Source organism: Aureimonas glaciei (assembly GCF_014643375.1).
GTDB lineage: Bacteria > Pseudomonadota > Alphaproteobacteria > Rhizobiales > Rhizobiaceae > Plantimonas > Plantimonas glaciei.
The window spans coordinates 112,763-168,895 of sequence record NZ_BMJJ01000003.1 but is presented as its reverse complement, the minus strand read 5'-3'; the positions used below and the strand labels follow the sequence as shown (position 1 = coordinate 168,895).

The following is a 56,133-nucleotide window of genomic DNA, read 5'->3' as shown; positions in this document are numbered from 1 at the left end:
CGTCGACGTCGCCGCGCCGGTGCGCGATCGGAGCGGCAGGGTGATGGGCGTGGTCGGCGCCCATCTCAGCTGGGCCTGGGCCCGGGATATCCGCCGGCAATTGCTCGCGCGCCTCGATCCGGCGCTGCAGACCGACCTCTGGGTGACGTCGGCAGACGGGACCATCGTCCTCGGCCCCGCGGAGACGGCCCCCGTCCTGACGCCCGAGCAGCTGATGGCGACCGCCGGCGGCGGGGCCGCCGACGAGGGCCTGGACATTTCCGACGGGCAGGCTCTCGTCGCCGCCGTCGGCACGCGCGGCTTCGACACCTATGAGGGCCTCGGCTGGCGTGTCGTCGCCCGCCGGCCGATGACGATCGCCCTCGTCGACGCCAACGAGACCATCCTGACGATCTTCCTGATCGGCCTCGCCGCGGCCGTCGCCAGCTCGCTCGCCGCGGCGCTGATCGCCGGGCGGGTGATGCGCCCGCTGTCGCTCCTGGCCGACAATGCCGACCGGATCGGCCGCGATCCGACGATGGCGCTGATCGACCGCCAGTCGGGCTCGCTCGACATCATCCGCCTGTCCAACTCACTGCGCTCGCTCGTGCGGCGCATCGACTTCGCCGAGAGCCATCTCAGCGAGGCGCTGGCAAAGGCGGGACGCTCGGAACAGGCCATCACCCAGCTGCGCCGGCTGGCCGAGACCGACCCGATGACGGGTCTGCTCAACCGCCGCGGCTTTCGCGGCTTCGCCGCCGAGGCGCATGCCGCCTCGCAGCGCCACGAGCGCAGGTTCGGCGTGATGATGATCGACATCGACCACTTCAAGGCGATCAACGACACGTTCGGCCATGCCGCCGGCGACGCGGTGATCACCGAGCTGGCGACGATCGTCTCGAAATCGCTGCGCGCCGGCGACCGCATCGCCCGCTTCGGCGGCGAGGAGTTCGTCGTCTTCCTGCTCGACGTCGACGAGACCGGCGTCGCCGTCTGGGGCGAGCGCATCCGGCGGCGCATCGAGGAATCGCCGACCTTCTGGGAGGGACAGGCGCTGAAAGTGACCGTCAGCGTCGGCACCACGCTCGTCACCCGCGACGACCGCGACATCGAGGACGTCATCCACCGAGCCGACGTCGCCCTCTATGCGGCGAAGTCCGACGGGCGCAACCGCGTCAGCTTCCGCGCGCCGCTGTCGGCCCCGGCCCAGACCGCCTGACGGCGCCAGGGCGCGCCGCCCGCCGTGGGATGCCCAAGGCTTCCGCGTCAAAGCCACTCCGGCATCACGGCATGACGGCATCGGGCGCCGCGGCGCGCGACGCCCGGCCGTCCTGCACCATCAACCTTCGACGGCCATTCCTGAGGAGGCCGCGACGGGCCGGACCCAGACATGCGTGTCGTGGAAGGCCGCGCCGCCGCTCGGCGCCACGGGATCCGACCCGACCAGGAGGTTGATCCCCTCCCCGCCGGCGAAATCCGAATTGCGCCAGAGGCCCTCGTGCACGAGGACGCCGGGGCGCACGCTGTCCGACACCGCCACCGGAAGCTGCAGCGCGCCGCGGCGGTTGCCAATGCTGACGATGTCGTCGGCCGCGAGCCCGAGCCTTGCCGCGTCGTCCGGATGCATCAGCAGTTCCGGCCGGCGCTCGCGCGATCGCGAGCCATCCGTCTCGGCAAAGCTCGAATTCAGGAACTGCCGCGCCGGCGAGGTCGCCAGCTTGAACGGGTGCTCGGCATCCGCCGCCTCGTCGAGCCCGGCATGATCGGGCCATTCCGGCAGGCGCGCGACCGGGCCTTGCGGCCCGACCGAGGCCGGCGGCGTGTTCGGCCCCGCGGCCGACCAGTCCGGGCGGAACCGGAATTTGCCGTCCGGCCAGCCGAAGCCGTTCAGGAAATGCGCCGCCTCGAAATCCGGCTGCAGGTCGGCCCAGCGCCCTTCCTCCAGCGTTTTCAGCGTGCCGTGGCCGCTGCGCTGCAGGAGGTCGTCGATAAGGTCGCGCTCGGTGAGGCCGAAGCCGGGGCGGTCGGCGACGCCGAGGCGCTTGGCCAGTTCCTCGATGACAAAATGGTTCGAGCGCACGCCCGCCGGCGGCTCGACCACTTTCGGCCCGAGCAACAAATGGCTCTGCCCGCCGCCGCGGTAGACGTCGTCATGCTCGAGGAACATGGTCGCCGGCAGCACCAGATCGGCAAGAACAGCCGTATCGGTCATGAACTGCTCGTGCACGCAGACGAAGAGGTCCTCGCGCATCAACCCCTGGCGCACCAGCCGCTGCTCCGGCGCGACATTGGCGGGGTTGGTGCTTTGCACCAGCATCGCCGTCACGGGCGGGCCGTGCTGCAGCGCGCCGGGATCGCCGACCAGCACCGCGCCGATGCGCGACTGGTCGAGAAAGCGCACCGAGGGGTCGCGCATCGCCGAGCCCATGATCAGGCTCTTGTCGAGCTTGAAGATGTCCGAGTTGGAGTGGAAGGCGCCGCCGCCCTCGTGCTGCCAGTGGCCGAACACCGTCGGCACCGACAGCGCCGCATGCATCGCCGGCGCGCCGTTGCGCTGCCTTGTGAAGCCGTAGCCGAGCCGGAAGAACGTCCTTGGCGCCCCCCCGATCAGCGCCCCAAACGCCTCGATCTCGGCGACGGAGAGGCCGGTGATCCCGGCCGCCCATTCCGGCGTGCGGGTGGAAAGATGCGCCTCCAGCCCGGCCGGATCGTCGGCGAAGCGCGCCATGTAGGCGCGGTCGGCCGTCCCGTCGCGAAAGCCGATATGCATCAGCGCCGCCGCCAGCGCGCCGTCGCTGCCCGGCAAAAGCTTCAGCGCCAGATCGGCCTGCTTCATCGTGGCATTGTCGTAGATGTCGATGACGACGATTTTGGCCCCGCGCTCCTTCCGCGCCCGGATCGCGTGCGTCATCACGTTCACCTGCGTCGCCACGGCATTGGTGCCCCAGATCACGACGCAGTCGCTCACCCCCATCTCGCGCGGATCGACGCCGGTGAGTTTTCCGGCGCCGGCATGCCAGCCGGTCCAGGCCATGTTGGTGCAGATCGTGTCGAACTGGCCGGAATAGCGTTTGGCATGGCGCAGGCGGTGGATGCCGTCGCGCTGCACCTGCCCCATCGTGCCCGCATAGAAATACGGCCAGACGCTCTCCGCCCCAAACCGCGCTTCGGCCTTCGAAAACTCCTCGGCGACGCGGTCCAGCGCATCCTCCCAGGAAATCTCCCGCCAGCCGCCCCCGCCCTTGCCGCCGACACGGCTCAGCGGCTTCAACAGCCGATCCGGATGGTTGATCCGCTCGCCATAGCGCGCGACCTTGGCGCAGATGACGCCCGCCGTATAACTGTTCCCCGGCGCGCCGCGCACCCGCCCGACGCTGTTGCCGGAAATCTCGACATCGAGCGCGCAGGTCGACGGACAGTCATGGGGACAGGCTGAGAAGCCGGTGCGGAGGGGGGTGAGCTCGTTCATTCAGCGAGTATAGCGGGGATGCGAAAGGGGTGGCATTCATTTTTGCGATGCGAGGGATCAGAGTGGAGTGGGGGATAGGAGGAAGCAGGCAGCGCACCGAAGTGCGCATTTCGATCCCAGCATTCCATGGAGCAAGTCCGCTTTGCAAAGCACTTCGAGCCGGGCGAGAGCCGCAGTCCGGCAAGAGGGACCGCGACGTTGGCCTGGCCCCTCACCCTGAGCCTGTCGAAGGGCGCGGGGCCACGCACGGCGCGCGACCGTGGTGCCGACCCCTCGTGCTTCGACAGGCTCAGCATGAGGGGTGAGGCGGTGGCGGAGACAATGCAAAAGACGCGGCTACGGGCCGGAAGCGGACTAGCGGCTCCGAAGCATTAGTCCGCTGAAGCTGCCTGTCGGCTCTCCAATAATGTGCCGGTCCTGGCAGTGCGCACACAGTACGTGTTCAAGCTCCACCGTCTCCCTCCCATAATAGGTGATCCTAGGTGATGCATGATCACCCAAAGAAAGGTAAAACGCGTCAACCGCTAGTGGGTAAAAAGAGGGATGACGCCGCGTGCTGCCAGCCGAAATGTTGATTTCGAGTTTCCGTGAAGCGCAATCGAAGCTGGTTGTACAAACTGCCGACTTGCCCTTAGCTACGCTCGCGCAGATGGTTGAAGACAATGCAATCGATCTGCAACCAGGTTTCCAACGGCGTGAGCGATGGTCGCCAGACAAGCAGTCGGCGTTGATCGAGTCATTCCTACTGAACGTTCCGGTCCCGCCGGTCTATCTGGCCGAAGACATGTCCGGAACGTATACCGCCATTGATGGAAAACAACGTCTTCGTGCGATTTCCGATTTCGTGTTCGGTCGATTAGCGCTTCGCAATCTGGATCGGCTTACTGAAGCTCAAGGCTTGAAATTCGACGACTTGCCTTCAGAAATTGCGAACTCGCTTCGGCTTCGTCCGTATCTCCGGGTAGTCACACTACTTAAGCAGACGGATCCCTTACTAAAGTATGAGGTATTTCTGCGGCTTAACCGTGGAGGGGAGTCTCTTAATGCCCAGGAAATTCGTAATGTTGCATTTAGAGGCCCCGTCAATGATAAAATTTATGTACTTTCGGAAAATGCTTTCTTGCGTCAGCAACTAAAAATTGAGAACGACAGATCCGCCGCATATCGCGAGATGAGCGATGCAGAGTACGTTCTTCGTTTTTTAACTCTCTCCGAGAAAATTGCCACATTTAGTGGAAGCCTTGTGCGGGAAATGGATGAATACATGCGGCGTCATCAGCTTGATAGCGGACAAGCGGTCGAGAATCTCGCGATATCTTTCAATAAGGCATTAGATCGGTGTCAGGCAATTTGGGGGGAAAACGCTTTTCACCGGCCAGAGGGCCAAGGCTGGCGGGATCAAACTCTCGCGGGCTTGTACGACGCGCAAATGATTGCTTCGTCTCAAATAACACAGCAGGTAGCCGACAGAGCTATCAACCGCCAGGCAGATGTTCAGAACGAAACCCGCGCGCTATTCAACGACGCGGAGTTTGACAAATCGGTTCGTACTGGCACCAACACACCGGCACGCATTCGCTATCGCGTGAACCGTATGAAAGAGATGCTTGAGGCTATTTAGCCATGGCGCAATTCCGGCAGGAGTTTTTCCGTACATTAGAGCAGATGTTAAAAGTGAGCGCGGAGCCCCTTTTACAGGACCGGCTTCCGCTGACGGATCCTGCCAACCTAAGTGCGCGTGCTTCGACTCGGACTTGCGGTGTCGGCGTTCGCGATGCTCGAGAAGTACGTCGCAGCAGTGTTTGATCATCTCGTGGAGGAGGATGTAAGCGCCGCCCTCCTTAGCTTTTCTGCGATGCCGGATACCATCCGGGATTTCATCTTAGTGGATGCGACGATCGGCATGAATAACCGCCTTTCGTTTCTCAGGGGTTCATCTGATAGACTCAATTACGTTGCGGGCAAACTCGAACTGGTGGTGAAATACAAGGACGCCTCGCCGTTCTACACCGCCCTTGGTTTCAGCCCGAAGGGCTCAAACGTCAGTCACGAAGACATCAAAAAGGCTTTCAGAACGTTCGGCGTCATTGATGCCTGGGGTAAGATGAATACTCTCGCCGCGGCTTTGGGCGGGGCCGCCCTCAGCCTAGAAGAAAACTACAAGAACTTGGCAAGCGCACGGCACAAGGCGGCTCATGATCCAATATCGAGTATCCCAGTTGCCGATCTTCAATCCAACATCCGTTCTGCCATTGTGATAGGTATTTGTTGTGACGTGATGGCGAAGAACGCGGGCTCTGCCATTCGAATATGTCGACACAAAAAGAACCTTGAGACCGATGTCGCGGCATATGCCCGCGCCATGCGCTTCCTCGACGAGCAGCAGAACAGCTCGTGGCTGGAGCGTCCCTCGGTGGGAAGTAGAGGAACTAAGGCTTATCCCGACCGTGCTACCGGCATAGCCGGTGCGCGGGCACGAGTCGCGAAGCCATTCGTCATAGTTCGCGACAAAACGGGGCAGCCAATAGAGTTGGCCGGATAGGTCCACCCCTACATTATGTTCGAACTGATCAATGCACGAACTTAGAGCGTAATTAGCGTCGTCAGCTCACAATGGACGCGCGCGTTTGGACCATTTTATCGGTCCTCCTGCTCGGCTGAATCGCAGCTTCAGAAATAGCCCAGAAAGCTGTCCAAGGGCTGTGATGGGCGCGGAGATGCCATTTGGCGAAGATCATCCCCATGAATGAAGACCCCCAACCGAGGCGACCTGAACCGCTTTGCTGACACAGGCTCTTCCAAAAACAAAAAGGGCCGGAGCACTCCGCTCCGACCCTCCTGACACCTCTTCGAAACGCTTACGCCGCCGCGTAGCGCAACCTCTCCTCCGGCGTCAGCGCCGGATAGTCCGTGTACCCCTTCTCGTCCCCGCCGTAATACGTCGCCTCGTCGCCCTCGGCGAGCGGTGCGCCGAGTTCGAGGCGGGCCACGAGGTCGGGGTTCGAGATGAAGGGGCGGCCGATGCAGACGAGGTCGACGAGGTTCTGCTCGACGCGCTCGATGGCGAGCTCGCGGGTGTAGTTGTTGTTGCCCATGTAGACGCCGCCGAACACGTCCTTCAGCGTCCAGACCTTGAAGGCGTTGGGGTCGCGGTCGCCGCGCGTGGCGCCCTCGATGGCGTGGAGATACATCAGGCCGCGCTTCGAGAGTTCCTTGGTGTAGGCGGTGAACGTCTCCTTCGGGTGGCTGTCGACGATGTCGTTGGCGGCCGAGACCGGCGAGATGCGGATGCCAGTGCGATCGGCCCCCCAGACCGCGACGACGGCGTCGACGACTTCCAGCGGAAAGCGCATGCGGTTCTCGACCGAGCCGCCATACTCGTCGGTGCGGGTGTTGGTGTGGTCGGAGAGGAACTGGTCGAGCAGGTAGCCATTGGCCGAATGGATCTCGACGCCGTCAAAGCCCGCGCGCTTGGCGCATTCGGCGGCATGGACGTAGTCGGCGACGACGCGCGGCAGCTCGGATTTTTCGAGCGCGCGGGGGGTGACGTTGTCCTTGAAGCCGGCTTCCGTGAACGCCTTGCCCTTCGGCAGGATGGCGGAGGGGGCGACGGGCAGCGCGCCGCCGGGCTGGAGGTCGGGATGCGAGATGCGGCCGACATGCCAGAGCTGGATGACGATCTTGCCGCCTTCTTCGTGCACGGCGTCGGTCACCTTCTTCCAGCCGGCGACCTGCTCGTCGGTGAAGATGCCGGGCGTCCAGGCATAGCCGCGGCCCTCGGGCGAAATGTTCGTCGCCTCGGTGATGATGAGGCCGGCGCTGGCGCGCTGGCGGTAATATTCGACGTGGCGGTCGAGGAGGTTGCCCTCGGAGGTGGCGCGGCTGCGCGTCAGCGGCGCCATGACGATGCGGTTGGAGAGCGTGATGGGGCCGAGCGTGAAGGGCTCGAAGAGTTTCGGCGTCGCCATGGGGAAGTCCTCTAGAGATGGTTGGCAGCACGGGGCCGCCGGTCTGTCAGGGTGAGCGACAACTCGGGTTGCACCGCACAAAGGTCAAGGGCGTGGACGCAGTGTTCGTGATATCGTAACGCGGGACCATCGCTGCGCCGGACCCGCGGACCGGGGCGGGCGTGCCGGAATTTTCGGCGCCTCGACGCCTCACGAGCGCCCCGCCTTTCGGCTAAGCGCATGGCGTCCAACCCGTATCGAGGCCGGCCGGCATTGCGTCCAACCCCTACCGCGGCCGACCGGCAATCCGGCCGACGGGCCGTCCGACCCAGGAGATTTGCTTGAACTACCGCCACGCCTTCCACGCCGGCAATTTCGCCGATGTCGTCAAGCACGTGCTCCTGGTGATGATCGTCGAGCACCTCAAGGGCAAGGACAAGGCGTTTAGGGTGTTCGACACCCATGCCGGCCGCGGCCGCTACGATCTCGGCGCCGAGGAGGCGCGGCGCACCGGCGAGGCGGCGGAGGGCCTTTTGCAGCTGCTCGGCTCGCCCGCGGCGATGGCGCCGGAGCTGCAGACCTATCTCGGCGTCGTCACCGCGGAGGGAAAATCGGTCTACCCCGGCTCGCCGCTGATCGTCCGGCGCCTCCTGCGCAAGCAGGACCGGCTGTCCGCCTACGAGCTCCATCCCGAAGACGCCAAGGCGCTGTCGGCCCTCTTTGCCGGCGACGTGCAGGTGAAGGCGATCGCGCTCGACGGCTGGCTGGCGCTCGGCGCGCATCTGCCGCCGAAGGAAAAGCGCGGCCTCGTGCTCATCGACCCGCCCTTCGAGCAGCCGGACGAGATCGACCGCATCGTCGAGGGCGTCACGGCCGCGCACCGGCGCTGGGCCGGCGGCACCTACGCCATCTGGTATCCGATCAAGCGGCGGGCCGAGCGGGCGCGCCTCTTTACCGGGCTGAAGGCGAGCGGCATCCCCAAAATCGTCGCCGCCGAGCTGTTTCGCGAGCCTTTTGCCGCCGAGGACCGGCTGGTCGGCTCGGGCCTCGTGGTGATCAACCCGCCCTTCACCTTCGAGGCCGAGGCGACGCGGGTCATGGCAATTCTGAAACAGGTCCTCGGCAAAGGGAGCGGGGCTTTCTCGGAGGTGGTTGCGATCTCCGGCGAGCGCCCGTAAACCGGTGTAAAGCAAGCCGAGCGGCTCCGCGCCGCCTTGCGTGAAGGACACCAGCCATGCGCCATCGCCTCCTCAGCTTCGCCATCGCCCTCGGCCTTTCCGGCGCCGCGGTCTCGGCGGCCACGGCCGCCGACTTCTACGGCGCCGAGCCGCAGGCCCCCATGTCCGCCAGCGCGCTCGTTCCCGCCTGCAACGATCCGAAAGTTCTGGCCGAGGTCGAGGACCAGTTCGAATACGGCGCCGTCAACATGCTGAAGACCGGCGTCGTCATCGACGAGTTCAGCGGCCTGATGGAGAAGGCGTTCTTTCCCCAGACCGAGGACAGCCCGATCGAGCGGCGCTACTGCCAGGGCGAGGCGCTGATCTCCGACGGCCACCGCCGCACGCTCTACTACACCGTCTCCCATCCCCTCGGCTTCGCCTCGCTCGGCTGGAAGGCCGAGGGCTGCGTGCTCGGCCTCGACAAGTGGCTGATCTACGGCGCCAACTGCCAGTCGCTGCGCCGCTTCTGATCCCTCCCGGTCGGCGCGCTTGCGCCGCCCCCTCCCCGCCTCCAGCGAAAGCAGCAGCATGCGGCTCTTTTCCTCGCCCGCCTCGCCCTTCGTCGCGAAGGTCCGGATGGCCGCGCAGCACGTCGGCATCCCGCTCGAGACGGTGGCGACCGATGCCGGCGCCGAGCCGGCCGAGCTTCTCGCGGCCAACCCGCTCGGCAAGATCCCGGCGCTCATCCTCGACGACGGCGCCGTCGTCTTCGACAGCAAGGTGATCTGCGATCTCCTCGACCGCCGCAGCGGCCACAAGCTGGTGCCGCAGGACGAGGCCGGCTGGCTACGCACCAAGCGCATGGAGGTGACGGCCGACGGCGTCGGCGATGCGATGATTTTAACGCTCTACGAGGGCCGCTACCGGCCGGAGGAGAAGCGCCACCAGCCCTGGGTCGACAAGCAGATGCGCAAGGCCTTTCGCGGCCTCGACGTCCTCGAGGCGGAGATCGACACGCTCGGGCCCGACCTCACCACCGCGCATTTCGCCGTCGCCGGCGTGCTCGGCTGGCTGGACCTCCGCTTCAAGGGCCAGTGGGAAACCGGCCGCCCGCGCCTCGTCGCCTGGGTCGAGCGCTTCGCCGACGCGTTTCCGGCCTATCGCGAGCTGAAGCCGCGGGCCTGAGGGTCTTCGGTCTCATCGGCTCCAGGCGGGTGCCTGGCTGGGCAACGTCGACCCTGCGCCGCCCTTCGTCCCCTCGTCATCCCGGCCCTGAGCCGGGATCCATTCCAAATCGTTGAAAAACTTAGAGCGAACCGCCCTTTGCCGTCCTGACCCGGACTGCTCCCGACTCGCCGAGGCATGGATCCGGCTCAAGGCCGGGATGACGACGCTGGCGGGCGTGGGTGCGCGCGAGGATGACGAAGCTGGTGTGCCGCGCGCTTGTTCGCCAGGCGCAAACCCCTGAAATTTGTCATTGTCGGGCTTGACCCGACAACCCATGCCGAAGCGTTGCCGCCGCCGCTTCGGGTCAGGATGCCGCTGTGAGCAAAGCGGTTCCTGCCGCCGGAGTGCTGGTTTTGGACCTCTCGGCATGAATTCTCGGGTCAAGCCCGAGAATGACTATTTCAAAGAGGGGGGCGCCCTGGAATAACGCGGGGATGACGAAAGTGACGGGGCCGCGGGCTTGTTCGCTAGGCGCAAACCCCTGAGCTTAGTCATTGTCGGGCTTGACCCGACAACCCATGCCGAGGCGTTGCCGCCGCCGCTTCGGGTCAGGATACCGATGTGCGCGAAGCGGTTCCTGCCACCGGAGTGCTGGTTTTGGACCTCTCGGCATGGATTCTCGGGTCAAGCCCGAGAATGACTATTTCAAAGAGGGGGCGCCCTGGAATAACGCGGGGATGACGAAAGTGACGGGGCCGCGCGCTGTTCGTCAGGCGCAAACCCCTGCGCTTAGTCATTGTCGGGCTTGACCCGACAACCCATGCCGAAGCGTTGCCACCGCCGCTTCGGGTCAGGATACCGTTGTGCACGAAGCGGTCCCTGCCACCAGAGTGCTGGTTTGAGCGTCTCGGCATGAGTTCTCGGGTCAAGCCCGAGAATGACGATGATCCAAGGGAGAGCGCCCTGGAATGTCGCCCCGAGGGCACCCGATATGCTTCATCCAGAGCGTGATCTAGAACTTCAGCGCCAGGCCCGCGCGGACGGAATGCTCGTCGAAGCCGGACGAGGTCGTGGTGGTGCCGAGATCGTAGGTTTCGGCGCCGAAGTCGGAATAGCGGTATTCGAGCCGCGAAGTGACATTCGGCGTCACCTGCGCCTCGACGCCGGCGCCGAGGGTATAGCCGACATGGGTGTTGTCGTCGCTGGCGCCGTTCGACGTGAGTTCCTTGTTGGCCAGAGCGACGCCGCCGGTGGCGAAGAACAGGAAAGGGTCGTAGGCGACGCCGACGCGTCCGCGCAGCGAGCCGAAGGCGTTGGAATCGGCCGAGATCGAGGCGCCCGTCGAAGCGTCGAAACCGCCGGCATCGAGGCCGGAAGCGCCGAGATCGGCTTCGACACCGTAGACGACCTGGCCGCTCTGCAGGTTGAAGCCGCCATAGATGCCGCCGACGACGCCCTCGCCGTCGAAATCGGCGCCGTTCGACTGGTCGAACTCGGAGGCGGAATAGCCGACGAAACCGCCGGCATAGGGGCCGGACCAGATGTGGATCGGCGCACTGGCGGCCGGCAGCGTGTCGGGCGCGGCGATGTCGGCCGAGAGCGCCGGGCCGGCGGCAGCGAAAGCCATGCCGGCCATCAGCGTGGACACCGCCAGGAACTGTCGAAACGACCGCATGCTCGATCCCTTCACCCGCTTGCCGCCTGTCGCCGTCCGCCCTCGCCCAAAGGCAAGGCGGCGCGGGACGACCCGCCGCTGTCATGACGCTAGCACGAAACCGTTGCCGGTTCCTCGTCAACTTCCCTCGATATGGCGACGTTCCCGCGCCTTCGCCATGGCCGCCGAAAAATTGGGATCGCGCCGTCGCGTCGTCGCGTCGTCGTCCGCCTGTCCTTGGAACGGTTGAGGCCGACGGTGAAGACGTCTTCGATCGTCTCGAGATTGGCTTAGGCGCCGTCGTTGCAGGCCGTCATGCGGCAGGAAGGGCCGTAGCGGCCGAGACCGGCGGGGAGGTCGAGCCCGTCGACCGCCCTTGCTGCAAATTCGCCGCCGAAGATGCATATAGGGATCGGCGAGCGATTCTCCCGCCGATTGCGCCCGAGGGGCGTTTCGCCGGGGCCGGCCGTTCGGCGTCGCCGTGGCCGAACCGACAAACAGCGAGCATGATGCCGGCGCCAGGGCCGGCGAGGACGTGATGACCGCCAGCATCGACCCGACCGAGACAGACGACTCCCTCGACGACGCCCTCCTCGACGACGATTTCGAGGGCGCGTCCGACGACGTCCCGCTCCTGCCGGCGACGACCGCCGCCCTGATCGCCGCGATCCGCTGGGACGACGCGGGAACCTCGGCCGAGCATGTCGGGCTCGTCGGCGCGGAGCTCATCGCCGCCTTCGTCAAGCGCCTGCCGAACGGGCCCGGCGTCTACCGCATGTTCGGCAAGGACGAGGAGGTCCTCTATGTCGGCAAGGCGCGCTCGCTGAAAAAGCGGGTGACGAGCTACACGAGGCTCGGCGGCCACACCAACCGCATCGCGCGGATGATCGCCAAGACGCGGCACATGGAATTCGTGACGACGCGCACGGAGACCGAGGCGCTGCTGCTCGAGGCGAACCTCATCAAGCGCCTGCGCCCGCGCTTCAACGTCTTGATGCGCGACGACAAGTCGTTTCCCTATATCGTCGTCAGCGGCGATCACGAAGCGCCGGCGATCATGAAGCACCGCGGCGCGCGGTCGCGAAAGGGGCAGTATTTCGGCCCCTTCGCCTCGGCCGGCGCGGTCGGGCGGACGATCAACGCGCTGCAGCGCGCCTTCCTCCTGCGCACCTGCACCGATTCCGTCTATGAGAGCCGGACGCGGCCGTGCCTCCTGCACCAGATCAAGCGCTGCTCGGCGCCCTGCACCGGCGAGATCTCGATCCCGGACTATGAGGGGCTCGTCTCCGAGGCGACGGGCTTTCTCTCGGGCAAGTCGAGCCAGATCAAGCAGGGCATGTCGCGGGCCATGCAGGAGGCCTCCGACGATCTCGATTTCGAGCGCGCCGCGATCTACCGCGACCGGCTGGCGGCGCTGAGCGCCATCCAGAGCCATCAGGGCATCAATCCGCAGAACACGGAAGAAGCGGACGTCTTCGCCATCCACCAGGAGGGCGGGCTGACCTGCATCCAGGTGTTCTTCTTCCGCACGCGGCAGAACTGGGGCAACCGCGCCTATTTCCCGCGCGCCGATTCCACGCTGGAACCGCAGGAAGTGCTCGGGGCGTTCCTCGCGCAGTTCTATGACGACAAGCCGGCGCCGCGACTGATCCTCCTGCCGATCGCGCTGGAAGACCAGGCGCTTCTCGGCGAGGCGCTGACGATCAAGTCGGCGCGCCGCGTGCGCATCCTGGTGCCGGCGCGCGGCGAGAAGAAGGACCTCGTCGACCACGCCGCCGCCAATGCGCGCGAGGCGCTCGGCCGGCAGCTGGCGGAAACCTCGTCGCAGGGCCGGCTCCTGAAGGGCCTCGCGGAGACCTTCGGCCTGCCGCATCCCCCGAGGAGGATCGAGATCTACGACAATTCGCACATCATGGGCACGGCCGCGGTCGGCGCCATGGTCGTCGCCGGGCCGCAGGGTTTTGTCAAAAACCAGTACCGCAAGTTCAACATCAAGGGCACCGACATCACGCCGGGCGACGATTTCGGCATGATGCGCGAGGTGATGACGCGGCGCTTCTCCCGGCTGAAGAAGGAGCATGCGGAGGGACCGCAGGCGGCGGCCGTCGATCCCGATATGGATGCAGCGGATGCCGGGGCGGACGCGGCCGACATGCCGGCCTGGCCCGATCTCGTCCTCGTCGACGGCGGCAAGGGCCAGATCTCGGCGGTGCGGGCCATCCTGGAAGACCTTGGCATCGCCGACAAGGTGACGACGATCGGCATCGCCAAGGGCGTCGACCGCGATGCCGGGCGCGAGCGCTTCATCGTCGAGGGCCGCGGCAGTTTTTCGCTGCCGCCGCGCGACCCCGTGCTCTACTTCGTGCAGCGGCTGCGCGACGAGGCGCACCGGTTTGCCATCGGCACGCATCGGGCGAAGCGCAAGAAGGAGCTGGTGCGCAACCCGCTCGACGAGATCGCCGGCATCGGCACCGCGCGCAAGCGCGCGCTGCTGCACCATTTCGGCACGGCCAAGCAGGTGTCGCGCGCTGCCCTCGGCGATCTCCTGAAGGTCGACGGCATTTCGGAGGGCATCGCCAAGCTCGTCTACGACCATTTCCACGAGCGCGGTTGACCCCTCGTCACCCCCGCACAACCCGATTCATCGGTTGACGCGGAAGGCCGGCCCCTGTTCAAGAGGGCCAGCCGCCCCCAGTATCGGACCGGATTTTCCATGGCCTCCAAGGCGCTCAGCCTTCCCAATCTCCTGACCTATGCCCGCATCGTCGCGGTGCCGCTCGTCGTGGTCTGCTTTTTCTGGGGCGACGGTTTCGTCGCGAGCGACAATGCCCGCTGGTGGGCGCTCGGCATTTTCGTCGTGGCCAGCGTCACCGACTTCTTCGACGGCTATCTCGCGCGGGCCTGGCAGCAGACCTCGACCATCGGCCGCATGCTCGATCCGATCGCCGACAAGCTGCTGGTCGCCGCCTGCCTTCTCCTGCTGGCCGCGTCCAGCACGATCGCAGGCTGGTCGCTGTGGGCGGCGATCGTCATCCTGTGCCGGGAGATCCTGGTCTCGGGCTTGCGGGAATACCTCGCCGAGTTGAAGGTCAGCGTTCCCGTGACGCAGCTCGCCAAGTGGAAGACGACCCTGCAGATGGTGGCGGTGGGCTTTCTCCTGGCCGGGCCCGCCGGCGACAAGATCCTGCCCTACACGACCGAAGCCGGCATCGGGCTGCTGTGGATTTCTGCCGTCATCACGCTCTATACCGGCTACGATTATTTTCGCGCCGGGCTGCGGCATATCCCGGACTGAAGGACGATCGCCGTCGGCCCCGTCACGCCGTGCCTCGGTGGCACTGGATGGGCGAGCGGCAATCGCCATCTCTTTCCCAAGGGAATCCGAAGGGTTACGCCGATGAAACTGGTCTATTTCGCCTGGGTGCGCGAGCGCATCGGCACCGATCACGAAGAGGTCGAGTTGCCCACCGGCGTCGTCACGGTCAGCGATCTCCTGCACTGGCTGAAGGGCCGCGGCGAGAACTATGCCCACGCGCTGCAAGCGCCCGAAGTGATCCGCGTCGCCATCGACCAGGAACATGTCAGCCATTCCGAGCCGATCGCCGGGGCGAGCGAGATCGCGCTGTTCCCGCCGATGACCGGCGGCTGAGCATGAGCATCGACCCTTCCGTCGCCATCCAGGCGGGGCGCATCGACCTCGCGGCCGAGATCGCCGCGATCGAGACCGAGGGCGCTTTCGGCGCGATGGGCGGGCTCGTCACCTTTTCCGGCTACTGCCGCGACGAGGGCGGCCGGCTGAAGGCGCTGGAGCTCGAGCACTATCCCGGCATGGCCGAGCGGGAACTGGCCAAGGTGGCGGGGCTCGCCGCCGAACGCTGGCCGCTGCTCGCCTGCCGTGCCGTCCACCGGCACGGGCTGATCCTGCCCGGCGAGGAGATCGTCTTCGTCGGCTGCGCCTCGGCGCACCGCACCGCCGCCTTCGAGGCCGCGTCGTTTCTCATGGATTTCCTGAAGACCCGCGCGCCGTTCTGGAAGCGCGAGCATCTCGTCGACGGCACTATCGGCGGGTGGGTCGAGGCAAAAGCCAGCGACGATCAGGCCGCGGCGCGCTGGGAAGCTTCCTGAAGCCTCGGATCGGGCGCGAGGATCGCCCGGAAGGCGTTCAGCTCCTCGGTCCAGTTGCGGGCGAATTCCGGCGTCTGGTAGCGCAGGATGCCGAGTTCCACGGCCATCGCGGCGGCATCTTCCTGTGCGCGAGCAAGGCCCGGCGCCTGCGCGTCGGTCAGGGTGAAGATGGTGCCGCCGTATAGGAAGGGCGCCTCGAAGGCGGCGCGCTGGGCGAGGCCCGTCGGCAGGCGCTCGGTGGTCCGCCGCGCCAGCTTCTCCTCCACGGCACGGGCGATGCGGCTCGGGATCTGCGCGACGGCGGTGGCGACGAAGGCCTGCCGCTTGCCGGGAAATTTCGCGGTCTGCGCGGCGAGGAAGATGTCGGTGGCGGCGGCCGCGTACGAGGATAGCGGCGAGAGGCGCAGCGGCACCAGCACGGTTTCGGCCAGGCGCGCGCCCTTGCGCAGCATTTCGGGATTGGAGCCCGCGTCGATCAGCACCAATGCATGGCGGTCGCGGCCGTTGCGCACCACGTCGTCGAGCTGGTCCGCCGCCTCGCAGCGTACGACCTCGATGCCGGCCGGCCTTCCCGCCTTCTTGGCCCAGGTGACGAGATCCCAGTCCTTGGCGGCGTCGATGAGCAGCACCGGCATGTCGGCGGCCGCGGCCACGCTCGCCAGCGTCAGGGCCAGCGTCGAGCAGCCGGCGCTCTTCACGGAACCGATTGATATAACAGACATGTTCCCCTCTCCCGGGCACAGGAATTCGCTTGTCGGAAGGAGCGGTGGCGAAGGCAGGCGGGCCATGGGTCATCCTCTACGCACACCGGCTGCCGCGACGCGCCGCCGGTGTCGACCGCAGGGGCCGTCAGGACGGTTCGACAGCGATGCCGGATGCGATCCGAACGTGGTGTGCGCCGACTATGGAAGCGGAAGATGGAACGAGGCTTGCGGCCGGGCCGGAAACGGCCGCCGACGGCAACGAAAAAGGGCCCGGCGGGATGACCGCCGGGCCCTTGCATCATCTTGAAATAGAAGGATTCAGCCGACGATTTCGGTCTGCGAGAACCAGTAGGCGATCTCTTCCTTGGCGGTCTCGGCGGCGTCGGAGCCGTGCACCGAGTTCTCGCCGATCGACAGCGCGTGCGCCTTGCGGATCGTGCCTTCGGCGGCGTCCTTGGGGTTGGTCGCGCCCATCAGCTCGCGGTTGCGGGCGATGGCGTTCTCGCCTTCCAGCACCTGGACGATGGTCGGGCCGGCCGACATCGACTCGACCAGCTCGCCGAAGAAGGGACGCTCCTTGTGGACGGCGTAGAAGCCTTCGGCCTGGCGCTGGCTCATCCAGACGCGCTTGGAAGCGACGACGCGCAGGCCGCCTTCTTCGAGGATCTTGGTGATCGCGCCGGTGAGGTTGCGACGCGTCGCGTCGGGCTTGATCATGGAGAAAGTGCGTTCGACGGCCATGCGTGTGGTCCTTGGGTTTGGATCGGAAGGGGTTGGCGCTCCTATAGCCGCGCCCGCCCCGGGCGGCAAGCCGCCGCGATCACGCCGCCGCGCGGCGGCGGGACCGGGCGCCCGGCGTCAGGCTGCCGCCGAGACCTTGCGGCCCTCGCCGCCGTGGAGATCGAGACAGCGCTCGAACCAGGCGGCGACGGGATCCTTGGCCTCCAGAACCTGCCAAGGCGTAACGACGCGCAGCCACTGGAAGGCGCCGAAGACGATGTAGTCGGCAAACAACGGCGTGTCGCCGCCGAGAAAGGCCTGCTTCTCCAGGAGCGAGCGCAAGGGGTTCAGCTTCTTGCCGAACTCCTCGAGCCGCGCCTCGTCGCCGACGACGACCTCCTCGAGGGGCTTGCCGAAGACCTTTTCGCGGGTCTGGCGGAAATAGACCCGGTCCGGCTCGGCCAGGCTGTCGTGGATGGAGACGAGGGCGCGCGAGGTCGAGACGAAGGGGTGGATGGTGCGCTGCGTCCAGCTCTCGACGAAGCGCGACAGCGCCCGGCCGCCCTCGCCGCCGAACAGCGTCGGCCGGTCGGGATAGGCGGCGTCGAGATATTCGGCGATGGCGAAGGAGTCGGCGACGCGGTGGTCGCCGTCGCGGATCACCGGCACGATGGTGGCGAAACCGTCCTCGACCGTCGGCACCTCGGTGAAGGGAACCGGCACCGTGGCGAAGCCGAGGCCCTTGTGCGCGAGCGCCATGCGCGCCTTCCAGCAGTGCGGCGAGAACGGCCGGGCGGCGTCGGCGCCGACGAGTTCGTAAAGAAGGATGCTCATGGCTCGATCCCTTGGTTGACGTCGGCCCTTGATGGCATTGGGGCCCGGTTGAATTCCGGCCACGAATATGCCCGAAATCACGCCGTCATACCGCGGTGGCCGCCCTTTTCCCACAGGACCCGAACCCATGTTCCACGACATCTGCCGCATGTTCGCCCGCTACAACGGCTGGGCCAACGACCGGGTCTACGCCGCCGCGGCGGAACTCTCGCCGCACAAATTCACGGAGGATCGCGGCGTCTTCTTCGGCTCGATGATGGGCACGCTGAACCACCTCCTCGTCACCGACCGCATCTGGCTGCGCCGCTTCACCGGCGAAGGCCCCTCCCCGACGGCGCTGGACGTCATCCTGCACAAGGATCTTCCCACCCTGCGCGCCGAGCGCGCGAAGGAGGACGCGCGGCTTCTCGCCTATGTCGACGGGCTGAGCGAAGCCGCGCTGGTGAAGACCTTCAGCTACCAGCCGATCACCACGCCGCGCATCATCACCCAGAAACTCGGCCCGACGCTCAGCCACCTCTTCAACCACCAGACCCACCACCGCGGCCAGGCGCACGCGATCCTCACCGGCTTCCACCGCGACGCGCCGAGCCTCGACCTGGTGCTGTTTCAGCGCGAGACGGGGGTGGGGCTGGAGTAAGGGGCGCGGCCCGCGCGGCAGGCGTGACGGGAACGGCGCCTCAGGCGTTCGGCCGCTCCGCCAGAAGGCCTGCTGCCATGAGCCGGAAGACCTCGATCGCCCTCGGCAGGGCCGCGTGCGGCGCGTCGCTGGCGGCCACCCAGAGCGCCGCGTTCATCGCCGCGCCGCTGAGAAGCCGCGCGGCCGCCTCGACGTCCACCGGCCTGACGACGCCGTCGGCGATCAGGCCCGCGACCGCTTCGCGCGTCATCTCCAGGCAGGCGTTCTGGCTCGGCCACGTCGAGGGGTCGCCGAGAAAGGCCGGCCCGTCGAGCAGCACGATCCGGCGCACTTCCGGCTCGAGCGCCATGCCGATATAGGCCGCGCCCTCGGCCAGAAGGCCCTCCCAGGCGCTCGGCGCGGCCGCACCGGCCTCGTGCGCCCGCGCCGCCATCTCGCCGTCGACCTCTGCGACCACGGCGGCCAGCAGGCCCGTCTTGTCACCGAAATTGTGGTAGAGCGCGCCGCGCGTCAGCCCGGCCTCCGCCGTCAGCTCGTCCATCGACGCCGCGGCAAAGCCCTTGGCGGCGAAGGCGCGGCGTGCCGCCGAGAGCAATCGCCCGCGGTTTTCCTCCCTTGTCTCGCTGCGCCGTCGTGGTGCCAAACGCCCTCTCCCTTTCACATACACGCCGCATGTCATTTGACATACGCTCCGTATTCTGTAGTTTCACATGCATTCCGTATATCACATCGCGGAACGCCACGAAGCCCCCGCCGGCCCGAAAGCGCCAGAGGGCCCGGCCCAACACGCAGCGCAAAGGATCGTCCCATGTCGACACGCGACGCCGTTTTCCCGCCGAACCGCCACGCCCTCTACGAGGCCCATGGCTACTCCCCCGCGATCCGCTCGGGTGATTTACTGTTCGTCTCCGGCCAGGTCGGCAGCCGTCCGGACGGCTCGCCGGAGCCCGATTTTGCCCAGCAGGTCCAGCTGGCCTTCGCCAGCCTGGAAGCCATCCTGGTGGCCGCCGGCGGCAGCTTCGACGACGTCGTCGACGTGACGACGTTCCATACCGACCCGGAGAACCAGTTCCCCACCGTCATGGCGGCCAAGGGTGGCGCCTTCCCGCAGGCGCCCTACCCGGCCTGGACGGCGATCGGCGTCACCTGGCTTTCCGGCTTCGATTTCGAGATCAAGGTCGTCGCGCGTATTCCCGCAAAGGGCTGAACGCTCGGGCGGGGCGGACTTCTCCGAGGGAATGGCCGGCTGCCCGCCAGCGGGCCGCCGCTCCAACCGGACCGGGTTCCGCCAGGCGCAGACCGATGGCTCAGTATCGATTGAGCCCCAGCGCTGCTTCCATGGCCCAAAACTCGCGGTCGTTGTGCAAAAGCTTCACCTCATACCGGATGCACCAGCTGGCGATGATGACGTCGATCGTCCCGCGAACCGTGATCCCCCGTTGTCGCAAAGCACGATAATTGGCTGCTGCGAGGTGGGCCATGTCTGTTCCGCAGAGCGGTTCGTTTCGGCAATCCGCCATGATCTGAGCAACGCGCCGACGCTGAGCATCGATACGGATGCCCTGGAGAACTTCCACGAGGATGAGGTCGCCGACGATGAGGAGGCCATGGCGCAAACCGTCTGCGACCTCGTCAGCAAGGGCGGAGTCGGCACCACGGAAATGCTCGATCCACGCCGAGGTATCGCAAAGGATCATCCGTCACGTCTCAGCGCATCAAGATCGCCCTCCCACTCGATCTGCCCCCTCAGAGCCAGCAGATCGCGCTGTGCCTTCGCATAGCCTGCCTCGACCTTTCTGGTTCGCACGAACAGGTCGAGGGCAGCGGAGACGGTTTCCCGCTTGGTGGAGAATCCCCCGGCCGTCATCGCGGCCTGCATCAGGGCGTCATCGATTTCGATATTGGTTCGCATGGGTCAACACCCCTCTATGTGTAGATTATCGAATATTATACACATTCCTCCGTCCCCCAACAACGCCCTTCCCCGCCGCCCGCCGGCGTGGCAAAAGCCTGTCATGCTGCAGATCACAGACCTTTCCGCGCGCGTCGCCGGACGCCTCCTCATCGACCATGCGACGCTGACGCTGCCGGCCGGCACCAAGGCAGGCCTCGTCGGGCGCAATGGCGCGGGCAAGTCGACGCTGTTCCGGGTGATCACGGGGGATCTCGCCTCCGAGAGCGGGTCCGTGTCGTTCCCGAAGAACACCCGCATCGGCCAGGTCGCGCAGGAAGCGCCGGGGACGGAAGAGTCGCTGCTCGAAATCGTGCTGAAGGCGGACGAGGAGCGGTTGGCGCTCATGGCCGAGGCCGAGACGGCGAGCGATCCCTCGCGCATCGCCGACATCCAGATCCGCCTCACCGACATCGAGGCGCATTCGGCCGAGGCGCGGGCGGCGGCGATCCTGTCCGGCCTCGGCTTCAATGCTGCGGCGCAGGCGCGCCCGGCCTCCAGCTTTTCCGGCGGCTGGCGCATGCGCGTCGCGCTCGGCGCCGTGCTGTTCTCGCGCCCCGACCTCCTCCTCCTCGACGAGCCGACGAACTATCTCGACCTCGAAGGCACGCTGTGGCTGGAGAACTTCGTCGCGCGCTATCCCTACACCGTCATCATCATCAGCCATGACCGCGACGTCCTCAACAACGCGGTCAACGCCATCGTCCATCTCGACCAGAAGAAGCTCGTCTTCTACCGCGGCTCCTACGACCAGTTCGAGCGCCAGCGCGCCGAGAAGATGGAGCACCTCCAGAAGGCCAAGGTGAAGCAGGACGCCGAGCGCAAGCACATGGAGGCCTTCGTCGAGCGTTTTCGCGCCAAGGCGACCAAGGCCAAGCAGGCGCAGAGCCGGCTGAAGGCGCTGGAGCGGATGAAGCCGCTGGCCTCGGTGATCGAGGAAGGCGTCGTGCCCTTCTCCTTCGAGCCGCCGGAAAAGCGCCCGGCCTCGCCGATCATCAAGATGGAAAAGGTGTCGGTCGGCTATGGCGACGCCAAGCCGATCCTTTCCAACCTGACGCTCAGGATCGACACCGACGACCGAATCGCTTTGCTCGGCGCCAACGGCAACGGCAAGTCGACCTTCGCCAAGCTGCTCGCCGAACGGCTGACCGCGCAGTCGGGCGAGGTGACGCGGGCGCCGGGGCTGAAGATCGCCTTCTTCGCCCAGCACCAGATCGACGACCTCCGGCCCGCCGAGAGCGCCGTCCAGCACGTCCGCCGGCTGATGCCCGACGCGCCGGAGGCGAAGGTCCGCGGCCGCGTCGCCAAGATGGGGCTCGCCACGCAGAAGATGGACACGCCCGCCGACGACCTCTCCGGCGGCGAGAAGGCGCGCCTCTTGATGGGTCTCGCCACCTTCGACGCGCCGAACCTCCTCATCCTCGACGAGCCGACGAACCATCTCGACATCGACTCGCGCGAGGCCCTGGTGCGGGCGCTGAACGATTTTCCGGGCGCCGTGATCCTGATCAGCCATGACCGCCACATGGTCGAGGCGACGGTCGACCGTCTCTGGATCGTCGGCGAAGGCACGGTGAAGCGCTACGAGGGCGATCTCGACGAGTACAAGCAGCTGATCCTCGCCGCCCACCGCGGCGGCGAGGGCAAGGGCGCAGCCGACGACAGCAAGACCACCAAGGTCGACCAGCGCCGCGACGCGGCTGCCAAGCGCGAGACGCTGGCGCCGCTGCGCCGCGAAATCAAGGCGCTGGAGGCGAAGATGCAGAAGCTCCAGACGGCGATCGGCGATCTCGACGAAAAGCTCGCCGACGTCGCGCTCTACACGCGCGATCCCGCGACGGCGAGCGACTACGCCAAGAAGCGCGCCGACGCCGTGAAGAGCCTCGGCGCCATCGAGGAGGAATGGCTCGCCCGCTCCGAGGAACACGACGGCGCCATGGCGGAGTAAGCCGGCGTTAGTCCTTGCATGATCTCCGAAAGCCGCAAGCCACCTTTCGGGATCACGTCCTGATGCGATCACGGCCCCGCTCTACCCGTCACTCCCTCCCCGTCACCCCCGCATCACCCTCATGGTGAGCCTGTCGAACCACGAGGGTCGGCACATCGCCGAAGCAGCCGCTCATGGCCGCCGCCTTCGACAAGATCAGGGGTAAGGGCCAGAGACGAAGAAGCAGCATCGACGCTGCTTCTTCTCCCCTCCGGGGAGAAGTGGCCGGCAGGCCGATGAGGGGCGCCGAAGGCGGCGACGGCATCGGCTATCTCTGAAAAGGCCGCCGGCTTCGTCGCCCCTCATCCCGCTGCCGCGACCTTCTCCCCGTTGGGGAGAAGAAGCAGCGTCGGCGCAGCGCCCCACGGTCGGCGCCCGGTTCGCCCTCCCCGCTCCGCCCCCGCCGTCACCGGCCAGCCCTTCCCCGCTCCGCTCCCTACTCCCCCGCCTCGGCCTCGAGCCGCTTCGCCTGCTCGACCCATTTCTCGCGGTCCGCGCGGCCGTCGAAGCCGGTGAGCCTGTCGGCCCAGCGGACATCGTCCGCATTCCAGGCGGCGATCTGGCCGAAATGAAAGATGCCCTGGGAAAACAGCAGGCGCTCGATCGAGGGGCCGATGCCGGCGATCCGGGTGAGGTCGTCGGGCAAGCCGTCGCGGGGCGCATCGAGGCTTCCGGGGGCGGCCGCCAGAGCCGCCGCGTCGATCGGCGAGGGCTCGGGAGGAGCAGGTGCCTGGGCCAGGACCCGCCCGGTGCCGTCGGTGGAGAGCGGCATGTCCCGCCCGTCATCGACGCCGTCGGCGCCGGTCCCCCGCCTGTCGACCGACGGCTCGGGACGGGCGGTGCCGCCCTCTTCCGCCGCATCCCGACGGGGCGCGGTCGCGTCATCCGCCGCTTCCGCATCCACTTGTGGCGCGGTGGCGTCGTCCTCTCCTTCCGGCGCGCCCCGCAGGGGCGCGGCACCCCCGCTGCCCTTAAAGGCGGCCGGACTGTCCGTCGCCACGGCCACGCGATGGTCCGTCGCCGCGTCCGGCACGGTCCAACCGTCATCGGGCGCATCGGCGCTGCTGTGCGGCCAGGCGGGCCCTGCCGGACGCGCAAAATCGACGCTTTTCACGTCGCGGTCGAAAGCCGCGGAGCCGTGCTTCTTCGCCAGGGCATCGACCTTGAGCCCCGCCCTCTGCGATGCCGGGGGCGTCGGGCCATGCGGGTGGGGTTCGGCGAGGTCCGGTGCCTCAGGCGTATCCGATCCGGTCTCGGCGGCATCTGCCACGGGTTCGATGTCCGCATCGACGCCCAAAACACCGTCCACCGGCGCCCTCCCAGCAACGGCCGCCGAGACAGCACTGCCGCCAAAGCTTCCGAAGACGGCCGGGATCGACGATCCCTCGAGAGGCGCGTCCTTCGCTCCCGCCTCCGCGCGGCCGTCGGCGACCGGGTCGGACGGCGTGCTTTCCGCCTGGGCAGCGACGGGTTCGGCCTTTTCCGCGGCAAGACCGCCCGTCTCCGGGCCCGTCTCGCCGGCGACCGACCCTGCTTGAAGCGCCGCGGCCGATGCATCACCCCCGGCCTCGGGGCGCCTGACCGGTGGCGGCGCGGCCAGGGGCCGGCGGTGGCGGGAGGACCGACCGCAGAGGGCGCCGAGCCCCAGGCCGGCGGCGAGGAGGAAAAAGATCCGCCCGAGAAAGGTCAGCATGGAAAGTCCCGCCTAATGTCAGTGACGCCTGCGACAGACCTAGGGCATTGGCGGGACAACAGAAGTCGGGAATGGCGAGGAGTTTTGGGCGAGCCGGTCGAGGCGCGCGAAGCGGCCGGCAGCCCGCTCCTGACGGGATGGCCTGTTGCGACAGCCGAGCTCTTTTCGCGAAGCCTACAGCCGGAACATCTTGCCGCCGAGATCGCGGAAATCGCGCTCGCGGCAGGTGAGGACGACGATCTGCATCGCCTCGGCCGCCTTCTGCAACACAAGGTGCATGCGTTTCAGGCGCTCCTCGTCGGTGTTGACGAGGGCATCGTCCAGGATCACCAGCGCCGGATGGCCGCCGCGCTTCAGCACCGTCGCCAGCGCCAGCCGGGTCACCACGGCGACCTGCTCGCGGGCGCCGGCCGACAGGCGCTTGAACTCCTCGGCGACGCCCCGCCGGTTCAGCCCGGTGATAGCGAGCGAGGCGTCGTCGAAGGCGATCTCGCTTTCCGGATGGATCAGCCGCAGGAAGGGCGCGACCTGCGCCTTGATCGGCCCGAGCCAGTGCTCGCGCGCGGCGCGCTGGGCGGCGCAGAGTTCGGTGTGGAGAAGTTTCGAGGCCGCGGCCTCCAGAGTCAGACGTCGCACGCGCCCCGCCAGCGCCTCGCTCTCGCCCTCCAGCCGCGCGATATCCTCGCCGAGCGAGGAGAGGCCTTCCGCCCGAAGCTCGCCTTCCAGCGCCGAAGTCTCTTCGCGCAGGCCGGCGACGGTGCGGCGGATTTCATCGAGCGCGCGGCGCCGGGCCAGAAGCGAGCGGGCGACGGTCTCGGGATCGGCGGCATCGAGGGCGCGCCGGCGCAAAGCGACGACGGCCGCCTTGGCGCTGCGGTCGACATCGGCGGCGGCGAGGTCTTCGGCCAGCGCCGCGGCCGTGCGCCCTTCTTCGGCCGCGGCCCGCTGCGCCGCAAGATCACTGGCGGTGCGTGCGAGATGCTCGGCCTCGGCCTCGGTCCGGGCCAGACGCTGGTCGAGGGCTGCACCCAGCTTGCGCGCCGCCTCCACCGCCGCGTCCGCCGCCGCCCGGCACGTTTCGGCCTCGCGCCGCCGGGCGCGCGCCGCCGTCGCGTCGTCCGTCGACAGGCCGGGCATGCCGGCAGCCGCCGCGCCAACTGCCGGGAGGGCAGCACCCTTCGCTTCGACCTCGTTGGTCGCGCCAGTCGCGCCGGTCGCACTGGCTGGGCCCGTTGCTTCGTCGCCGGCCGGCAGAAGCGCCAGCGCCGCTTTCTGCGCCGCCAATGCGGCGGCTGCCGCGGCCATGCCTTCCGGCAGCAGGGTGGCGAGCTGCGTCTTCAGGAGCGCCGTCGCGTTCGCCTGCTCTTCCGCCGCGCGCAGTTTCTGGCGGAAATCGTCGAGGCTGGACACGCGGTGGCGCGCGAGCAGCGCCTGCAGCGCCGCCGCCGCTTCGTCGAAGGCGCGGCGCAGTTGGGCCGCATCGCCGCCCGGCTCGATGGTCACGCGGCCAAAACCCGAGAGATCGTAGGCGCTGCGGGCGAGCACCGGCAGCGCCGTGCCTCCGGCCAGAGGGGAGCCGTCGGCGGTGCGGACGCTGGCCCCGGCATCGGGTGCGAAGGTGACCGTCGGCGCCGTCGCCGCCATGCGGATTTCGGCCTCGCGGCGCGCCTGCTCGGCCGCTTCCAGCCCCTTCAGGGCGGCGCGGTCGAGGCGCTGGGCGGGCGCGGCGCCGAGCTCGGCGAGACGCTTCTCCAGCGCGGCGGCCTCGGCGATGCGGGCCTCGAGCCGGGTGATCTCGGCCGACACGCGCTGAAAATCCGCGCGCGCCAGGCCGGCCTCGTGCGCCGCCTCGGCTTCGGCGAAATCGGCGCGGGCCGCCGTTCGCGCGGCCTCCAGCCGGACGAGTTCGGCGCGCTCGGCCGCCTGCGACCGGCGCAGATCCTCCAGCCCCACCGCCGCCGCATCGCGCCGCGCCGTCGCCTCGGCGAGCGCCTTGGCGAGCCGCTCGCGTGCCGCCAGCCGCTCGGCCGCGGCGGCCCGGCGCGCTTCCGCGGCTTCAAGATCGCGCCGGGCGCCGTCGTGGGCGGCGGCAAAGCCCTCGACGGCGCGCGACTCGGCCTCGGCCGCATCCACCGCCGCTTCCGCCTTGGCCACGGCATCGTCGTCGAGATAGGTCTTCAACACCTCGCGGCGGCGACGCAGGCGCTCGATCTTTTCCTCATAGGCGTCGCGCGCCGACAGCCGCTCGGCCAGTTCCGCCCGCAGCGCCTGCAGGCGCTTTTCCGCTTCGACCAGCGGGCTTGTTCCGCTCGGCCGGCCTGTCGCGGTGAAGAAGACCGCCTGCCGCGCCTCCGCGGCCGCCAAGAGCGAGCGCCCGCGTTCGCCGCCGAGGATCTGGCCGATCTCGCCTTCGAGCGAGGCGGTGACGGCATTGCGGCCGACGCCGAGGTCGAGGTCGTGCTCGTGCGAGCGTCCCTGCTCGACCCAGAGCAGGCCGAAGGCACCCTGGTGCTCGTCGCGCTTCAGCCGGGCGCCGCTGGAATGGGCGAAACCGAGGAGCTCGGCGAGCTTGTCCTCGACCGCATCGCCCGACAGCGCCCCGCCGGGCCAGGACAGCGCCGCCTCCGGCCGCTGCAGAAATCCCTTGGACAGGCTGTACTCCGTTCCGCCGGTGGTGAAGCCGACGCTGATCTCCGGCCGCACCGTGCGGCCATAGGGCGCGAGCGCCTTCACGGCCTCGCCGCCGGCGCGGTGTTTTTGGAAGAAGGCGGCGCGCAGCGCCACCAGAAGCGTCGACTTGCCCGCCTCGTTGTCGCCGACGATGACGTTCAGCCCCGGCTCGAAATCCTCGAGCGAAACGGCGCCGAGGCCGGCGAAATCCTTCAGGGACAGCGCAGTCAGATACATCAGACGGCTCCTCCGTCTGGGACGGCAACCGCTGACGCAGGCGCCGAGGGCTCCGCCGGATCGCTGTCGTCGGCCGTCGTCGTCTCGCTGATGCCCGACGACGTCGCGGCATCCGACATTCCAGCCTCTGCCGGTTCGCCTGTCACCTCACCTGCCGCCCGCGCACCTGCCAGTCCAGCCGCGCCCGGTGCCGGGCGCGGCGCCGCCGCCGGCGCCAGCCGGACATGCTCGACATAGGCGATGCGCAGCGCCAGAGCGGCCGCCTCGCGCTCGGGGTCGGCCGGGTCCGCCGCCCGCTCGCGCAGCCGGTCGATGGCGGTGCGCACGAAGCCGGCGACATCGATGCGGTCGAGGTCTTCGGCGTCCGGCTCGTCGACGAGGCCGGCGTCGTCGACCCTGAGATCGAAGAAGCGCGCGCCCCAGAATTCCAGCCGCTCGTCCAGCGCCACCCGGCCGCGCAGCGGCAGGCTGCCCGACAGGCGGAGATCGACCAGCGTGCGGCCGGGCATGTCGATCGCGCCCAGCACGTCGTCCAGCGCATCGGTATCGCCGAGCAGCGAGACCGTCCGCGCCGTCCAGAAAAAGCCCGAGACGGCTACGGCTTCGACTCGGGGCGAAGCGCCGGGCGCATCGATCTCGACGAGGGCGACATGGCCCGGCCGGTTGGCAGGGTAGCGGTCGGGCTCGGGCGTGCCGCTGTAGAAGGTGCGCGGGGCGATTTCGAGAAGACCGTGCCAGTCGCCGAGGGCGAGATAATCGAGCCGCGCCCTATCAGCGCGGTCGTCGGCGATGGGATTGCCGCTCTCGGCCTTTTCCGGCAGCCGGTTGGCGACCGAGCCATGGGCGAGGCCGACGCGAATGGCGGACGCCGGCGTCTCCGCCCGGTCGAACCAGGCCGTGAGGTCCGCGCCCTCGTGCCGGCGCACCAGCGGCGCGGGGAGGACGACGAGCCGGCCGTCCAGCAGCACGACCGGTTCGGGCGCATCGGCGAGGATGACGTTCGCGGGCAGGCCGAGCCGGCGCAGCCGCGTCCAGACCGAAACGCTGAGCGCGGCGTCGTGATTGCCCGGCAGCATCACCCAAGGCCCGGCAAAATGCGCCATCGCGTCGAGCGTGCGGCGGATCTCGCGGTCGCTGATGGTGTTGTCGTCGAACGCGTCGCCGGCGACGAGCACGGCGTCGCAGGCCCGCTCGGCGGCCAGACGCGCCAACCGCTCGACCGTCTTGAACCGCTCGGCCTTCAGCTCGCCGCGCTTTTCCGCGTCGAACGCGCCGAACGGCTTGCCGATCTGCCAGTCGGCGGTGTGCAGGAATCGGATCACCAGGACGCCTTCATGCCATGCCGGGGCTCCTTGCTGCGCAAAGCCCGCGGCGAAGGCAAGGCGGGCGGGGAATGGGGCGGAGATTTCAACCGGTTTGTTGGCGGAGAGCACGATCGGCCGCGAAGCCGTCAGTCCCGCCGAAACGGCCGAGCTTGTCGGAGGCGTTGCCAGGTAAACCTCCAGTGCGTCTTCGAAGACATGCAGAGGGTCATCGAACGCCCTCCTATCTTGCTGGGGCGAAAGCTGCCGGCATGGGGCCTGCACGGTGACTGTCGGATGCGACGTGTTCAGTATGTGCTGAAGCTGCCGGGCGCTTCCCGACCACCCTCATCCTGAGCCTGTCGAAGGACGAGGGTCGGCACCGCGGATTTTTCACCACAATGTTCGGAGAGATTCGGCGGGACGAAGGGCAGGCCGGCCGTTCAGGCGCATTGCCGACCCTCGTCCTTAGACAGGCTCAGGATGAGGGTGACAGGTTGGGCGTCGAGCGGAGGGCGGAGGGGCGCGACCGTCCGCCGCCACTGAAGTTGCGCAGAGCTGGTGCGGACCGGCAACCTCGAATATGCCGATGGAAGTCTGACACGCCGCGCGGATGCCCCTCAGAACCGGCCTCGGTCCCGTCCCGGCTACTGACCATCGTGTCGCAGCTACGGAACAACCCCAGGCCGACCGGGTTCACGGACTCCACGAGCTAGACCTGGGGTCACGATGCAATCCGACACCACGACCGATTTTCGCGCGGAAGACGATCTGCGGGCTTTTATCCTCGATCAGGACTTTCCCTGCGTCGGCGCGAAGTCCGCCGTGCAGAAGGGCCGCATGACGGTCTACACCGCCCGCTCGATCGAAAGCGCCTGGAACGACGTCGAGATCCAGGACAGGCTGATGCGCTTTGCCTGGGACTACGCCAAGGAGCCGACGCTGTTCACCAGCTTCGCGGTCGTCTTCGAGGGGCCGGACGATCTGTCGGAGACTGAATTCGAGCGCCACCTCTGGGCGCGCGTGCAGTCGCTCGCCGACAAGGATGCCTGGCGCGGGCAGGAGCACGATCCGCGCGTCAGCCACGACCCCGACGATCCGCATTTTTCGCTGAGCTTTGGCGGCGAGGCGTTCTTCGTCGTCGGCCTGCACCCCCATGCCAGCCGCCCGGCGCGCCGCTTCCGCCACCCGACCATGGTGTTCAACCTGCACGCCCAGTTCGAGATGCTGCGCGAGCAGAACCGCTACGAGAAGCTGCGCACCGCCATCCTCGACCGCGACATCAAGCTCGCCGGCGACATCAATCCGATGCTGGCGCGCCACGGCACGATCTCCGAAGCCCGCCAGTACAGTGGGAGGGCCGTCACGGAGGAATGGGCCTGCCCCTTCTCCAGCCCGAAGCAGGCTGGCCCCGAAGCCGCCAAGCAGAAAGTCTCCCGTTGAGCCACGCCCACGACCATCCCTCCGAAATCGCGCCGCGCAGCGGGGCCGCCTTCGAAGTGAAGGCCGGGCAGATGCTGACCGTCATCGATCCACTCGGCGGCCAGGTGGCCGACCTTCTGACGATCGCCAAGGCCGACATCCGCGAGATGCTCTCCTCCGGCCGCACGCTTGATTATGCCGAGCGCATCTACCTCACCACTGGCGACAAGCTCTATTCCAACCGCTCAAACGTCATGCTGGAGATCGTCGAGGACACGGTCGGTCGCCACGATTTTCTGCTCACCCCATGCAGCGAGGCGACGTTTCGCCTGTGCTATGACAACGAGCCGCCGCATCGCGGTTGCCACGGCAACCTCGCCGCCGCTCTCGCACCCTACGGCATCGAGGACGACGCCATCCCCGTCGCCTTCAACTGCTTCATGAACGTGCCGGTCGACGGCGTCACCGGCACGTTCAAGGTCCTGCCGCCGCTGAGCAAGGCCGGCGACCGGATCGTCTTCCGGGCCGAGATGGACCTCATCGTCGGGCTGACCGCCTGCTCGGCCCCGGCCAGCAACGGCGGAACGTTCAAGCCGATCCACTACGAGATCCGCTAGAACCCGACGCGTCCCGTGACGTGCCCGACGCGACGACGGCCATGGCCCCCTGCCTTGACCGGGCCGCGTCGCTGCCGCAGGCTCGTGGGCCAATCGGAGAGGGTTTCATGGCAATCTATGCGTTGGACGGGCAGGCGCCCGAGATCGCGGCGGACGTCTTCGTCGCGGAAGGGGCCCGGGTGATTGGTCGCGTGCGGCTCGGCGACAACGTCGGCATCTGGTTCGGCGCGGTGCTGCGCGGCGACAACGAGTGGATGGAGATCGGCGCCGGCACCAACATCCAGGACAATGCCACGCTGCACAGCGACATCGGCTCTCCCCTCACCATCGGCGCCAGCTGCACCATCGGCCACGGCGCCATCGTGCATGGCTGTACGATCGGCGAGAACACGCTGATCGGCATGGGCGCGACCATCCTCAACGGCGCCGTCATCGGCGCCAACTCCATCGTCGGCGCCAACGCCCTCGTCACCGAGGGCAAGCAGTTTCCCGACCATTCGCTGATCGTCGGCTCGCCGGCCAAAGCCGTGCGCGATCTCGATGCCGCCGCGGCTGACGCGCTCCGTGCCTCGGCCATACACTACCGCGACAATGCCCGCCGCTTCGCCGCAGGGCTGCAGCGCCTCGACGGCTGAGCCTGTCGGCGAAAGGTCCCGCCGCACCTGGGCGACTGGCCACGGCCGCCGAAACGCGGCAGAACGGGCACCGTCTTCCCCTGCCGCCGAGAACGCCATGACCGCTCCGCTCTTCTCCCCCCTCGCCCGCTCTCTGCCGGCGACGATCCCCTTCGTGGGGCCGGAGGCGCTGGAGCGCCAGACGGGGGTCGCCTTCAAGGCGCGGCTGGGCGCGAACGAGAGCGTGTTCGGACCATCGCCCAAGGTCGTGGCGGCCATGGCGGCGGCAGCAGCGGAGAGCTGGGCCTATGGGGATCCCGAGCAGGCCGAGCTGAAGGCGGCGCTCGCCGCTCATCACCGGCTGAAGCCGGAGAATATCACCGTCGGCGAGGGCATCGACGGGCTGCTCGGCCATCTCGTGCATCTGGCGACAGAGGCCGGCGACGGCGTTCTGACCTCGCGCGGCGCCTACCCGACCTTCAACTACCATGTCGCCGGCCGTGGCGCGGTGCTCGACATGGTGCCCTACCGTGACGAACGGCCGGCTCTGTTCGAGGACATCGACGCGCTGCTCGAGCGGGCGCGCGCGACGCGGCCAAAGCTCGTCTACTTCGCCAATCCCGACAATCCGACCGGCTCCTTCCACCCCGCCGAAGCGGTCGAGCGGCTGATCCGGGAGGTGCCCGAAGAGACCATCCTCGTCCTCGACGAGGCCTATGGCGACATGGCGCCCGCGGGCGTGATGCCGCCGGAGGATCTCATCCGGCCGAACCTCGTGCGGTTCCGGACCTTTTCCAAGGCCTATGGCATGGCGGGCGTGCGGGTCGGCTATGCCTTCGGCGATCCCGGCTCGATCCGGCAGTTCGATAAGGTGCGCAATCATTTCGGCGTATCGCGCATGGCGCAGGCCGGCGCGGTGGCGGCGCTCGGCGACCAGGAGTTTCTGCGCCAGACGGTGGAGCGCATCGCGTCGGCGCGCGAACGGCTGACGGGCATCGCCCTGGCGGCGGGGCTCACACCTCTCGCCTCGGCGACGAATTTCGTCGCCATCGACTGCGGCCGCGACGCGGCCTATGCCCGCGCGATCCTGACCGAGGTGCTGAAGGAGGGCGTCTTCATCCGCATGCCGGGCGTCGCCCCGCTCGACCGGATGATCCGCGTCAGCGTCGGGCGCGAGGCCGACATGGCCTTGTTCGAGGCGGCGCTGGCCGTCGCCTTGCAGAAAGTGGACTGAGCTCGGCGTCGCCGGGAGCGGCGGGACCGGACTTCATCGAAGCGTCAACTCAGTGGAAGGCGATCCATTCGCGCGCGGCGCGCAGGGCCTTGGCGATTTCCAGCTTGGTCATCTGCGCGGCGACCTGCTGGCGGTGGTAGGCCGCGTCCTCGGCGCCGCCGCGGTCGGCGAGGTTCAGGTACATGTGCGCGGCGACGAGGTCGACGGCGCCGTCGCGGCCCGAGGCGCAGAGGATGCCCATCTGGAAGAGCACGTCGGCGCTCGGGGTGAAGCTGGCGCCGATGGTGCCGGTGGAGTGGTCGGTGAAGTCGAAGCGGGCCATGAATATTCCCCTGTCGGTGTCCGGCGGTTGCGTCCGCCCTGTTTCGATGCCTGGAGAATGCCGCCTTCGCTTGAACACTCCGCTAAAAGGCGTGGCTAATTTGAGTTAAATGCTCTGGTCATCTTCTGCTAACACTTCGCGCTGCTCTGCCTCAACGCCTTGTATTGCAGTCGCTTGCGACAACATGGACAGATGTTCATGCATCCGGGCGTGAACACTTCCATAACCATGCAGACGACGAAGCACGGGAAAAACCGTTGCCCCTAAGTGGCGGCGGGCTCCGGGCCGGGGTGCAGAATTTGCTTGGTGCCGCGGGCTCTCTTGAATTACGCTTACGTCAAGGGAAGCGACAAGAGCGACGCGGTCGCCGGCTTCTCCGTCTCGGGAGACCTTGCATGAAAACCACCGCCCTCACCTTCGCCGCCCTCCTCCTCGCCGTCGCCGGCGCCCAGGCCGCCGAGCCGGTCGTCGGCAAGTGGAAGACCGCCAGCGGCGAGACCGCCAGCATCGCCGCCTGCGGCGGGGCCTATTGCATCACCCTTCTCACCGGCGAATCCAAGGGCCGCCAGATCGGCAAGATGAGCGGTTCGGGCGAGAAGTATTCGGGCGAGATCACCGACCCCAAGGCCGACAAGACCTATGCAGGCAGCGCCACCGTCACCGGCGCCTCGATGAAGCTCACCGGCTGCGCGCTGAAGATTTTCTGCAAGTCGCAGACCTGGTCGCGGCAGTAGACAGCCGCCCGAAAGCGCTAGGGCGCGCCGCCCCCGGACGGTCAAAGCCGCTGGCCGTCCGGGCGCCCGGCGACGCCCTCTGCGGCGCGCCCATCCAGGCGGCGGCAGGCCTGGCGGCCTTGTCCAAAATAGTTCGGCGGCCGGAGCATTTCCGGCTGACGAAGGGGAAGGAAAGAGGCTAGCTTCCGTCACTTTTCACAGGTGCGGGTGATGGCATGTCTGCAGCTCGGTTCTTCATGGCGCGTCCGATCTGGTTCGCCGCGCTCGTTCTCCTGGCGCTGGTGCTCCTGCCGGTCGCTGTCTGGCTCGATCTCAGCCACCTCTCCGACGTCTCGCTGAAATCGCAGGCGACGAGCCTCAACACTGTCATCACCGACATCCGCGGCTACTACGCCAAGAACGTCGTCGGCCGCATCCTCGCCGCGCCGGACACCAAGACCGTGATCACCCACAACTATGCCGACATTCCCGGCGCCATCCCGATTCCCGCCCGCATGTCGCTGGAGCTCGGCGACCTCATCGGCCAGCGCGGCGAGACCGTCGGCTACCGCTTCGTCTCCGACATGGTGTTCAAGAGCCGCGAGCCGCACGATCTCGACGCCTTCGAGGTCGCGGCGCTGAACAGGTTTCGCACCGAGCCCGCCGAAAAGCGCACGCTCATCACCGAGGTCGGCGGCTCGATCTTCGACCGCCAGATCCGCCTCGCCGCGCCCGTCGTCATGGCCGAGGCCTGCGTCGCCTGCCACAACACCCACCCGGAAAGCCCCAAGCGCGACTGGAAGGTCGGCGACGTCAGGGCCATCCAGGAGGTGACGCTGCAACAGCCGATCGCCGCCAATCTCTTCTCGTTCAAATACCTCTTCGCCTATTTCACCGGCGCCGCGATCGTCGGCATCGCCTTCGCCACGCTGCAATGGCGCCAGGCGCGCGCCTTCCGGCGGCTGAACAGCGAGCTGGAGGAGAGCAATTCCTTCCTCGCCACCGTGTCGATGAAGATCTCGAAATACCTTTCGCCCCAGGTCTACAAGTCGATCTTCTCGGGCGAGCGCGACGTCGTCATCTCCACCGAGAGGAAGAAGCTCACCATCTTCTTCTCCGACATCAAGGATTTCACCGTCACCTCGGAGCGGCTGCAGCCGGAGGAGCTGACGCGGCTGCTCAACGAGTATTTCACCGAGATGTCCAAGATCGCGCACGAGCATGGCGCCACGGTCGACAAGTTCATCGGCGACGCCATCCTCGCCTTCTTCGGCGATCCCGAGACGAAGGGCCCGCGCGAGGACGCGAAAGCCTGCGTCGCCATGGCCATCGCCATGCAGCGCCGCATGGTGCAGCTCAACACCGAATGGCGCCGCCGCGGCATCGAAAAGCCGTTCCAGGCGCGGATGGGGATCAACACCGGCTACTGCAATGTCGGCAATTTCGGCAGCGCCGACCGCATGGACTACACCATCATCGGCGCCGAGGCGAACCTCGCCGCCCGGCTCGAACAGATCGCCGAGCCCGGCGGTATCGTCATGAGCTACGAAACCTTTGCCCTCGTCGAGGACGGCGTACGCGCCCACGCCCTCCCCTCGATCACCCTCAAAGGCATCAGCCGCCCCGTCATCCCCTACGCCGTCGACGACATCCACGAGGCGACGGAAACGGCGCCCTCGGGCGTCATTGACGAATTCAGCGACGGGGCGCGGATCTTTCTGGATATCGAGCGGCTGAGCGCGGCGGAGCGGGCGCGGTTGGAGGGCGTGCTGGTGGGAGCGGTCGGGGCGCTCAGGCGGCGGCAGGAGGTGTGACGAGGGGCGCCGCCGCCGCCCCGTGCGTAGCCCTCGCCCTTCGACAGGCTCAGGGCAAGGGGCCAAAGACAGGGTGGGGGACACGGAAACGAGGGACCAGGGAGCGGGGTGCGGGCTCGGCCCCCTCACCCCTCATGCTGAGCCTGTCGAAGCACGAGGGGTCGGCACCACGGTCGTGCGCCAACACACCCGCTTCGTCATCCCGGACTTGATCCGGGATCCATTCCAAACCGCTGAACGCGACCGAGGGCGGTGGAGGGCCGTCCTGAACCGGTTTGGCAGTGACGCCGTCTCGGCATGGATCCCGGCTCAAGGCCGGGATGATGAATCTGAGAGGGTTGCGGGCGTCTTTCGTTCTCGCGCCGCCGCCACCCCGTGCGTGGCCCCTCGCCCTTCGACAAGCTCAGGGTGAGGGACCAAGGAAAAGGTGAGGGACGCGGAAACGCGGAGGACCAGGAAGCGCCCTCGGCCCCCTCACCCCTCATGCTGAGCTTGTCGAAGCACGAGGGGTCGGCACCACGGTCGCGCGCCGCCACCCTGTGCGTGGCCCCCCGCCCTTCGACAGGCTCAGGGTGAGGGGCCAGGGGAAGCGTGAGGGCCCGTTCCAAACGTAACTCGCACCGCCCCCCGGAAGCCCCCTCACCTTTGCCCGAACAGCACCTTCTTCGCCTCCTCGTCCTGCGCGATGTTCTTGCGGTGCTCCGCGCCGAGCGCGAGCCCCCGCTCCACCGCCGGCCGTGCCTTCAGCGTCTCGAACCAGCGCTTCAGGTTCGGGAACTCCGCGAGGTCCTGGCCCTGATTGGCGTGGGGGACGATCCAGCCGATGGAGGCCATGTCGGCGATGGAGTAGGCGCCGCCGAGGAATTCCACCTCGCCGAGGCGCTTGTTCATGACGCCGTAGAGGCGGTGGACCTCGTTGGTGTAGCGGTCGATGCCGTAGGCGATCTTTTCCGGGGCGTATTGACGGAAATGGTGGGCCTGGCCGGCCATGGGGCCGAGGCCGCCGACCTGCCAGAACAGCCATTCCTCGACGGCGACGCGCGCGCGCTCCTCCTGCGGATAGAACTGTCCGCTCTTGCGGCCGAGATATTGCAGGATGGCGCCGGATTCGAACACCGAGATCGGCGTGCCGCCGGGGCCGCCCGGATCAACGATGGCGGGCATGCGGTTGTTCGGCGCGATCTTCAGGAAGGACGGCTCGAACTGCTCGCCCTTGCCGATATTGATATATTTGACGTCGTAGGGGAAGGGGAGGCCGAGCTCCTCCAGCATGATGGAGACCTTCCAGCCGTTCGGGGTCGGCCAGTAGTAGAGTTCGATCGCGGACATCGGCGTGCTCCTCGGGAAGGGATGGCTGCGGCGGAAGCTAGCGCGCCGGCGCGCCGGTGCAAACGCGCCACGGGGTGACGCGGTGTTCGCAAAGGCGCTTCCCGTCGCATGCCCACGGCGCGCGCATTTGCCGCGTGGGGCGGCCCGGCTGCGCTGCGCGGCCGCAACGTCCTGCCGGGCGCGGCGCCGGGCGAAGCGCGAGGGGTCGGAAGGCCCGTCGGCTAACGGTCTCGCCCCAGGTCCGGCGGAACAAGTCGGGCGGCCGATCGTATCCAAGACACGATCAATCCGGAATGCCGCCATGTCCACCCGCTATCCCTACGATCCCGCGCGCGACGCCCTGAGGCTCAGTTCGCTCGTTGCGCCCTTCGCCTTCGTCAGCTTCGCCTTCACCCTTCTCACCGACATCGCGTTCTGGCGGACGTCGGATCTGATGTGGCAGAACTTTTCCTCCTGGCTGCTCTTCGCCGGCCTCGTCGCCGGCGGCCTCGCCCTGGTCGCCGGCCTTGTGGACCTCGCGCGGCAGGCGACCCGCGAGAACGGGCCGGGCGCGGCTCAGATCGTCGGCTTCCTCGTCGTGCTCGTCCTCGCGCTCTTCAACAGCCTCGTCCATTCCGGCGACGGTTGGACGGCGGTGGTGCCGAACGGAATCATTCTCTCGGCGGTCACCGTGGTGGCGATGATCGTCACTCTCTGGCTCGGGCGCCGTGCGCTGACCCGCGGCATGACTGGAGTGCGTTACGATGACTAAGCCCTCGATCCGTTCGTCGGCCCTCGCCGGCACCTGCCTCGCCCTTCTCGCCCTCGCCGGCTGCAGCGACCAGGGCGGCGAGAATTTCGACGTCTCGACGCAGGTCGGCCCCGATCCCGTTCTGCCCGAGCCGCAGGACAGCCTCATCCCGGACCTCAAGGTCGCGCCCGTCGTCGGCTGGCAGGAGGGGCAGACGCCCACCGTCGCCGAGGGACTGACGATCACCGCCTACGCCACCGATCTCGCCAATCCGCGCACCGTTCACACCCTTCCGAACGGCGACGTCCTCGTCGTCCAGTCGCGCGGGCCGGAAGGCAAGGCGCCGTCGCGGCCGAAGGACATCATCCGCGGCTGGATCATGGCGATCTCGCACGGCGAGACCGGTCCGCAGAAGGAGAGCAACCTCATCACGCTCCTGCGCGACACCAACCGCGACGGCGTTGTCGACGAGCGCCACGATCTCCTGACCGGCCTCGCCTCGCCCTTCGGCCTCGCCTTCGCCGACAACACGCTCTACGTCGCCGCCGCCGACGCGATCCTCGCTTTTCCCTACACGCCGGGGCAGACCGAGATCACCGAGCCGCCGCGCGTGCTGACGCCGCTGCCGGGCGGGCCGATCAACCATCACTGGACGAAGGACCTGGCGCTGAGCCCCGACGGGCGCTTCCTCTACGCTTCCGTCGGCTCCAACTCCAACATCGTCGAGAACGGCCTGGAGGCGGAAAAGGGCCGCGCCGCGATCTGGCAGGTCGACCGGGCGACCGGTGCCGCGCGCGTCTACGCCTCGGGCCTGCGCAATCCGAACGGCTTGACCTTCAACCCGGAGACCGGTGCGCTCTGGGCCGTCATCAACGAGCGCGACGAGCTCGGGCCGAACCTCGTGCCGGACTACATGACGTCGGTGCAGGAGGGCGCCTTCTATGGCTGGCCGTGGAGCTATTACGGCGACCATGTCGACGTGCGCGTTCACCCGCCCCGGCCTGATATGGTGGAGAAGGCGATCGCGCCGGACTACGCGCTGTCCAGCCACGTCGCCGCCTTGGGCATGACGTTCGCAGCCGGCTCCGCTTTGCCCGCGCCCTACACGGCGGGCGCCTTCGTCGGCGAGCACGGCAGCTGGAACCGCGACGCCTTCAACGGCTACAAGGTCGGCTTCATCGCCTTCGAGGCGGGCAAGCCCGTCGGCAAGGTGCAGGACGTCGTCACCGGCTTCCTCGACGGCGACAGTGTTCGCGGCCGCCCGGTCGGCGTCGGCATCGACGGCACCGGCGCGCTGCTGGTCGCCGACGACGCCGGCAACACGGTCTGGCGCGTCGCCAATGCCGACGGTTCGGTGACGCCGCAGCCGGTCGCTACGGACCAGCCGAGCGCCGCCGCGACGTCGACGCCTGCTGCCCCTTCTGTGGATGCCCAGGCCGCGCCCGCGCCGGATGCAGCAGCCGCCACGGCAGCCCCCGCCACCGCCGCCCCGGCGGGTTCGCCGGCTGACCCCGCGGCACCGGCAGACCCGGCAGCCTCGCCTGCCCCGGCAGCACCAGCAGCCCCGGCCGCACCTGCCGCACCTGCGGCACCGCCTGCCCCGGCAGCACCGGCTGACCCGGCGGCACCGACCGCACCGGCTGCCGGAAACGCGCCATCGCCGGCACCGATGGAGGTCGCGCCGGCCGAATTTCCGGCCGGCGCCGGCACTGCCGGTCAGTAGACACGAGCGGGCGGCCGGCATCAGCCGGCCGCCCGCTTCCCCAGCCCATCGCGGATTTCGCGGCTCATCGCATCGGTCGACACCGCGCCTGACAGGCCCGCTTCCGCCCTCCTCCGATCCCGCCCTTGGCTGATCACGCCATGGCTAATCTCGCCGTTCCCGATTGAGCCTGCTGCGGTTTCTGCCCTGCCTTCTCCGCCCAACGTCACCGCTGGTCGATGTCCTTCTGGTCGACGTCCCTTTGGCTCCATAACGCTACCGCGTCGGCGACCGACGATCGGTCGGCCGTCGGCCCTCCCCGTGGGGATTGGCTCAGGCGGCGACGCGCGCCCGTTGCAGTTCGGAGCGCCAGGCAGCGAGTTCGCCGAGGAAGATCTTGCCGGCACCAGTCATGTCGGCGTGCTGACGCACGGCGTTGTCGGCGACATCCAAGGCTTCCAGCCGCCGGGAAAACTGTGCGGCCAGGCCCGCATCGTCAGCCACCATCAGGATCCGCTTCTCCATCTCGGCGACATGGGTGAAGACGAAAAGCCCCTCGAGAATTCCCGAGATCGGCCGGGGATCCTCGCGCCACGGGACCTTGATCCGCACCGTCTCGGTATCGAAGTCGTTCATCAGGATATCAACGACCTGGATGTCCCGCATCTTGATGTGGGCGACCTCGTGAACAAGCATTTCCGCCAGGGCCAGGGTGGGCGCCGGCGCCATGTAGACGACCCCCTGCCGGGAACTGACCGTGTAGGCCCGGTGAAATCCCTCTTCGGGCTCCAGCGGCACGATGCGGTGGACATAGGTGCAGATCTCGTCGACATGATCGGGCCAGACGACGTTCAGCAGCTGGTAGACTTCCCCCAGCTGGGAAAGCGGGGTCGCGGGCACCTCCGAAAAGGGCCGATCTTCCGGGAAGAACTGCATGCCGTCGCGGCGCTGACTGGTCCCCGTCAGCTGTGACCGCAGCCAGGGATCGCGCGGCGTGATGGGAAGGCCGAAGCCCGGTGCCGCCTCTGGCAGGTAGAGACGGTATCCGTTCGCCTCCAGGGTCGGCAGCGGCTCTTCCGGCGCATCCCAGACGTCCTCGCGGGGGATGGCGACGCCGACCCCGTCCGTCAGCCGCGCTTCGAAACCGTCCCCGGCGCTCTGGATGGTGATCAGATCGTTGGCATAGGGCGCGCCGAACTCGATGTAGCGTCCGTTTTCGACGATGCGCAGACCACCGCTGCCGTCCAGCCTCACCACTCCGCTCGACGCCGCGGGCAGCCCGTATGTCCAGACGAGACTGGCAAACTCGCCGGCGAAGCGCTCGACCCATTCCGTCAGACCCAAGCTGGTCGCCCGCTTCATCGCCTTGATCCAGTAGCGGACCGGCGGCGCGAGGAAGAACTGGCGCCGTTCGGTCTCGGACAAGCCCTCGATGGCCTCCCAGCAGAGAGACTCGGCCAGGCCGGGGCCGTACAGCGCGCCGGCCTTTTCCAGAACCGCCTTCATCTGCTGTTCGACGAGGCTCACCACAGTCAAATGGAGATCGAGAGTCGCCTCGGGATCAAACGACTTGGACGTCAATCGGATCAGATCCATGGTCTAGGCCTCCACCATCAGCCCTTCGTGTTGCAGAACACGGCATACGCGGCCGCGAATGTGATTGATCAGAAGCATCAGGTCGGAACAGTAGACGGACGGGTTGGCGAACCCGGTCGCCTCGTCATAGCGATGCGGCATGTATCCGCCCCCGCACTCGTTGACGATGTCGCATCGCTTGCATCGCCGGCACAGTGCCTTGGCGCCGACCTGAAAATCGCGCACGAAAGGATTGGCCGAGACATCGTCGAAGGCGTTGTTCTGGACGGACAGGCCGAGCTTGGTGATGCCGTCGAAGCAACTTTTGAACGCGTCGGTCGGCTCGATGCTTCCATCGGTTTCGACGACGATCACATCGACGGGTCGCCCGCCGATATTGTCCGTGCTGATGGGAAAACCGAAGATCATGCGCAGAATGTTCTCGAAATAGCGCACGGACCGGTCCGGCCTGTTCTGGTCGAACCAAAGATCGAAGAATTCGACCATCCACGCGCCGTAGCTCCGATCGCCTTTGACCGGAGGCGGCGAGCTCCAGTTGGCGTGGGGCAGGCTCAGATCGAACCCCGGCACGTCGATCTCCTGCCAGAAGTCAAACATCTCCGAGGGATCGACGGACGGGTCGACGACGGCCATGACGGTGGAGAAGATCTCCGGCCCCCTGGGATGGGAGCGCAACAAGCCGATCGCGTCCATGACCCGATCGAAGGATCCGAGACCCTTGTGATCGAGGCGATGGGCATCGTGAAAGCGCCGGGGGCCATCCAGGCTCAGTCCGATGCGGACACCCTGCGCCGCCAAGGCATCGATCCAGTCCTCGTCGATCAGAATGCCGTTCGACTGGATGCTGAAACGGATGTCCACCGCGGGCCGAATGATCGATCGAACCCTTTCGATCCAGTCGATCAGGCGGACGCGCCCCATGAGGAGCGGCTCACCGCCGTGCAGGATGATATGAACGCCCGATAAGCCATGGCGGGCGGCGTGCGCGTCGACCTTCGCCGCGAAATGGTCTCTGACCCCGGCCGACATGATCCCGGGCTGATCGCGCCAGGTCCGATCTTTCAGATTGTACATGTAACAGTAACTGCAGTTGAGATTGCAGCGACTGACAACTTTGACCACGAAAGTCTTGCAAGGGTGCGGGAGGTTGCTTGACATCTCGACGACTCCTCCGGCAACGGATCGACCGAAGAGAGCCCAGCCTCGCCATCATCCGACGCTGGAGCCCCTTTGCTGGCCGATGGCCCGGCCCTAGCGGCCCAGCACCCTGCCGACGAGTTCGCCGCCGACGTCCGCCCGAAGCATGCCCATCGATCCCGATCCGAAGGTGGAAAAGGTCGAAAAGGTGGAAAACGAGTCCAGAGCCGCCGCATCCACCATGCTCTGAACGTCCGACAGCGCAGCCTTCACCGCACTCTGCCGGATGCTTTCGATCTGGTCGGTCGAGAGTTTCAGTCCACCGAGATCGATCTTGATCGCGGAACCGGCCGAGGCAGCCTTCTCCGCCGATTTTGGTCCCACCAATGCAAATGTCTTAATCGCGCGCGCCATCACATCCTCCACTGCAGGGGTTGATACAATCACACAATATTGAACATGATCTCTCCCAAGAGACACTGATGGGATAACTCTTACATTAGAATAAGTCAAGACGAAAAACAGGATATACGCTCTATCAGCATTATCTACCGCAACGGAATGTTGCGGTGCGAAAGCTCATCGCGGGCGTTCGGCCCCTCCCGCCCTGCGACCCGGCGATCCCGCGAGCCGCCCGGAGAGGCCGGGGTGACGCGCCGGCCCCGGGGCTTTTGCCTTGGGATGAGGAGGGGCACACTGTGTCCTAAGGCCACCGGCGGTCTCAACGTTCATGGCCTGAGAGGTTCCGTGGACGGTGGGGGTCGACGGCCGCGAGGATCTCCCAATCAGAACCGGAGGATCGGTGGGCATGGCAGGCATCGGCATCACCGGAGGCACCGCGATGAAAGACGACCGGCCGATCGAGGGTTTCTCCCGGTTCGAAGCGCTCGACCAGGCCGGCCGCTCCATCACCTATTATGCCGACGGGGCGCCAGAAGCGGATGCGAAGGACCAACCGCCTCTGCTGGCGGTCTCGATCCAAGGCTCCGGCTGCGACTCCGTCTTCAGGCGGACACCGCAGGGCATCGGCTCGGGTCACCAGGGGCGGTTGCGCGACGCCGGCCGGGGTCGCTACCGGACCCTCGTCGTCGAGAAGCCAGGGGTTTCGCTCTTCGACGAAAGCGAGCAGCCGGGGACGAGCTTCGGCTGCTCGCCGGCCTTCCTGCAAACCTTCACCCTGGACCGTTGGGGGGAGGCCATCCGCGCATCGGTGGAGGACTTCCAGGACCGTGCGGGGCAGCGCTTCGCGAAGACCTTGCTGGTGGGGCATTCCGAGGGGGGGCAGGTCGCGCCCTATCTCTGCGCCCGCCATCCTTGGGTCACACATGTCGCGCTGATCGGAGCGCCGGGGACCAACCAGATCCTGGAGCTGGCCATCTCGGACCTCATCCGGTCCCACTCGGTCCATATCCCCGATGCCACCCGGGCCGTCCAGCGCCTGGTCGACCAGATCTACGGCGGAACCCCGGGCGAACAGGAAGACCGTCGTTTCGAACTGCTCCACGGCCACACCTATGGGAGGTGGCGCTCCTTCCTGCAGACGTCGCCCTTGAGCTGTCTCATGGAGCGAATGCCCCATCTCTACATCGCCCACGGCATTTCCGATGAGAAGGTCTCCTCCCTCTCCAGCACCCTTCTGTTTCTGGAACTGATGCACAAGACGCCGCGCCCCGTCCTCGATCTGATCGAGGACGTGACCCATGGCGTCCGGGATATCCGAAACGGAGAGGACGCGCCGTTGAGGGCGCTGCTCGGGCGGATCGCCGACTGGTTCGTCGGCGCCTGAGCCGCGGCGAGGCGCAATTCCTCCCGTGGCTGTCCGGTCGGCATCCATCGGCGACAAGCCACTCGGTTCATCCGTTATGGCCGTCCGATCTCGCACGCCGCCCGATCATCGAGCGACAGGGAGAGCGAGGTGCCCTGGTCGGGCCGACGCCCCCGCCAAAAATCCCCGCACCGCCTTCCGCCATCCCTGCCCTGCGGCTAGAAAGGGGAATGATCACCGCTTCCAAGACCACCCCCATCCTCGCCTCGCCGGCCCCGGCCCCTGCCCGTCAGTTCGGCGATGCCGCCGCGGCGGTCGCCGAACTGACGCGCCTCTACGAGCGCTCGGTGGCCTTCCTGTGCGAAAACTTCGAGGCGGTGCTGGCCAGCGGCGACACCTCGCGCCGCTTCCGCGCTTTCTACCCGGAGGTGGCGCTGGTCACCCAGAGCCATGCCCGCGTCGACAGCCGCCTGTCGTTCGGCCATGTGCCGGGCCCCGGCAGCTATGCCAGCGGCGTCACCCGGCCCGACCTGTTCAAGCATTATCTGACCGAACAGATCGCGTTGCTCATCCGCAATCACGGCCAGCCCGTCTCGGTCGGGGATTCCTCGACGCCCATGCCGCTGCACTTCGCCTTCCCCGAGGGTTCCTATGTCGACGGCGCCGCGGCGGAGAAGCTCGGCAAGCCACTGCGCGACATTTTCGACGTGCCGGACCTCGCCTCCACCGACGACCGCATCGTCAACGGCAATTTCGAGCCGCAGCCGGGCGAGGCCATGCCGCTCTCGCCCTTCACCGCCCAGCGCGTCGACTATTCGCTGCATCGCCTCTCGCACTACACGGCGACGAGCCCCTGGCATTTCCAGAACTACGTGCTGTTCACCAACTACCAGTTCTACATCGACGAGTTCTGCATGCTCGCGCGCGAATGGATGGCCGAGGGCGGCAAGGGCTACAGCGCCTTCGTCGAGCCCGGCAATGTGGTGACGCCGGCCGGCCACCGCGAGCCGCCGGAGGGCATGGCGCCGCTCCGGCTGCCGCAGATGCCGGCCTATCACCTGATCCGCGAGGGCGGCGCGGGCATCACCATGGTCAACATCGGCGTCGGCCCGTCGAACGCCAAGACGATCACCGACCATATCGCGGTGCTCAGGCCGCATGCCTGGCTGATGCTCGGCCATTGCGCCGGCCTGCGCAATTCCCAGGCGCTCGGCGACTACGTGCTGGCGCATGCCTATGTCCGCGAGGACCACGTGCTCGACGCCGACCTGCCGGTCTGGGTGCCGATCCCGCCACTCGCCGAGGTGCAGGTGGCGCTGGAGGAGGCGGTGGAGGAGATCACCGGGCTCGAGGGCTACGAGTTGAAGAAGATCATGCGCACCGGCACGGTGGCGACGATCGACAACCGCAACTGGGAACTCAGGGACCAGAAGGAGCCGGTCGAGCGCCTGTCGCGCTCGCGGGCGATCGCGCTCGACATGGAATCGGCGACGATCGCCGCCAACGGGTTCCGCTTCCGCGTGCCCTACGGCACGCTGCTGTGCGTCTCCGACAAGCCGCTGCATGGCGAGCTGAAGCTGCCGGGCATGGCGACCGACTTCTACAAGCGGCAGGTGGCGCAGCATCTGCGGATCGGCATAAGGGCGATGGAAAAACTGTCGGAGATGCCGCCGGAGCGGCTGCACTCGCGCAAGCTGCGCTCCTTCTTCGAAACCGCGTTCCAGTAGGCCCGGCATGAGATTTCCCCGGGGCCTCGGCTTCGATCGCGCGCGGCGCCGCGAGACGATCGGCGCGCTGGCGCTCTTCCTCGCCTTCGCTTTCGGCTTCGGCATCGTCGCCGGCTTCTTCGGCGACCGCGTCTACCTCTTCGATACCCTGGCGCAGTTCCGCGCCCATGCCGCCGTGGCGCTGGTGCTGGTGACGGTGGTCCTCGTCTGGGCGAGGCTTTATGCGGCGGCGCTGGCGGCGACGTCCGCGGCGGCGCTCGGGATCGTCACCGTCCTGCCCTTCATCCTGCCTTTGCCGCAGGGCGGGACCGCGCTGCCCGGCGCGCCACGCTACACGTTGCTGCAGATGAACCTGCGCTTCGACGCGCCCGACAAGGCCGCAGCGCTGCGCCTGATCGGCAGCCGCCTGCCCGACGTCGTCACCGTGCAGGAGATCACCGGGGAGTGGGAGCAGGCTTTCGCGACCCTCATCGACCGCTATCCCTACCAGTATTTCTGCGCCTATCCCGACCATGACGGCGATGCCGGCATCCTCTCGCGCCGCCCCTTCGCCGAGGGCGATGCCGGCGTCTGCGACCCGTTCGGCGCCTTCGCCGCCAAGCGCATCGACTTCAACGGCACGCAGGTCGTCATCGGCTCGCAGCACCTGCGCTGGCCCTGGCCCGGGCGGCAGTGGCGCCAGGTGGCGGCGCTCGCGCCGAAACTGGCCGGCCTCGGCGATCCTCTGATCATCGCCGGCGACTTCAACTCGGCGCCCTGGACCGCTTCCGTCCGGGCGATGGCGGCAGCCAGCAATACCCGGATCATCCCCGGCATCGGCCCGACCTGGCTGTTCAGCGTCCTGCCGTCCTTCCTGGCGCGCAGCGTCGGCCTGCCCATCGACAACGTGCTGGCCTCCGACGGCATCGAGATCCTCTCCGTCGAACGCACCGAGGCGACCACGTCGGAACACCTGCCGGTGCTCGTCACCTTCACGCCGCGCTTCGCCCGTCCGCAGGAGCCGGCGGTGCAGACGGTGGCGCGGTAAGACTCTCGATCCTTCCGCGACGCTGACAGATTTATGATCCCGGCCCCGGGGCCGGGAGCCAGCATGTCTGCCGGCTCATCCTGCAGCTCCGGACGTGGTGAGCCGCGGCATCAGGCTTATATATGTTAAGAGCTTAACCAGAGCGCTCAAACCATTTGGCGCAGGAGACATGTCGATTGAGATCTTTATTAGCGTGGGTGTTTGTTTTGCTCGTGTCAGCGCCCGGTGCCGCCCTGGCAGCGGATGACTTGAACACACAGATCCAGCGCTGCCTGACCATGCCGCAAGGCACCAAGAACAGTATTCCCCCCCTGGAGATCAGGGTCGATGCCGCCGGCGCCGTTCTCGATATCGGGACGGTCGGCGAGCCGCCGGTGGCCTTGTCCCGGCGATTTGCGATTCAGGCCGCGGCACGGGATATCCGACGCTGCGCGCCCTATGTCGTCCCCGCCCCCGGCATTTATCCCGTCACCATCGGCGACCAGGCTGACGGCCGCAATACACGAGGCGGCGCTTTCGACCCGCTGGGCCCGATCGCACCGTAGGATCCGTGACGACGCGGCCTCGCGCCAGGGCTGCCGATGCTGCAAGCCTATCGAGGTCCATACCCTTCAGAATAGTCATTCTCGGGCTTGACCCGAGAACCCATGCCGAGACCTAACGGCTGCCAAATCGGTTCAGGATGGGAAGGTCCACCGTCCTCGGTCGCGTTCGGCGGTTTGGCATGGGTCCCGGATCAAGTCCGGGATGACTATGTTCGGGCGGAGCGCCTTTTCGTCGCCGGAGCGGATGCTGCTCTGGGGCATCGATCACTCTCGTCGCCCCGCCCGATCGCCCCGCCGCCTCTCCTACATCGTCTGATACACCGGCCCCTCGCCGCCCTGGGGCGGGACCCAGGTGATGTTCTGGTTGGGGTCCTTGATGTCGCAGGTCTTGCAGTGCACGCAGTTCTGCGCGTTGATCACGAAGGTCGGGTCGGCACCCTCGACCCATTCGTAGACGCCGGCCGGGCAGTAGTACTGCGACAGGCCGGCATAGACGTCGTGCTCCGAGCGCTTCTGCAATTCCATGTCCCTAACCTTCAGGTGCACCGGCTGGTCTTCCTCGTGGTTGGTGTTCGACAGGAACACCGAGGTCAGGCGGTCGAAGGTGAGCGTGTTGTCGGGCCGGGGATAGGCGATCGGCGTGTGCTGTGCCGCGGGCTCGGTCGACAGATGGTCCGGCTTGCCATGGCCGAGCGTGCCGAAGAAGGAGAAGCCGAGAAGCTGGTTCGTCCACATGTCGATGCCGCCGAGCGCGACGCCGAGCGCCGTGCCGAATTTCGACCACAGCGGCTTGACGTTGCGCACCCGCTTCAGGTCGCGGCCAATCGAGGAGGCGCGCCAACCGTCCTCATAGGCCTTCAGCCGGTCGTGCGCGCGGCCGTCCCGGATCGCGTCGACCGCGGCGTCCGCTGCTTGCATGCCGGACGCCATGGCGTTGTGCACGCCCTTGATGCGCGGCACGTTGACGAAGCCGGCCGAGCAGCCGAGCAGCGCGCCGCCGGGGAAGACCAGTTTCGGCACCGACTGGTAGCCGCCCTCCGAGATCGCCCGCGCGCCATAGGCGATGCGCTTGCCGCCGGCGAGCAGCTCGGCGATGTCGGGATGCGTCTTGAAGCGCTGGAATTCCTCGAAGGGCGAGAGATAGGGGTTCTTGTAGTTGAGGTGGACGACGAAGCCGACATAGACCTGGTTGTTTTCCAGGTGATACAGGAACGAGCCGCCGCCGGTCGCCATGTCGAGCGGCCAGCCGAAGGAATGCTGCACGAGGCCGGGCTTCGCCTTGGCCGGGTCGATCTCCCAGAGCTCCTTGATCCCGAGGCCATATTTCGGCGGCTCGCGGCCCTCGTCGAGGCCATAGGTGCGGATCAGCTCCTTAGCGAGTGAGCCGCGCACGCCCTCGGAAATGAAGACATACTTGCCCATCAGCGCCATGCCGCGCTGGTACATCGGGCCGGGCGTGCCGTCCTTGAGAATCCCCATGTCGCCGGTGGCGACGCCGATGACGACATTGGATTCGTCATAGAGAATCTCCGAGGCGGCAAATCCCGGATAGATCTCGACGCCGAGCGCCTCCGCCTTCTCCGCCATCCATTTGGCAACGAGGCCGAGCGAGACGACGAAATTGCCGTGATTGTCCATCAGCTTCGGCATAAGGCGGTTGGGCAGCCGCACGCCGCCCTGCGCGCCGTAGAAGTAGAACCGGTCCTCGGTGACCTTCTGGCGGATCGGCGTCTCCTCCTGCCGCCATTCCGGCAGCAGTTCGTCGAGCGCGCTCGGGTCGAGCACGCAGCCGGACAGGATGTGGATGCCGACTTCGGCGGCCTTCTCCAGGACGACGACGGAGAGTTCGGGATCGCGCTGCTTCAGCCGGATCGCTGCCGACAGGCCGGCGGGTCCCGCGCCGACGATGACGACGTCGAATTCCATGCTCTCGCGTTCGGTCTCACTCATCTCAGCCAGTCTCCGTCGGTGGTCCGCCGCGCGCGCGCAGCCGTCTGCCCAGAACAGGCCTTCGGGCCGGTTTGAAGGCGGGGAAGAGCCTTTTTGGCGCCGCGGGCGAAGCGCATCGGCCTTCCCGGCTTAGAATAGGTCGAAGGCGCGGGCAAGCGCGGCCTTTTCGCGCCGGCCGGCCGCCGCTTTGCGCCGCCGGCGATCCGGGCTCAGGGACCGCCCTCCGGCTCGATGGCTTTCCGCAATTCTCGCCGGCCGCGTCTCCCCCGAATGCAAAGCATTGGTTACAAAGAGCGGCGTGAGTCGGAGCGGCCCTTCATGAAGCATATCGACGCCGGCGTGCTAAACGTCGCCTATTTCGAATCCGGCCCGGCCGACGGGCCGCCGGTGATCCTCCTGCACGGCTTTCCCTACGACGCCCATGCCTGCGACGCGGTCGCCGCGCTGCTTTCGGCGGAGGGGAAGCGCTGCATCGTGCCCTTCCTGCGCGGCTATGGCGGCACGCGCTTTCGCGACCCCGCAACGCCCCGCTCCGGCGAGCAGGCCGCTCTCGGCGCCGACCTCCTGGCGCTGATGGATGCGCTCGACATCCCGAGCGCCGTCCTCGCCGGCTACGACTGGGGCGGCCGAGCCGCCTGCGTCGTCTCGGCCCTGTGGCCGGAGCGGGCGAAAGGCCTCGTCAGCTGCGGCACGGGCTACAACATCCAGAACATCGCCGCCGCGGGCGTGCCGGCCGATCCGGAAGCCGAACGCCGCTTCTGGTACCAGTATTATCTCCACGGCGAGCGCGGCCGCGCCGGGCTCGCCGAAAACCGCGACGCCTTCTGCCGGCTGTTGTGGATGCTCTGGTCCCCGACCTGGGAATTTGACGAAGACACGTTCGCGCGCTCGGCGAAGAGCTTTGCCAATCCCGACTTCGTCGACGTCGTCGTCCACTCCTACCGCCACCGGTTTGGCCTCGTCGCCGCCGACCCGGCCTATGACGCGATCGAACGCCGCCTCGCCGCCCAGCCCACCGTCACCGTGCCGACGGTCGGGCTGCAGGGCGCCGACGACGGCGTCGACCCGCCGGGAGAGACGGACGAAGACGCGCCGCACTTCACCGGCCCTTACGAGCGAAAAATCCTCTTCGGCGTCGGCCACAACGTGCCGCAGGAGGCACCGGCGGCGTTTGCGGCGGCGGTGCTGGCACTGGGGTGAAGGGTGTCAGAGCCGGGATGGCCGCTCCCACCGCATGCACAAGGCCAAGGTCTCGCTGCCCGCGGCTGCGCCATCGGCCCCGACCGCTGACCGAAAGGTCCGGCTGTGCGGCATTTGATCTGCCGCCTTTACCATTTCTTCGTCGGACAGGATGCAACCTATCCGAATGTACGACCGACGGCAAACCAACCTGGAATCGATGCGGCCACAGCCACCCGGGGCAAGGCCTTTCGGCTCTTTTCGGATAAGCGACCGGCTCCCACCGCCGCCCAAGCATCCGCAAGGGAAACCGCGCGGTGCAGGGACAACCTTCTGGTTGGTGCTCGGCGCCCTATCGCTTCTGTCCTTCGCGGCTCCCTTCGCCTGGGCACGCGGACCCGAAATTCTTCACTCCCTCCATGCCTACGCCACGACCGCTTTCAGCGCTACGAGCGACGCGTCTCCCGACCTCGTCGCCACCGGTCTTCCCAGCCGGCCTGCGCCCTCCGTGATCGCTCGGTCGGTTCCCGTCTGTTCGGGGGGCGACCGCGCCAAGCGCAAGGTGACCTGTCTGGTCGATGGCGACACGGGCTGGCACGATGGCATGAAGTGGCGAACCGCCGGGATCGACACGCCCGAGATCGACCATGCCGCCTGCCCCCGAGAACGGCAGATCGGCACCCGCGCGCGCGACCGGCTGCGCCAGCTCATGTCGGCCGGCTACGCCCTCGATCGGCAGGGAAGCGACAATCACGGGAGGGCGCTGGTCACCATCACGCTCGGGGACGGGCGCGATGCGGGACAGGTCCTCATCGACGAGGGCCTGTCCCAGGCCTGGCCGAACAGCGGCAATCCCTGGTGCGATCAGGATCGTCGGGCCGGATGACGCTGCCAGTCGGCCGGTGACGCCAAATGGAATTTCCGGACCATACAGGGCCCGGCGGTTTCGTGGCATCATCGCCTGATGAACCAGACCGACGTCCGCATCACCACACCCGATGCCGTCACGCCGCTGCCCGGCGAGGCGACGGCGGGGGTGACAGCCTGGCAGATGGAGAAGATCAAGACAGGGTTGAGGGACGCCGATGCCGGCCGCTTCGCCTCCCCTGCAGATGTGCGGAGCGTGATCCAAAAATTCATCCCCAATGGAAGAACTGCTTTGGACGGACACCGCCGTCCCCATCATGACCAAGAGGCGATGTGAAAGTGCGGGCTAAACGCCTCTCCACTCGTCATCCCGGCCTTGAGCCGGGATCCATGCCGAGGCGCTGGATCCACTATTCCGGTGCAGGCCTGCCTGGCGATCATGCTCCCAGGGTTTGGAATGGATCCCGGGTCAAGCCCGGGATGACGAGCTTTCAGGCTCAGGCTTCGGCATCATGCCCAAGCCTGCATCCAAAGCAATGTATGCATTGCAAGTCCTTCCCCCCCCCCCCGCTTTGCCCGCCGCCCCGCCATACGCTAAGAGAGCCGCATGACCCCGCACCTTCCCCCCGCCAGCCCCCGAGACGCCGCGCTGGCGCTGCTCGAATGGTATGGCGAGGCCGGGATCGACACGATCGTCCTCGACGCGCCGCGCGACCGTTTCGCCGAGACGGCGGCCGAGATCGAGAGCCGGGCGGCGCGGCGGGCGCCCGAAAGCGCGGCACCTTCACGGGACGGGCGCGAGCCCGGGCGGTCCCTGTCTGCCCCCTCGACACCCCGACGCGAGGCGCCCCCCGCGCCGCCGCCGACGGTCGACGGCTTTCCCGCCCTCGCCGTCGCGGTGCCGGACGAGATCGCCGTGGCGGAGGCGCACAGCCGCGCGGCGTCGGCCGCGACGCTCGACGAATTGCGCGAGGCGCTCGCCGGCTTCACCGGCTGCAATCTCCGGCTGACGGCGACGCAGCTCGTCTTCGGCGATGGCAATCCGGACGCCGATGTGATGTTCGTCGGCGAGGCGCCCGGCCGCGAGGAGGACATTGCGGGCGAGCCTTTCGTCGGCAAGTCCGGGCAGCTGCTCAACCGCATGCTCGCCTCGATCGGGCTGGAGCGCGAGGCGGTGCGCGTCACCAATGCCGTGCCGTGGCGGCCGCCCGGCAACCGGCCGCCGACGCCGATCGAGACCGAGATGTGCCTGCCCTTCATCGCCCGCCAGATCGAGCTGGTGAGGCCCAAAATCCTCGTCTGCTTGGGATCGCCGGCCGCCAAGGTGATCCTGAAGACCGACGAGGGTATTTTGCGGCTGCGCGGCACCTGGCATTCCTATGCCTTCGGCCTGCTGCCGGAAGAGACCATCCCGACCCTGCCAATGCTGCACCCGGCCTATCTCCTGCGCCAGCCGGCGCAGAAGAAGCTCGCCTGGCGCGATCTCCTGGCGTTGAAGGCACGGCTTTCCGAACTCGGCTGAGCCGATCAGGGACGGCCTCTGTCCGAATCGCCGACCCGCTCCCGTCCGTCGTCGGGGCGTGACGATTCCGCCGGCCGGAACGCCGCCGTCCGCGATTCCAACTGAGATCGGGCGCCCCGGCGCAGGCCGGCAATGCCGAAGGCGGCCGAGAGCGCCGGCGCCGCGTCATGGCCGCGCAGCCGGCTGCTTGCCCGAGGTGCCAAAGCGAGCCCGAGCCCGCCCCAGGTTCCATCGCGAGCGCGCCGGCGTGTATTCATCTGCGGCCTGGGCGGCGTCCACCGCTTCCGCAAGGCCCCTATGACGCCGGCGCATCGGTCGCGGACTGGCGCCGGGCGGCAATGTCGGATAGCGGTCACGGCAAAGTCGCAAACCCGACGTACCGCGCGCCGCATCGGTCCTAGTCTGAGGCCGGCCGCCCTTCTGCCGCCCCCCGGCAATCCTTCCTGCCCCAAGGCCCTCTTCATGTCCGCGCTGCTGCCGATCGTCTCGCTGCTCATCTCCACCTTCTTCGTGATGGCGGGCGCCGGCCTGCAGGGCATTCTCCTGCCGGTGCGCGGTTCGATCGAGGGCTGGTCGAGCTACGAGATCGGCTTCATGGGCACGGGCTACGCCATCGCCTTCACCGTCGGCTGTCTCGTCGTGCCGCTGATCGTGCGCCAGGCCGGGCATGTCAGGACCTTCTCCAGCCTCTGCGCGCTGCTCGCCATCGGCGTCCTGATGCTGGCGATGATCGTCCACCCCGTCGCCTGGATCCTGATCCGCGGCATTGCCGGCTTCGCGCTGGCCGGCAGCTACATGATCATCGAGAGCTGGCTGAACGAGCGCGTCACCAACGAGACGCGCGGCCGGGTCTTTTCCTTCTACATGATCGTCTCGATGTCGGCGATGATCGGCGGCCAGTACATCATGGCGGCGACGAGCCCCCAGCTGACGACGCCCTTCATGCTCTGCGCCATCCTCTTCGCGCTCGCCGTCATCCCGACGGCGCTGTCGAAGGCGCCCTCGCCGAAACCGCTGACGACGACCTCGCTGGACCTTGCGATGATCTACCGCAACTCGCCGGCCGCCGCCGTCGGCGTGTTCCTCGCGGGAGTCCTGTCGGGCGCCTGGAACAACATGTCGCCGGTGCTCGGCCAGCGTTTTGGCTTCTCGAACACCGAGATCGCCACGCTCTTGGCCGCCACCATGGCCGGCGGCATCGCCTTCCAGTACCCACTCGGCCGGATCTCCGACCGCATGGACCGGCGCTATGTCATGACCGTCGCCGGCCTCGTCGGCGTGGCCATCGCCGTCGTCGGCCTCGCCTTGCGCAGCCACGATCCGCTGGTGCTGTTCGCCATCGCCTTCGGCCTCGGCGGGGTGATCTATCCCGCCTATTCGCTGACCGTCGCGCATGCCAACGACTACGCCAAGCCGGAGGATTTCGTGAAGGTCTCGGGCGGCCTCCTCATCCTCTACGGCTTTGGCACCATGGGCGGCCCGCTGCTCGCCGCCTGGCTGATGGAAACTTTTGGCCCCTCCGGCATCTTCGCCGCGACCGGCACGGCGCACGCCATCTTCGCCGGCTACGCCTACTACCGCACCTTCCGCCGCAACGCCCCGCCGGTCGAGGAACGCGGCGACTTCCGGACGACGCCGCTCGCCCGGACACAGACGCCGGCAAGCTTTGCGCTGGATCCGCGCGCGGATCTGGCGGAGCAGAAACCGGCGGAGTAGGCGCGGCGTTTTCGCCAGCGAGCGGATTGGTTCAAATCCTGATCCGGATCGGCGGCTTCGGCGTCTCGGCGTGGGTCCTCGGGTCAAGCCCGAGGATGACTATGTCGCGAGGGAGCGCTCGACGATTTCCCGGGGTCGGGCGGGATTGCGGTTTAATTCGAAGGACGCAAACCCCTGATGGTAGTCATCCTCGGGCTTGACCCGAGGACCCATGCCGAAGCGTTGAAATAACCGATCCGGATCAGAAAAGCGCTTTTCCGAGAAGAAGATATCATCCCCAACCTTACCTTCGCCGCCACTCTTCTCCGTCGCCCACCCTTTTTGCTGCACTGCAAGATTGGCACCCAGCGCAATCAGGTGTAATCCCCGGTACACCTCGCAGCAGCAGACAGGATGCGTCATGCCCGCCTACCGTTCCCGCACCACCACGCACGGCCGCAACATGGCCGGCGCCCGCGGCCTGTGGCGCGCCACGGGCATGAAGGATGCCGATTTCGGCAAGCCGATCATCGCGGTGGTGAACTCGTTCACGCAGTTCGTGCCGGGCCACGTCCACCTGAAGGACCTCGGCCAGCTCGTCGCGCGCGAAATCGAGGCGGCCGGCGGCGTCGCCAAGGAGTTCAACACCATCGCCGTCGACGACGGCATCGCGATGGGTCACGACGGCATGCTCTACTCGCTGCCCTCGCGCGAGCTGATCGCCGACTCGGTCGAGTACATGGTCAACGCCCACTGCGCCGATGCCATGGTCTGCATCTCCAACTGCGACAAGATCACGCCGGGCATGCTGATGGCGGCGCTGCGGCTCAACATCCCCGTCGTCTTCGTCTCGGGCGGGCCGATGGAGGCCGGCAAGGTGATCTGGCCTGACAACACCGAGAAGAAGCTCGATCTCGTCGATGCCATGGTCGCGGCCGCCGATGAGCGCATCTCCGACGAGGACGTCGCCACCATCGAGCGCTCAGCCTGCCCCACCTGCGGCTCGTGTTCGGGCATGTTCACCGCCAATTCGATGAACTGCCTGACCGAGGCGCTCGGCCTGTCGCTGCCCGGCAACGGCTCGACGCTCGCCACCCATGCCGACCGCCGCCGCCTCTTCGTCGAGGCCGGTCATCTCATCGTCGATCTCGCCAAGCGCCATTACGAGCAGGACGATTTCAGCGTCCTGCCGCGCGCGATCGCGAGCTTTCAGGCCTTCGAAAACGCCATGACGCTCGACATCGCCATGGGCGGATCGACGAACACCGTCCTGCATCTCCTGGCCGCCGCGCACGAGGGCGAGGTCGACTTCACCATGGCCGACATCGACCGGCTGTCGCGCCGCGTGCCGGTGCTGTGCAAGGTCGCGCCCGCCGTCGCCAATGTCCACATGGAGGATGTCCACCGGGCCGGCGGCATGCTCGCCATTCTCGGCGAACTCGACCGCGCCGGCCTGATCCACACCGAGGCCGGCTCGATCCACGCCGAGAATCTCGGCGCGGCGCTCGACCGCTGGGACGTGATGCGCACCGACAGCCGCATGGTCCACGATTTCTACCGCGCGGCGCCCGGCGGCGTGCCGACGCAGGTCGCCTTCAGCCAGGAGCGCCGCTTCGACACGGTCGACTCGGACCGCGAGACCGGCGTCATCCGCAATCTCGAGCACGCCTATTCCACCGATGGGGGCCTTGCCGTGCTCTACGGCAATCTCGCCGAGGACGGCTGCATCGTGAAGACGGCCGGCGTCGACGCCTCGGTCCTCACCTTCTCCGGCCCGGCGCGCATCTTCGAGAGCCAGGATTCCTCCGTCCAGGCGATCCTGACCAACAAGATCAATCCCGGCGACGTGGTGCTGATCCGCTATGAAGGCCCGCGCGGCGGCCCGGGCATGCAGGAAATGCTCTATCCCACGAGCTATCTGAAGTCGAAGGGCCTGGGGAAGGCCTGCGCCCTCGTCACCGACGGGCGTTTTTCCGGCGGCTCCTCGGGCCTCTCCATCGGCCATGTCTCGCCGGAAGCGGCCGAGGGCGGCACGATCGGGCTGGTCGAAGAGGGCGACATCATCGAGATCGACATCCCGAACCGCAAGATCCATCTCGCGGTCGAGGACGCCGTGCTCGCCGAACGCCGCCAGGCGCAGGCCGAGAAGGGTTTCCACCCGGCCGAGATCCGCAAGCGCAAGGTGACGACGGCGCTGAAGGCCTACGCGAAGTTCGCCACCAGCGCCGCCCGCGGCGCGGTGCGCCAGCTCGACTGACGGGAGAGGAAGCCGCCGGAACGGCGGATGCTTGCCGGTCTCATGCGGGGCCGGTCTCGGGCGGGACCGGGTCTCGAGCGGCGGCTGGAGCTCAGCCGCCGTTCAGGCGGCGGCTGTATTCCCGCGCCATC

At 67.4% G+C, this 56,133-nt stretch carries 52 protein-coding genes (2 of these 52 only partly in view); 32 read left to right on the top strand and 20 right to left on the bottom strand.

Annotation, left to right across the window (positions count from 1 at the left end; all coding sequences use genetic code 11):
* On the top strand, positions 1–1,198 hold the 3' portion of the coding sequence (locus IEX88_RS07520; RefSeq protein ID WP_188849979.1) for a sensor domain-containing diguanylate cyclase. The gene continues 524 nt to the left of window position 1, outside the view; only the last 1,198 of its 1,722 coding nucleotides appear in the window; its start codon lies beyond the left edge, outside the window; the stop codon is at positions 1,196–1,198.
* A 120-nt stretch (positions 1,199–1,318) separates the two neighbouring features.
* Here IEX88_RS07520 and IEX88_RS07515 read toward each other — a convergent pair whose 3' ends face one another.
* Complete coding sequence (locus IEX88_RS07515; protein WP_188849978.1) at positions 1,319–3,448, bottom strand: molybdopterin-containing oxidoreductase family protein; 2,130 nt, start codon at positions 3,446–3,448, stop codon at positions 1,319–1,321.
* A gap of 553 nt (positions 3,449–4,001) precedes the next feature.
* On the opposite strand from IEX88_RS07515, the gene IEX88_RS07510 reads away from it, so the two are divergent.
* Positions 4,002–5,069, top strand: coding sequence for a DUF262 domain-containing protein (locus tag IEX88_RS07510; protein ID WP_210319247.1), 1,068 nt, complete (start codon positions 4,002–4,004; stop codon positions 5,067–5,069).
* Positions 5,070–5,222: 153 nt separating this feature from the next.
* Positions 5,223–5,990 (top strand): hypothetical protein, encoded by a 768-nt coding sequence (locus IEX88_RS07505; protein ID WP_188849977.1) that lies wholly within the window; start codon positions 5,223–5,225, stop codon positions 5,988–5,990.
* Positions 5,991–6,306: 316 nt separating this feature from the next.
* Here the strand turns inward: IEX88_RS07505 and IEX88_RS07500 are convergent, their stop codons facing one another.
* Positions 6,307–7,416, bottom strand: coding sequence for an alkene reductase (locus IEX88_RS07500; protein ID WP_188849976.1), 1,110 nt, complete (start codon positions 7,414–7,416; stop codon positions 6,307–6,309).
* Positions 7,417–7,736: 320 nt separating this feature from the next.
* On the opposite strand from IEX88_RS07500, the gene IEX88_RS07495 reads away from it, so the two are divergent.
* The 3 genes from IEX88_RS07495 to IEX88_RS07485 are packed head-to-tail and all read left to right on the top strand — an operon-like array spanning position 7,737 to position 9,740.
* Positions 7,737–8,573: a 23S rRNA (adenine(2030)-N(6))-methyltransferase RlmJ gene (locus tag IEX88_RS07495; RefSeq protein WP_188849975.1), complete on the top strand. Its 837-nt coding sequence runs from the start codon at positions 7,737–7,739 to the stop codon at positions 8,571–8,573.
* Positions 8,574–8,629: 56 nt separating this feature from the next.
* Positions 8,630–9,085 (top strand): hypothetical protein, encoded by a 456-nt coding sequence (locus IEX88_RS07490; RefSeq protein WP_188849974.1) that lies wholly within the window; start codon positions 8,630–8,632, stop codon positions 9,083–9,085.
* Between the two features lie 58 nt (positions 9,086–9,143).
* A complete protein-coding gene (locus IEX88_RS07485; protein WP_188849973.1) occupies positions 9,144–9,740 on the top strand; it encodes a glutathione S-transferase family protein in 597 nt (198 codons plus the stop codon).
* A gap of 994 nt (positions 9,741–10,734) precedes the next feature.
* Here IEX88_RS07485 and IEX88_RS07480 read toward each other — a convergent pair.
* A complete protein-coding gene (locus tag IEX88_RS07480; RefSeq protein ID WP_188849972.1) occupies positions 10,735–11,397 on the bottom strand; it encodes an outer membrane protein in 663 nt (220 codons plus the stop codon).
* A 517-nt stretch (positions 11,398–11,914) separates the two neighbouring features.
* On the opposite strand from IEX88_RS07480, the gene uvrC reads away from it, so the two are divergent.
* The 4 genes from uvrC to IEX88_RS07460 all read left to right on the top strand — a co-directional run bounded on the left by uvrC (position 11,915) and on the right by IEX88_RS07460 (position 15,501).
* The gene (uvrC, locus tag IEX88_RS07475; RefSeq protein WP_188850314.1) at positions 11,915–13,990 is read left to right on the top strand and encodes an excinuclease ABC subunit UvrC; all 2,076 of its coding nucleotides are present in this window, start codon (positions 11,915–11,917) and stop codon (positions 13,988–13,990) included.
* Positions 13,991–14,089: 99 nt separating this feature from the next.
* The gene (gene pgsA, locus IEX88_RS07470; protein ID WP_188849971.1) at positions 14,090–14,671 is read left to right on the top strand and encodes a CDP-diacylglycerol--glycerol-3-phosphate 3-phosphatidyltransferase; all 582 of its coding nucleotides are present in this window, start codon (positions 14,090–14,092) and stop codon (positions 14,669–14,671) included.
* Between the two features lie 102 nt (positions 14,672–14,773).
* On the top strand, positions 14,774–15,025 hold the full coding sequence (moaD, locus tag IEX88_RS07465) for a molybdopterin converting factor subunit 1 (RefSeq protein WP_188849970.1): 252 nt from the start codon (positions 14,774–14,776) through the stop codon (positions 15,023–15,025).
* Between the two features lie 2 nt (positions 15,026–15,027).
* Positions 15,028–15,501, top strand: coding sequence for a molybdenum cofactor biosynthesis protein MoaE (locus tag IEX88_RS07460; protein WP_188849969.1), 474 nt, complete (start codon positions 15,028–15,030; stop codon positions 15,499–15,501).
* Here IEX88_RS07460 and IEX88_RS07455 read toward each other — a convergent pair.
* From IEX88_RS07455 to IEX88_RS07445, 3 genes are all read right to left on the bottom strand, one after another.
* Positions 15,471–16,223, bottom strand: coding sequence for a P-loop NTPase family protein (locus IEX88_RS07455; RefSeq protein ID WP_188849968.1), 753 nt, complete (start codon positions 16,221–16,223; stop codon positions 15,471–15,473). The genes IEX88_RS07460 and IEX88_RS07455 overlap by 31 nt on opposite strands.
* Before the next feature lie 300 nt (positions 16,224–16,523).
* Positions 16,524–16,946 carry a nucleoside-diphosphate kinase gene (ndk, locus tag IEX88_RS07450; protein WP_188849967.1) on the bottom strand — a complete coding sequence of 141 codons (423 nt, stop codon included), beginning with the start codon at positions 16,944–16,946 and terminating at the stop codon, positions 16,524–16,526.
* A gap of 117 nt (positions 16,947–17,063) precedes the next feature.
* A complete protein-coding gene (locus IEX88_RS07445) occupies positions 17,064–17,759 on the bottom strand; it encodes a glutathione S-transferase family protein (protein ID WP_188849966.1) in 696 nt (231 codons plus the stop codon).
* A 127-nt stretch (positions 17,760–17,886) separates the two neighbouring features.
* Here IEX88_RS07445 and IEX88_RS07440 point away from each other — a divergent pair, with 127 nt between their 5' ends.
* Positions 17,887–18,399 (top strand): DinB family protein, encoded by a 513-nt coding sequence (locus IEX88_RS07440; RefSeq protein ID WP_188849965.1) that lies wholly within the window; start codon positions 17,887–17,889, stop codon positions 18,397–18,399.
* Between the two features lie 40 nt (positions 18,400–18,439).
* On the opposite strand, the gene IEX88_RS07435 is transcribed toward IEX88_RS07440, so the two are convergent.
* Positions 18,440–19,042, bottom strand: coding sequence for a TetR/AcrR family transcriptional regulator (locus IEX88_RS07435; protein WP_505625250.1), 603 nt, complete (start codon positions 19,040–19,042; stop codon positions 18,440–18,442).
* Between the two features lie 165 nt (positions 19,043–19,207).
* Here IEX88_RS07435 and IEX88_RS07430 point away from each other — a divergent pair, with 165 nt between their 5' ends.
* Positions 19,208–19,606 (top strand): RidA family protein, encoded by a 399-nt coding sequence (locus tag IEX88_RS07430; protein ID WP_188849963.1) that lies wholly within the window; start codon positions 19,208–19,210, stop codon positions 19,604–19,606.
* Positions 19,607–19,706: 100 nt separating this feature from the next.
* Here IEX88_RS07430 and vapC read toward each other — a convergent pair whose 3' ends face one another.
* Both vapC and IEX88_RS07420 read right to left on the bottom strand, forming a co-directional pair.
* Entirely contained in the window at positions 19,707–20,096 is a 390-nt protein-coding gene (gene vapC / locus IEX88_RS07425) for a type II toxin-antitoxin system VapC family toxin (RefSeq protein ID WP_188849962.1), read from the bottom strand.
* Positions 20,093–20,311, bottom strand: a complete 219-nt coding sequence (locus tag IEX88_RS07420) for a type II toxin-antitoxin system VapB family antitoxin (RefSeq protein WP_188849961.1) — start codon at positions 20,309–20,311, stop codon at positions 20,093–20,095. Before IEX88_RS07420 ends, vapC begins: the two co-directional genes overlap by 4 nt.
* 103 nt (positions 20,312–20,414) lie before the next feature.
* On the opposite strand from IEX88_RS07420, the gene IEX88_RS07415 reads away from it, so the two are divergent.
* Together IEX88_RS07415 and IEX88_RS07410 are read left to right on the top strand one after the other, a co-directional pair.
* Positions 20,415–22,298, top strand: a complete 1,884-nt coding sequence (locus IEX88_RS07415; RefSeq protein WP_188849960.1) for an ABC-F family ATP-binding cassette domain-containing protein — start codon at positions 20,415–20,417, stop codon at positions 22,296–22,298.
* A 173-nt stretch (positions 22,299–22,471) separates the two neighbouring features.
* The gene (locus IEX88_RS07410; protein WP_188849959.1) at positions 22,472–22,615 is read left to right on the top strand and encodes a hypothetical protein; all 144 of its coding nucleotides are present in this window, start codon (positions 22,472–22,474) and stop codon (positions 22,613–22,615) included.
* A gap of 158 nt (positions 22,616–22,773) precedes the next feature.
* Here IEX88_RS07410 and IEX88_RS07405 read toward each other — a convergent pair whose 3' ends face one another.
* The 3 genes from IEX88_RS07405 to IEX88_RS07395 form a co-directional block, all read right to left on the bottom strand.
* The gene (locus tag IEX88_RS07405) at positions 22,774–24,030 is read right to left on the bottom strand and encodes a helix-hairpin-helix domain-containing protein (protein ID WP_188849958.1); all 1,257 of its coding nucleotides are present in this window, start codon (positions 24,028–24,030) and stop codon (positions 22,774–22,776) included.
* 174 nt (positions 24,031–24,204) lie between these two features.
* Positions 24,205–26,937 (bottom strand): AAA family ATPase, encoded by a 2,733-nt coding sequence (locus tag IEX88_RS07400; RefSeq protein ID WP_188849957.1) that lies wholly within the window; start codon positions 26,935–26,937, stop codon positions 24,205–24,207.
* Complete coding sequence (locus IEX88_RS07395; RefSeq protein ID WP_244639932.1) at positions 26,937–28,259, bottom strand: DNA repair exonuclease; 1,323 nt, start codon at positions 28,257–28,259, stop codon at positions 26,937–26,939. Before IEX88_RS07395 ends, IEX88_RS07400 begins: the two co-directional genes overlap by 1 nt.
* 708 nt (positions 28,260–28,967) lie before the next feature.
* Between IEX88_RS07395 and gntA the strand changes: the two genes are divergently transcribed.
* From gntA to IEX88_RS07375, 4 genes are all read left to right on the top strand, one after another.
* A complete protein-coding gene (gene gntA, locus IEX88_RS07390) occupies positions 28,968–29,681 on the top strand; it encodes a guanitoxin biosynthesis heme-dependent pre-guanitoxin N-hydroxylase GntA (protein WP_188849956.1) in 714 nt (237 codons plus the stop codon).
* Positions 29,678–30,277 (top strand): DUF1989 domain-containing protein, encoded by a 600-nt coding sequence (locus IEX88_RS07385; protein WP_244639929.1) that lies wholly within the window; start codon positions 29,678–29,680, stop codon positions 30,275–30,277. Before gntA ends, IEX88_RS07385 begins: the two co-directional genes overlap by 4 nt.
* 107 nt (positions 30,278–30,384) lie before the next feature.
* Positions 30,385–30,912, top strand: coding sequence for a gamma carbonic anhydrase family protein (locus tag IEX88_RS07380; RefSeq protein ID WP_188849954.1), 528 nt, complete (start codon positions 30,385–30,387; stop codon positions 30,910–30,912).
* Between the two features lie 97 nt (positions 30,913–31,009).
* Positions 31,010–32,125, top strand: coding sequence for a pyridoxal phosphate-dependent aminotransferase (locus tag IEX88_RS07375; protein ID WP_188849953.1), 1,116 nt, complete (start codon positions 31,010–31,012; stop codon positions 32,123–32,125).
* A gap of 49 nt (positions 32,126–32,174) precedes the next feature.
* Here IEX88_RS07375 and IEX88_RS07370 read toward each other — a convergent pair whose 3' ends face one another.
* Complete coding sequence (locus IEX88_RS07370) at positions 32,175–32,447, bottom strand: sel1 repeat family protein (protein ID WP_188849952.1); 273 nt, start codon at positions 32,445–32,447, stop codon at positions 32,175–32,177.
* Positions 32,448–32,842: 395 nt separating this feature from the next.
* On the opposite strand from IEX88_RS07370, the gene IEX88_RS07365 reads away from it, so the two are divergent.
* Both IEX88_RS07365 and IEX88_RS07360 read left to right on the top strand, forming a co-directional pair.
* Positions 32,843–33,181 carry a DUF2147 domain-containing protein gene (locus IEX88_RS07365; protein ID WP_188849951.1) on the top strand — a complete coding sequence of 113 codons (339 nt, stop codon included), beginning with the start codon at positions 32,843–32,845 and terminating at the stop codon, positions 33,179–33,181.
* A 215-nt stretch (positions 33,182–33,396) separates the two neighbouring features.
* Positions 33,397–34,974, top strand: a complete 1,578-nt coding sequence (locus tag IEX88_RS07360; RefSeq protein WP_188849950.1) for an adenylate/guanylate cyclase domain-containing protein — start codon at positions 33,397–33,399, stop codon at positions 34,972–34,974.
* 639 nt (positions 34,975–35,613) lie between these two features.
* Here the strand turns inward: IEX88_RS07360 and IEX88_RS07355 are convergent.
* Positions 35,614–36,303: a glutathione S-transferase N-terminal domain-containing protein gene (locus tag IEX88_RS07355; protein WP_188849949.1), complete on the bottom strand. Its 690-nt coding sequence runs from the start codon at positions 36,301–36,303 to the stop codon at positions 35,614–35,616.
* Positions 36,304–36,604: 301 nt separating this feature from the next.
* Here IEX88_RS07355 and IEX88_RS07350 point away from each other — a divergent pair, with 301 nt between their 5' ends.
* Positions 36,605–37,054 (top strand): DUF2231 domain-containing protein, encoded by a 450-nt coding sequence (locus tag IEX88_RS07350; protein ID WP_188849948.1) that lies wholly within the window; start codon positions 36,605–36,607, stop codon positions 37,052–37,054.
* A complete protein-coding gene (locus IEX88_RS07345) occupies positions 37,047–38,756 on the top strand; it encodes a PQQ-dependent sugar dehydrogenase (RefSeq protein ID WP_188849947.1) in 1,710 nt (569 codons plus the stop codon). The genes IEX88_RS07350 and IEX88_RS07345 overlap by 8 nt, the downstream gene beginning before the upstream one ends.
* A gap of 312 nt (positions 38,757–39,068) precedes the next feature.
* Here IEX88_RS07345 and IEX88_RS07340 read toward each other — a convergent pair whose 3' ends face one another.
* From IEX88_RS07340 to IEX88_RS07330, 3 genes are all read right to left on the bottom strand, one after another.
* The gene (locus IEX88_RS07340; RefSeq protein ID WP_188849946.1) at positions 39,069–40,331 is read right to left on the bottom strand and encodes an aKG-HExxH-type peptide beta-hydroxylase; all 1,263 of its coding nucleotides are present in this window, start codon (positions 40,329–40,331) and stop codon (positions 39,069–39,071) included.
* Between the two features lie 3 nt (positions 40,332–40,334).
* Positions 40,335–41,489 carry an FxsB family cyclophane-forming radical SAM/SPASM peptide maturase gene (locus tag IEX88_RS07335; protein WP_188849945.1) on the bottom strand — a complete coding sequence of 385 codons (1,155 nt, stop codon included), beginning with the start codon at positions 41,487–41,489 and terminating at the stop codon, positions 40,335–40,337.
* Positions 41,490–41,582: 93 nt separating this feature from the next.
* The gene (locus IEX88_RS07330) at positions 41,583–41,882 is read right to left on the bottom strand and encodes a hypothetical protein (protein ID WP_188849944.1); all 300 of its coding nucleotides are present in this window, start codon (positions 41,880–41,882) and stop codon (positions 41,583–41,585) included.
* A 394-nt stretch (positions 41,883–42,276) separates the two neighbouring features.
* Here IEX88_RS07330 and IEX88_RS07325 point away from each other — a divergent pair, with 394 nt between their 5' ends.
* The 4 genes from IEX88_RS07325 (at position 42,277) to IEX88_RS07310 (ending at position 46,532) form a co-directional block, all read left to right on the top strand.
* Positions 42,277–43,254, top strand: coding sequence for an alpha/beta fold hydrolase (locus IEX88_RS07325; RefSeq protein ID WP_188849943.1), 978 nt, complete (start codon positions 42,277–42,279; stop codon positions 43,252–43,254).
* 209 nt (positions 43,255–43,463) lie between these two features.
* Entirely contained in the window at positions 43,464–44,960 is a 1,497-nt protein-coding gene (locus tag IEX88_RS07320) for an AMP nucleosidase (protein ID WP_188849942.1), read from the top strand.
* A 7-nt stretch (positions 44,961–44,967) separates the two neighbouring features.
* The gene (locus tag IEX88_RS07315) at positions 44,968–45,987 is read left to right on the top strand and encodes an endonuclease/exonuclease/phosphatase family protein (RefSeq protein WP_188849941.1); all 1,020 of its coding nucleotides are present in this window, start codon (positions 44,968–44,970) and stop codon (positions 45,985–45,987) included.
* A 248-nt stretch (positions 45,988–46,235) separates the two neighbouring features.
* The gene (locus IEX88_RS07310; RefSeq protein WP_188849940.1) at positions 46,236–46,532 is read left to right on the top strand and encodes a hypothetical protein; all 297 of its coding nucleotides are present in this window, start codon (positions 46,236–46,238) and stop codon (positions 46,530–46,532) included.
* 303 nt (positions 46,533–46,835) lie between these two features.
* Here the strand turns inward: IEX88_RS07310 and IEX88_RS07305 are convergent, their stop codons facing one another.
* The gene (locus IEX88_RS07305) at positions 46,836–48,482 is read right to left on the bottom strand and encodes an electron transfer flavoprotein-ubiquinone oxidoreductase (RefSeq protein ID WP_188849939.1); all 1,647 of its coding nucleotides are present in this window, start codon (positions 48,480–48,482) and stop codon (positions 46,836–46,838) included.
* 318 nt (positions 48,483–48,800) lie between these two features.
* Here IEX88_RS07305 and IEX88_RS07300 point away from each other — a divergent pair, with 318 nt between their 5' ends.
* The 5 genes from IEX88_RS07300 (at position 48,801) to IEX88_RS07280 (ending at position 53,766) form a co-directional block, all read left to right on the top strand.
* Positions 48,801–49,682 carry an alpha/beta fold hydrolase gene (locus tag IEX88_RS07300; protein WP_188849938.1) on the top strand — a complete coding sequence of 294 codons (882 nt, stop codon included), beginning with the start codon at positions 48,801–48,803 and terminating at the stop codon, positions 49,680–49,682.
* A 487-nt stretch (positions 49,683–50,169) separates the two neighbouring features.
* Positions 50,170–50,547 (top strand): thermonuclease family protein, encoded by a 378-nt coding sequence (locus IEX88_RS07295; protein WP_188849937.1) that lies wholly within the window; start codon positions 50,170–50,172, stop codon positions 50,545–50,547.
* Between the two features lie 78 nt (positions 50,548–50,625).
* Positions 50,626–50,865 carry a hypothetical protein gene (locus IEX88_RS07290; RefSeq protein ID WP_188849936.1) on the top strand — a complete coding sequence of 80 codons (240 nt, stop codon included), beginning with the start codon at positions 50,626–50,628 and terminating at the stop codon, positions 50,863–50,865.
* A gap of 270 nt (positions 50,866–51,135) precedes the next feature.
* A complete protein-coding gene (locus IEX88_RS07285; protein WP_188849935.1) occupies positions 51,136–52,050 on the top strand; it encodes a uracil-DNA glycosylase in 915 nt (304 codons plus the stop codon).
* Positions 52,051–52,512: 462 nt separating this feature from the next.
* Positions 52,513–53,766 (top strand): MFS transporter, encoded by a 1,254-nt coding sequence (locus IEX88_RS07280; RefSeq protein ID WP_188849934.1) that lies wholly within the window; start codon positions 52,513–52,515, stop codon positions 53,764–53,766.
* A 99-nt stretch (positions 53,767–53,865) separates the two neighbouring features.
* Here the strand turns inward: IEX88_RS07280 and IEX88_RS07275 are convergent, their stop codons facing one another.
* A complete protein-coding gene (locus tag IEX88_RS07275) occupies positions 53,866–54,168 on the bottom strand; it encodes a hypothetical protein (protein ID WP_188849933.1) in 303 nt (100 codons plus the stop codon).
* On the opposite strand from IEX88_RS07275, the gene ilvD reads away from it, so the two are divergent.
* Entirely contained in the window at positions 54,167–56,002 is a 1,836-nt protein-coding gene (gene ilvD, locus IEX88_RS07270; RefSeq protein WP_188849932.1) for a dihydroxy-acid dehydratase, read from the top strand. The genes IEX88_RS07275 and ilvD overlap by 2 nt on opposite strands.
* Before the next feature lie 91 nt (positions 56,003–56,093).
* On the opposite strand, the gene IEX88_RS07265 is transcribed toward ilvD, so the two are convergent.
* Positions 56,094–56,133, bottom strand: partial view of a hypothetical protein gene (locus IEX88_RS07265; protein WP_188849931.1) — the end only. The gene runs 182 nt beyond the window's last position; the window shows 40 of its 222 coding nt (coding positions 183–222); the start codon falls outside the window, past its right edge — the gene reads right to left on this strand; its stop codon occupies positions 56,094–56,096.

Bases quoted from the DNA above. Each gene is read 5' to 3' on its own strand.
- gntA (WP_188849956.1), top strand. From the start codon at position 28,968: ATGCAATCCGACACCACGACCGATTTTCGCGCGGAAGACGATCTGCGG.
- IEX88_RS07440 (WP_188849965.1), top strand. From the start codon at position 17,887: ATGTTCCACGACATCTGCCGCATGTTCGCCCGCTACAACGGCTGGGCC.
- IEX88_RS07410 (WP_188849959.1), top strand. From the start codon at position 22,472: ATGGCCGCCGCCTTCGACAAGATCAGGGGTAAGGGCCAGAGACGAAGA.
- IEX88_RS07505 (WP_188849977.1), top strand. From the start codon at position 5,223: ATGCTCGAGAAGTACGTCGCAGCAGTGTTTGATCATCTCGTGGAGGAG.
- IEX88_RS07370 (WP_188849952.1), bottom strand. From the start codon at position 32,447: ATGGCCCGCTTCGACTTCACCGACCACTCCACCGGCACCATCGGCGCC.
- IEX88_RS07340 (WP_188849946.1), bottom strand. From the start codon at position 40,331: ATGGATCTGATCCGATTGACGTCCAAGTCGTTTGATCCCGAGGCGACT.
- IEX88_RS07380 (WP_188849954.1), top strand. From the start codon at position 30,385: ATGGCAATCTATGCGTTGGACGGGCAGGCGCCCGAGATCGCGGCGGAC.
- IEX88_RS07290 (WP_188849936.1), top strand. From the start codon at position 50,626: ATGAACCAGACCGACGTCCGCATCACCACACCCGATGCCGTCACGCCG.
- pgsA (WP_188849971.1), top strand. From the start codon at position 14,090: ATGGCCTCCAAGGCGCTCAGCCTTCCCAATCTCCTGACCTATGCCCGC.
- uvrC (WP_188850314.1), top strand. From the start codon at position 11,915: ATGACCGCCAGCATCGACCCGACCGAGACAGACGACTCCCTCGACGAC.
- IEX88_RS07455 (WP_188849968.1), bottom strand. From the start codon at position 16,223: ATGTCTGTTATATCAATCGGTTCCGTGAAGAGCGCCGGCTGCTCGACG.
- IEX88_RS07335 (WP_188849945.1), bottom strand. From the start codon at position 41,489: ATGTCAAGCAACCTCCCGCACCCTTGCAAGACTTTCGTGGTCAAAGTT.
- IEX88_RS07300 (WP_188849938.1), top strand. From the start codon at position 48,801: ATGAAGCATATCGACGCCGGCGTGCTAAACGTCGCCTATTTCGAATCC.
- IEX88_RS07415 (WP_188849960.1), top strand. From the start codon at position 20,415: ATGCTGCAGATCACAGACCTTTCCGCGCGCGTCGCCGGACGCCTCCTC.
- IEX88_RS07305 (WP_188849939.1), bottom strand. From the start codon at position 48,482: ATGAGTGAGACCGAACGCGAGAGCATGGAATTCGACGTCGTCATCGTC.
- IEX88_RS07430 (WP_188849963.1), top strand. From the start codon at position 19,208: ATGTCGACACGCGACGCCGTTTTCCCGCCGAACCGCCACGCCCTCTAC.
- IEX88_RS07315 (WP_188849941.1), top strand. From the start codon at position 44,968: ATGAGATTTCCCCGGGGCCTCGGCTTCGATCGCGCGCGGCGCCGCGAG.
- IEX88_RS07480 (WP_188849972.1), bottom strand. From the start codon at position 11,397: ATGCGGTCGTTTCGACAGTTCCTGGCGGTGTCCACGCTGATGGCCGGC.
- vapC (WP_188849962.1), bottom strand. From the start codon at position 20,096: ATGATCCTTTGCGATACCTCGGCGTGGATCGAGCATTTCCGTGGTGCC.
- IEX88_RS07500 (WP_188849976.1), bottom strand. From the start codon at position 7,416: ATGGCGACGCCGAAACTCTTCGAGCCCTTCACGCTCGGCCCCATCACG.
- IEX88_RS07355 (WP_188849949.1), bottom strand. From the start codon at position 36,303: ATGTCCGCGATCGAACTCTACTACTGGCCGACCCCGAACGGCTGGAAG.
- IEX88_RS07325 (WP_188849943.1), top strand. From the start codon at position 42,277: ATGGCAGGCATCGGCATCACCGGAGGCACCGCGATGAAAGACGACCGG.
- IEX88_RS07375 (WP_188849953.1), top strand. From the start codon at position 31,010: ATGACCGCTCCGCTCTTCTCCCCCCTCGCCCGCTCTCTGCCGGCGACG.
- IEX88_RS07275 (WP_188849933.1), bottom strand. From the start codon at position 54,168: ATGACGCATCCTGTCTGCTGCTGCGAGGTGTACCGGGGATTACACCTG.
- IEX88_RS07460 (WP_188849969.1), top strand. From the start codon at position 15,028: ATGAGCATCGACCCTTCCGTCGCCATCCAGGCGGGGCGCATCGACCTC.
- IEX88_RS07445 (WP_188849966.1), bottom strand. From the start codon at position 17,759: ATGAGCATCCTTCTTTACGAACTCGTCGGCGCCGACGCCGCCCGGCCG.
- IEX88_RS07405 (WP_188849958.1), bottom strand. From the start codon at position 24,030: ATGCTGACCTTTCTCGGGCGGATCTTTTTCCTCCTCGCCGCCGGCCTG.
- ilvD (WP_188849932.1), top strand. From the start codon at position 54,167: ATGCCCGCCTACCGTTCCCGCACCACCACGCACGGCCGCAACATGGCC.
- IEX88_RS07280 (WP_188849934.1), top strand. From the start codon at position 52,513: ATGTCCGCGCTGCTGCCGATCGTCTCGCTGCTCATCTCCACCTTCTTC.
- IEX88_RS07485 (WP_188849973.1), top strand. From the start codon at position 9,144: ATGCGGCTCTTTTCCTCGCCCGCCTCGCCCTTCGTCGCGAAGGTCCGG.
- IEX88_RS07350 (WP_188849948.1), top strand. From the start codon at position 36,605: ATGTCCACCCGCTATCCCTACGATCCCGCGCGCGACGCCCTGAGGCTC.
- IEX88_RS07320 (WP_188849942.1), top strand. From the start codon at position 43,464: ATGATCACCGCTTCCAAGACCACCCCCATCCTCGCCTCGCCGGCCCCG.
- IEX88_RS07420 (WP_188849961.1), bottom strand. From the start codon at position 20,311: ATGCGAACCAATATCGAAATCGATGACGCCCTGATGCAGGCCGCGATG.
- moaD (WP_188849970.1), top strand. From the start codon at position 14,774: ATGAAACTGGTCTATTTCGCCTGGGTGCGCGAGCGCATCGGCACCGAT.
- IEX88_RS07345 (WP_188849947.1), top strand. From the start codon at position 37,047: ATGACTAAGCCCTCGATCCGTTCGTCGGCCCTCGCCGGCACCTGCCTC.
- IEX88_RS07360 (WP_188849950.1), top strand. From the start codon at position 33,397: ATGTCTGCAGCTCGGTTCTTCATGGCGCGTCCGATCTGGTTCGCCGCG.
- ndk (WP_188849967.1), bottom strand. From the start codon at position 16,946: ATGGCCGTCGAACGCACTTTCTCCATGATCAAGCCCGACGCGACGCGT.
- IEX88_RS07285 (WP_188849935.1), top strand. From the start codon at position 51,136: ATGACCCCGCACCTTCCCCCCGCCAGCCCCCGAGACGCCGCGCTGGCG.
- IEX88_RS07400 (WP_188849957.1), bottom strand. From the start codon at position 26,937: ATGTATCTGACTGCGCTGTCCCTGAAGGATTTCGCCGGCCTCGGCGCC.
- IEX88_RS07330 (WP_188849944.1), bottom strand. From the start codon at position 41,882: ATGGCGCGCGCGATTAAGACATTTGCATTGGTGGGACCAAAATCGGCG.
- IEX88_RS07515 (WP_188849978.1), bottom strand. From the start codon at position 3,448: ATGAACGAGCTCACCCCCCTCCGCACCGGCTTCTCAGCCTGTCCCCAT.
- IEX88_RS07365 (WP_188849951.1), top strand. From the start codon at position 32,843: ATGAAAACCACCGCCCTCACCTTCGCCGCCCTCCTCCTCGCCGTCGCC.
- IEX88_RS07490 (WP_188849974.1), top strand. From the start codon at position 8,630: ATGCGCCATCGCCTCCTCAGCTTCGCCATCGCCCTCGGCCTTTCCGGC.